Origin of the sequence: Microbacterium resistens, from assembly GCF_031456305.1 — a bacterium.
In the GTDB taxonomy this organism is placed as follows: Bacteria; Actinomycetota; Actinomycetes; order Actinomycetales; family Microbacteriaceae; genus Microbacterium; species Microbacterium resistens_A.
In genome coordinates, this window is sequence record NZ_JAVDUM010000008.1 from 111864 (window position 1) to 169201 (window position 57338).

46 protein-coding genes and 1 pseudogene (2 of these 47 cut by a window edge) are annotated in these 57338 nt (G+C 71.1%); 23 read left to right on the top strand and 24 right to left on the bottom strand.

Features of this window, described 5'->3' with window-relative positions; genetic code table 11:
- On the top strand, window positions 1–2877 hold the 3' portion of the coding sequence (locus tag J2Y69_RS10265; protein ID WP_310020270.1) for a GH92 family glycosyl hydrolase. Its footprint begins 285 nt before the window's first position; 2877 of the gene's 3162 nt are visible here — the last part of the coding sequence; the start codon falls outside the window, past its left edge; its stop codon occupies window positions 2875–2877.
- Between the two features lie 28 nt (window positions 2878–2905).
- On the opposite strand, the gene J2Y69_RS10270 is transcribed toward J2Y69_RS10265, so the two are convergent.
- Window positions 2906–4063 carry a serine hydrolase domain-containing protein gene (locus J2Y69_RS10270; protein ID WP_310020272.1) on the bottom strand — a complete coding sequence of 386 codons (1158 nt, stop codon included), beginning with the start codon at window positions 4061–4063 and terminating at the stop codon, window positions 2906–2908.
- 136 nt (window positions 4064–4199) lie between these two features.
- Here J2Y69_RS10270 and J2Y69_RS10275 point away from each other — a divergent pair, with 136 nt between their 5' ends.
- Window positions 4200–5279, top strand: a complete 1080-nt coding sequence (locus J2Y69_RS10275) for a LacI family DNA-binding transcriptional regulator (protein ID WP_310020275.1) — start codon at window positions 4200–4202, stop codon at window positions 5277–5279.
- Here J2Y69_RS10275 and J2Y69_RS10280 read toward each other — a convergent pair.
- Window positions 5248–6015: a metal ABC transporter ATP-binding protein gene (locus J2Y69_RS10280; RefSeq protein WP_310020276.1), complete on the bottom strand. Its 768-nt coding sequence runs from the start codon at window positions 6013–6015 to the stop codon at window positions 5248–5250. The two genes, J2Y69_RS10275 and J2Y69_RS10280, sit on opposite strands and share 32 nt — an antisense overlap.
- A gap of 53 nt (window positions 6016–6068) precedes the next feature.
- On the opposite strand from J2Y69_RS10280, the gene aztB reads away from it, so the two are divergent.
- The 4 genes from aztB to aztD are packed head-to-tail and all read left to right on the top strand — an operon-like array spanning window position 6069 to window position 10314.
- Window positions 6069–6980: a zinc ABC transporter permease AztB gene (gene aztB, locus J2Y69_RS10285; protein WP_310020278.1), complete on the top strand. Its 912-nt coding sequence runs from the start codon at window positions 6069–6071 to the stop codon at window positions 6978–6980.
- Window positions 6981–6997: 17 nt separating this feature from the next.
- On the top strand, window positions 6998–8188 hold the full coding sequence (locus J2Y69_RS10290) for an ABC transporter (protein ID WP_310020280.1): 1191 nt from the start codon (window positions 6998–7000) through the stop codon (window positions 8186–8188).
- The gene (aztC, locus tag J2Y69_RS10295; RefSeq protein ID WP_310020282.1) at window positions 8185–9093 is read left to right on the top strand and encodes a zinc ABC transporter substrate-binding protein AztC; all 909 of its coding nucleotides are present in this window, start codon (window positions 8185–8187) and stop codon (window positions 9091–9093) included. The genes J2Y69_RS10290 and aztC overlap by 4 nt, the downstream gene beginning before the upstream one ends.
- Before the next feature lie 24 nt (window positions 9094–9117).
- Window positions 9118–10314: a zinc metallochaperone AztD gene (gene aztD / locus J2Y69_RS10300; RefSeq protein ID WP_310020284.1), complete on the top strand. Its 1197-nt coding sequence runs from the start codon at window positions 9118–9120 to the stop codon at window positions 10312–10314.
- 66 nt (window positions 10315–10380) lie between these two features.
- On the opposite strand, the gene J2Y69_RS10305 is transcribed toward aztD, so the two are convergent.
- Window positions 10381–12411 (bottom strand): bifunctional aldolase/short-chain dehydrogenase, encoded by a 2031-nt coding sequence (locus J2Y69_RS10305; protein WP_310020287.1) that lies wholly within the window; start codon window positions 12409–12411, stop codon window positions 10381–10383.
- A 117-nt stretch (window positions 12412–12528) separates the two neighbouring features.
- On the bottom strand, window positions 12529–13290 hold the full coding sequence (locus tag J2Y69_RS10310) for a DeoR/GlpR family DNA-binding transcription regulator (RefSeq protein ID WP_310020289.1): 762 nt from the start codon (window positions 13288–13290) through the stop codon (window positions 12529–12531).
- A 103-nt stretch (window positions 13291–13393) separates the two neighbouring features.
- Between J2Y69_RS10310 and J2Y69_RS10315 the strand changes: the two genes are divergently transcribed.
- The 6 genes from J2Y69_RS10315 (at window position 13394) to J2Y69_RS10340 (ending at window position 20493) form a co-directional block, all read left to right on the top strand.
- On the top strand, window positions 13394–14143 hold the full coding sequence (locus J2Y69_RS10315) for a DeoR/GlpR family DNA-binding transcription regulator (RefSeq protein WP_310020291.1): 750 nt from the start codon (window positions 13394–13396) through the stop codon (window positions 14141–14143).
- Window positions 14144–14332: 189 nt separating this feature from the next.
- Window positions 14333–15859, top strand: a complete 1527-nt coding sequence (locus tag J2Y69_RS10320; protein ID WP_310020293.1) for a sugar ABC transporter ATP-binding protein — start codon at window positions 14333–14335, stop codon at window positions 15857–15859.
- The gene (locus J2Y69_RS10325; RefSeq protein WP_310020295.1) at window positions 15856–16851 is read left to right on the top strand and encodes an ABC transporter permease; all 996 of its coding nucleotides are present in this window, start codon (window positions 15856–15858) and stop codon (window positions 16849–16851) included. Before J2Y69_RS10320 ends, J2Y69_RS10325 begins: the two co-directional genes overlap by 4 nt.
- A gap of 69 nt (window positions 16852–16920) precedes the next feature.
- Window positions 16921–17910: a sugar ABC transporter substrate-binding protein gene (locus J2Y69_RS10330; RefSeq protein WP_310020297.1), complete on the top strand. Its 990-nt coding sequence runs from the start codon at window positions 16921–16923 to the stop codon at window positions 17908–17910.
- Window positions 17911–18004: 94 nt separating this feature from the next.
- Window positions 18005–19060, top strand: a complete 1056-nt coding sequence (locus J2Y69_RS10335; RefSeq protein ID WP_310020300.1) for a 2-hydroxyacid dehydrogenase — start codon at window positions 18005–18007, stop codon at window positions 19058–19060.
- Window positions 19057–20493 carry a xylulokinase gene (locus J2Y69_RS10340; RefSeq protein WP_310020302.1) on the top strand — a complete coding sequence of 479 codons (1437 nt, stop codon included), beginning with the start codon at window positions 19057–19059 and terminating at the stop codon, window positions 20491–20493. The genes J2Y69_RS10335 and J2Y69_RS10340 overlap by 4 nt, the downstream gene beginning before the upstream one ends.
- A gap of 58 nt (window positions 20494–20551) precedes the next feature.
- Here the strand turns inward: J2Y69_RS10340 and J2Y69_RS10345 are convergent, their stop codons facing one another.
- The 7 genes from J2Y69_RS10345 to J2Y69_RS10375 all read right to left on the bottom strand — a co-directional run bounded on the left by J2Y69_RS10345 (window position 20552) and on the right by J2Y69_RS10375 (window position 28661).
- The gene (locus tag J2Y69_RS10345; RefSeq protein WP_310020304.1) at window positions 20552–22231 is read right to left on the bottom strand and encodes an MDR family MFS transporter; all 1680 of its coding nucleotides are present in this window, start codon (window positions 22229–22231) and stop codon (window positions 20552–20554) included.
- Window positions 22231–22842 carry a TetR/AcrR family transcriptional regulator gene (locus tag J2Y69_RS10350; RefSeq protein ID WP_310020305.1) on the bottom strand — a complete coding sequence of 204 codons (612 nt, stop codon included), beginning with the start codon at window positions 22840–22842 and terminating at the stop codon, window positions 22231–22233. Before J2Y69_RS10350 ends, J2Y69_RS10345 begins: the two co-directional genes overlap by 1 nt.
- Window positions 22843–22924: 82 nt before the next feature.
- Entirely contained in the window at window positions 22925–23791 is an 867-nt protein-coding gene (locus J2Y69_RS10355) for a carbohydrate ABC transporter permease (RefSeq protein WP_310020307.1), read from the bottom strand.
- Window positions 23781–24695, bottom strand: a complete 915-nt coding sequence (locus tag J2Y69_RS10360; protein ID WP_310020309.1) for a carbohydrate ABC transporter permease — start codon at window positions 24693–24695, stop codon at window positions 23781–23783. The genes J2Y69_RS10355 and J2Y69_RS10360 overlap by 11 nt, the downstream gene beginning before the upstream one ends.
- Window positions 24696–24706: 11 nt before the next feature.
- Window positions 24707–25987: an ABC transporter substrate-binding protein gene (locus tag J2Y69_RS10365; RefSeq protein WP_310020311.1), complete on the bottom strand. Its 1281-nt coding sequence runs from the start codon at window positions 25985–25987 to the stop codon at window positions 24707–24709.
- Between the two features lie 14 nt (window positions 25988–26001).
- Entirely contained in the window at window positions 26002–27612 is a 1611-nt protein-coding gene (locus tag J2Y69_RS10370) for an FAD-dependent oxidoreductase (RefSeq protein ID WP_310020313.1), read from the bottom strand.
- Entirely contained in the window at window positions 27609–28661 is a 1053-nt protein-coding gene (locus J2Y69_RS10375) for a LacI family DNA-binding transcriptional regulator (protein ID WP_310020315.1), read from the bottom strand. The genes J2Y69_RS10370 and J2Y69_RS10375 overlap by 4 nt, the downstream gene beginning before the upstream one ends.
- A gap of 202 nt (window positions 28662–28863) precedes the next feature.
- Here J2Y69_RS10375 and J2Y69_RS10380 point away from each other — a divergent pair, with 202 nt between their 5' ends.
- Both J2Y69_RS10380 and J2Y69_RS10385 read left to right on the top strand, forming a co-directional pair.
- Window positions 28864–31176, top strand: coding sequence for a hypothetical protein (locus J2Y69_RS10380; RefSeq protein WP_310020317.1), 2313 nt, complete (start codon window positions 28864–28866; stop codon window positions 31174–31176).
- Window positions 31177–31307: 131 nt separating this feature from the next.
- The gene (locus tag J2Y69_RS10385; RefSeq protein WP_310020319.1) at window positions 31308–32126 is read left to right on the top strand and encodes an MBL fold metallo-hydrolase; all 819 of its coding nucleotides are present in this window, start codon (window positions 31308–31310) and stop codon (window positions 32124–32126) included.
- Between the two features lie 96 nt (window positions 32127–32222).
- Here J2Y69_RS10385 and J2Y69_RS10390 read toward each other — a convergent pair whose 3' ends face one another.
- Complete coding sequence (locus J2Y69_RS10390) at window positions 32223–32855, bottom strand: TetR/AcrR family transcriptional regulator (RefSeq protein ID WP_310020321.1); 633 nt, start codon at window positions 32853–32855, stop codon at window positions 32223–32225.
- Between the two features lie 33 nt (window positions 32856–32888).
- Here J2Y69_RS10390 and J2Y69_RS10395 point away from each other — a divergent pair, with 33 nt between their 5' ends.
- On the top strand, window positions 32889–34064 hold the full coding sequence (locus tag J2Y69_RS10395; RefSeq protein WP_310020323.1) for a DMT family transporter: 1176 nt from the start codon (window positions 32889–32891) through the stop codon (window positions 34062–34064).
- Here J2Y69_RS10395 and J2Y69_RS10400 read toward each other — a convergent pair.
- Complete coding sequence (locus J2Y69_RS10400) at window positions 33976–35304, bottom strand: flavin monoamine oxidase family protein (RefSeq protein ID WP_310020325.1); 1329 nt, start codon at window positions 35302–35304, stop codon at window positions 33976–33978. The two genes, J2Y69_RS10395 and J2Y69_RS10400, sit on opposite strands and share 89 nt — an antisense overlap.
- 121 nt (window positions 35305–35425) lie before the next feature.
- On the opposite strand from J2Y69_RS10400, the gene J2Y69_RS10405 reads away from it, so the two are divergent.
- On the top strand, window positions 35426–36496 hold the full coding sequence (locus J2Y69_RS10405; protein WP_310020327.1) for a substrate-binding domain-containing protein: 1071 nt from the start codon (window positions 35426–35428) through the stop codon (window positions 36494–36496).
- 363 nt (window positions 36497–36859) lie between these two features.
- Here the strand turns inward: J2Y69_RS10405 and J2Y69_RS10410 are convergent, their stop codons facing one another.
- From J2Y69_RS10410 to J2Y69_RS10435, 6 genes are all read right to left on the bottom strand, one after another.
- Window positions 36860–39226: a polysaccharide lyase 8 family protein gene (locus J2Y69_RS10410; protein WP_310020329.1), complete on the bottom strand. Its 2367-nt coding sequence runs from the start codon at window positions 39224–39226 to the stop codon at window positions 36860–36862.
- Window positions 39227–39359: 133 nt separating this feature from the next.
- Window positions 39360–40199, bottom strand: a complete 840-nt coding sequence (locus tag J2Y69_RS10415; RefSeq protein ID WP_396653080.1) for an ABC transporter ATP-binding protein — start codon at window positions 40197–40199, stop codon at window positions 39360–39362.
- 20 nt (window positions 40200–40219) lie between these two features.
- Window positions 40220–41251: a FecCD family ABC transporter permease gene (locus J2Y69_RS10420; protein WP_310020331.1), complete on the bottom strand. Its 1032-nt coding sequence runs from the start codon at window positions 41249–41251 to the stop codon at window positions 40220–40222.
- On the bottom strand, window positions 41248–42306 hold the full coding sequence (locus J2Y69_RS10425) for a FecCD family ABC transporter permease (RefSeq protein WP_310020333.1): 1059 nt from the start codon (window positions 42304–42306) through the stop codon (window positions 41248–41250). Before J2Y69_RS10425 ends, J2Y69_RS10420 begins: the two co-directional genes overlap by 4 nt.
- Window positions 42303–44063, bottom strand: coding sequence for a siderophore-interacting protein (locus J2Y69_RS10430; RefSeq protein ID WP_310020335.1), 1761 nt, complete (start codon window positions 44061–44063; stop codon window positions 42303–42305). The genes J2Y69_RS10425 and J2Y69_RS10430 overlap by 4 nt, the downstream gene beginning before the upstream one ends.
- 27 nt (window positions 44064–44090) lie before the next feature.
- Window positions 44091–45098, bottom strand: coding sequence for an ABC transporter substrate-binding protein (locus J2Y69_RS10435; RefSeq protein ID WP_310020337.1), 1008 nt, complete (start codon window positions 45096–45098; stop codon window positions 44091–44093).
- A gap of 174 nt (window positions 45099–45272) precedes the next feature.
- On the opposite strand from J2Y69_RS10435, the gene J2Y69_RS10440 reads away from it, so the two are divergent.
- Window positions 45273–46049, top strand: a complete 777-nt coding sequence (locus J2Y69_RS10440) for a helix-turn-helix transcriptional regulator (protein ID WP_310020339.1) — start codon at window positions 45273–45275, stop codon at window positions 46047–46049.
- A 21-nt stretch (window positions 46050–46070) separates the two neighbouring features.
- On the opposite strand, the gene J2Y69_RS10445 is transcribed toward J2Y69_RS10440, so the two are convergent.
- From J2Y69_RS10445 to J2Y69_RS10460, 4 genes are all read right to left on the bottom strand, one after another.
- On the bottom strand, window positions 46071–47084 hold the full coding sequence (locus tag J2Y69_RS10445) for a MerR family DNA-binding transcriptional regulator (RefSeq protein ID WP_310020341.1): 1014 nt from the start codon (window positions 47082–47084) through the stop codon (window positions 46071–46073).
- 5 nt (window positions 47085–47089) lie between these two features.
- Window positions 47090–47722: a HEAT repeat domain-containing protein gene (locus tag J2Y69_RS10450; protein WP_310020342.1), complete on the bottom strand. Its 633-nt coding sequence runs from the start codon at window positions 47720–47722 to the stop codon at window positions 47090–47092.
- 232 nt (window positions 47723–47954) lie between these two features.
- Window positions 47955–49445, bottom strand: a complete 1491-nt coding sequence (locus tag J2Y69_RS10455) for a carboxylesterase/lipase family protein (RefSeq protein WP_310020345.1) — start codon at window positions 49443–49445, stop codon at window positions 47955–47957.
- A gap of 80 nt (window positions 49446–49525) precedes the next feature.
- The gene (locus J2Y69_RS10460) at window positions 49526–50293 is read right to left on the bottom strand and encodes an IclR family transcriptional regulator (RefSeq protein ID WP_310020347.1); all 768 of its coding nucleotides are present in this window, start codon (window positions 50291–50293) and stop codon (window positions 49526–49528) included.
- A 126-nt stretch (window positions 50294–50419) separates the two neighbouring features.
- Between J2Y69_RS10460 and dhaK the strand changes: the two genes are divergently transcribed.
- The 4 genes and pseudogenes from dhaK (at window position 50420) to ptsP (ending at window position 54621) form a co-directional block, all read left to right on the top strand.
- On the top strand, window positions 50420–51412 hold the full coding sequence (gene dhaK, locus J2Y69_RS10465; RefSeq protein WP_310020349.1) for a dihydroxyacetone kinase subunit DhaK: 993 nt from the start codon (window positions 50420–50422) through the stop codon (window positions 51410–51412).
- 12 nt (window positions 51413–51424) lie between these two features.
- Entirely contained in the window at window positions 51425–52069 is a 645-nt protein-coding gene (dhaL, locus tag J2Y69_RS10470; protein ID WP_310020351.1) for a dihydroxyacetone kinase subunit DhaL, read from the top strand.
- Window positions 52069–52818, top strand: a pseudogene (locus tag J2Y69_RS18070) (HPr family phosphocarrier protein); the annotation flags it as partial. The gene dhaL and the pseudogene J2Y69_RS18070, both read left to right, overlap by 1 nt.
- A 144-nt stretch (window positions 52819–52962) precedes the next feature.
- Window positions 52963–54621, top strand: coding sequence for a phosphoenolpyruvate--protein phosphotransferase (gene ptsP, locus J2Y69_RS18075; RefSeq protein WP_396653082.1), 1659 nt, complete (start codon window positions 52963–52965; stop codon window positions 54619–54621).
- 85 nt (window positions 54622–54706) lie between these two features.
- Here ptsP and J2Y69_RS10480 read toward each other — a convergent pair whose 3' ends face one another.
- Window positions 54707–55888, bottom strand: coding sequence for a Cmx/CmrA family chloramphenicol efflux MFS transporter (locus tag J2Y69_RS10480; RefSeq protein ID WP_310020354.1), 1182 nt, complete (start codon window positions 55886–55888; stop codon window positions 54707–54709).
- A gap of 267 nt (window positions 55889–56155) precedes the next feature.
- Between J2Y69_RS10480 and J2Y69_RS10485 the strand changes: the two genes are divergently transcribed.
- Window positions 56156–56722, top strand: coding sequence for a GNAT family N-acetyltransferase (locus J2Y69_RS10485; protein ID WP_310020356.1), 567 nt, complete (start codon window positions 56156–56158; stop codon window positions 56720–56722).
- Between the two features lie 47 nt (window positions 56723–56769).
- Window positions 56770–57338 carry the 5' portion of a MerR family DNA-binding transcriptional regulator gene (locus J2Y69_RS10490; RefSeq protein ID WP_310020359.1) on the top strand. Its footprint extends 280 nt past the window's final position, so only the first 569 of its 849 coding nucleotides appear in the window; its start codon is at window positions 56770–56772; the stop codon falls past the right edge of the window.

Here is a 57338-nt window from a genome sequence, read left to right on the forward strand (position 1 = left end):
CGGCTGTTGTCCGTCGTCTCCGAGGAGCGGGACCGGACGGCGTCGGCCCCCGCCGCCCGTGTCGATCTGGACTTCCCGGATCAATGGAACGAGCGCAGGGTCCCGCTCGCGGCGTTCCGGGGTGCGCGGGTGGTGGCGGCGCACCTCGTCGCGGATCCGCCGGCCCTGCACGGAGCCACGGCGGGGCTGCTCGAAGGATGGATCGACGCCCCGAGCATCTCGGGACGCCGAACGGTCCAGGACGCAAGCCCGGCCGAGCTGGTGCGCACGACGCGAGGGTCTCATTCCTCGCCCCGGCGATCCCGGGGCAACACGCAGCCGTTGACCGGCGTGCCGCACGGCCACCTGTACATCGCACCCGCCACGGACCTGAGCAACTCGCATTGGACGTACAGCTGGAACGCGCACGGCGCCGGTCCCCATCCATTCCTGGCGGGACTGCTCCTCACCCGGTCGCCGAGCATCTGGATCGGCGACCGGGGCGCCCTCGCGATCCGCGCGGGGCTGGTCCCGGATGAGGGGACCGGCGTCGCCGGGGAGGCCTTCGATCACGACGACGAAGAGGCGCGCCCGCATCGGTATCGCGTCACCACCCTGAGCGGCATGCGGATCGACGCCGCCGTGGGCTCGGCCGAGGCCGTCACGGAGATCCGGTTCCCCCGGCAGGGGCGCCTGGTCCTCTGCGCCCCGGGTGCTCCGCTGTCCCACGTCGAGCACGAGCGGGCGAGCGACGGACGCCTGCTGCTCCGGCTCGCGTCCACTCTGCCGAACCCTCATGAGCCGGACCCGTTGCGCGGCTACTACTCCCTCGCGCTGTCGGGCGCCGAGCTCGTCATCCGCTCCGGCGACGACGGTCGTCTCGTCATCGACGTGCATCCCGACGAGAGCCCGGTGCGCATCGAGATCGGAGGATCGCTGATCTCGGTCGCGCAGGCCGAGACGGCCAGGCGGCGCGTCGAGGGGAGGACGATCGACGAGATCGCGGATCATGCCCGACAGGCGTGGGACCGGCTGTCCTCGATCGTCCTCGCCCCCGGCGCGGACGAGGACCAGCGCGCCCTGATCGCCGCGGACCTCTATCGGCTGTTCCTCTATCCGACCGAGCATCACGAGGAGACGTCGGAGGGGCCGCGGTACGCGAGCCCCACCGAGCGCCTCGGGCCCGATGGGTCGTTCGACACCGGACGGAGGATCAGGGCGGGGCGGGTCCTCACCGACAACGGCTTCTGGGACACCTACCGCACCGCGTGGCCGGCCTACCATCTCCTCGTCCCCGAGCGGGCAGGAGCCCTCCTCGACGGCATGCTGGAGCATGTGCGGAGGGATGGCTGGTCGCCTCGGTGGACGGCGGGCACCCCGCTCGACGCGATGGTCGGCACGAGCCTCGACGTGATCGCCGCCGACGCGGTCGCCTCCGGGGTGACGGGGGTCGACGTCGAGACCGCCTACGCCGCGGCCCTCCGCAACGCGACGGCCGCGTCGTCGGATCCTCGTTTCGGGCGAAAGGGCATGCCGCAGACCCTCGCGCTGGGCTACGTGCCCGCGACGCACGGCGAGTCGGTGTCCTGGACGATCGAGGGGGCGATCAACGACGCCGGGGCCGCCGTCCTCGCCCGCGAGCTCGCGAGGGAGGCGCACGGGGAACGTGCCGCCCGACTGCGCGCGGAGGCGCGGTACCTCGCGCACCGGGCAACGGGGTATCGGATGCTCTGGGACCAGGGGGCACGCTTCTTCCGGCCGCGCGCGGCGGACGGGTCGTGGGCGGACGAGCCCTTCGACCCGCGGGTCTGGGGCGGCGCGCACACCGAGACGAACGCCTGGGGGTCGCGGTTCCCTGCTCCCCATGACGGCCCGGCGCTCGCCGAGCTCTTCGGAGGCGCCGTCGCTCTCGGCGACGCGCTGGACGCCCTCTTCCGGGAGCCGGAGACCGCTGCGCCCCGGTTCGCGGGCAGCTACGGCGAGGTGATCCACGAGATGCCGGAGGCGCGGGACATCCGTCGGGGCATGTGGGCGCTGTCGAACCAGCCGGCCCACCACGTCCCCTGGATGTATGCGTACTCGGATCGGCCGTGGCGCACGAGCGAGATCCTGCACGACGCGGTGCACCGGCTCTTCCGCGGCAGTGGCATCGGCCAGGGCTTCCCCGGCGACGAGGACAACGGCGAGATGTCGGCGTGGCACCTGTTCGCCCAGCTGGGGTTCGCTCCCTTCCGGCCGGGATCGGGGCAGCTGCTCGTCACCGCGCCGACGTTCGACACGGCTGTGGTGCGGCCCCTCGGCGCGAGGGGGCTGGAGATCCGCGTCCGTCGCCGCGATTCCGCGGATCGGCACATCAGGGCGGTCCGCTGGAACGGATCGGAGTGGACGGACCCGACCGTGGACGTCCGTGCGCTGCATGCCGGTGGCGTCTGGGAGGTGGACCTCGGACCCGACCCCGTGCCGTGGAGCACCCCACTGGACCCTCGGCCCTTCTTCGCCCCCGACGGGGTCGAGGAGGCGGGACTGGAAGACGCGGTGGGTCGTGTCCTCGTCGATGGTCGTGACCTTCCGCGGGATGCCACGGTGAGCAGGCCTTTGCCCGTCGGATCGACGGTCGAGCTCGAGGTCGAGCCGGGAAGGCTCGCCGATGTCCCGACGCAGGCGCTCCTCGTCCTCGGTCTGACCGCGGCCGGGATCCACTCGTTCCGCGCCGAGGCGCTCCTCGGAGGAGCCTGGCGCGCGATCGGGGAATGGTGGGGCGAGGCGTGGGACTGGGAGCGGCAGGCGCGACCGTTCGAGCTCTCCCTGCCGGGGCGGGTCCGTGCTCTGCGCCTGCGCTGGGTCGGCGGCGAGGCGGAGCTCTCCCTCGCGCAGATCCTCGTGCCGACGGAGGGCTGACGCCGGGCTGACGGAGGGCTGACGCCGGTCAGTCGTCCGCGAGGGCCGCACGCACGGCGGAGAGGATGCCCGTCCAGCGTACGTCGGTTCCCGGCGCCGGGAAGAGCATCCGCTGGCCGACGAAGGCGAAGCCGAGTCCGGACGGAGCGTGGGCGAAGGCCAGGCGCCCTCCCATCCCCGCGTGTCCGAAGGACCCGTCGCCGAGCATCGGGCAGTGCTGGTGGGAGATCTCGAACCCCAGGCCCCAGCGAACGGTCGGGACCGCACCCGGGAGGCAGAGAGGTTCGCGGACACCGTCGAGGTGGTCCCGGGAGACCTTCTGGACCGTCTCCTCGGAGAGGAGGCGCACCCCGTCGACCTCGCCGAGGCACGCCGCGTACATCCGAGCCAGCGATCGTGCGTCCGTCACGAGGCCGCCGGCGGGGAGCTGACTCCGACGGAACGAGGGCTGGTTCATCGGCTCGGTCCCCTGGACGCCGTCCGAGCGGGCGAAGAGAGGTGTGGTCTGCGCATTCGCGCGGTATGCGGCCTGGCAGGCGGCACCGGCGTCCGGGGCGGGGATCGGCGGATCCTCCACGGGGCCGATGAGCGCGGGGCGGTAGCGCGGGGCGACCTCGACGGGCTCGCCCAGCCACAGGGATCCGCCGAGCGGTGCGGCGATCCGTTCCGCCACGAGGATCCCGATGTCCCGGCCGGTGACGCGGCGCAACAGCTCGGCGAGGATCGTGCCGTAGCTGAGGATGTGGTAGATCCGGGCGCTCCCCGGCGGGTACTGGGAAGGGCTCGCGGCGAGACGATCGGCGAGTTCGATCGGCGACCGCAGGTCGGACAGCGCTCGCAGGGGGAGCGCGGGCATCCCCGCGGTGTGGGTCAGCACCTGACGGACGGTCACGGAGTGCTTCCCGGCGACAGCGAACTCGGGCCAGTACCGAGCGACGGGCGCCTCGGGGTCCAGCCGTCCCACCTCCACCTCCTGTGCGACGAGCAGGGCGACGACCCCCTTCGCCGCGGAGAACGCGAGGGTGACGCCGTCCTTCTCCCATGGGCGTCCGGACAGCGGATCCCGTCCTCCCCAGAGATCGACGACGGTGCGTCCCCGATGCACGACGGCGAGCGATCCGCCCGCCTCGTCGACGTCCAGGGCGGCGGCGAACGCCGTTCGCACGCCCTCCCATCCGGTAGCCACGTCGCCATTCATCACGACGCCTATAATACTGCCTAAGCGCTTTGGCAGAGAGGTGTGGGAAAGGTCTTTCGATAGCGTTTTGGCGCGCTATTGTCGGAGAGGGTCGCGCGGGTGCGGTCGACGGGGAGGGATGCGGATGTCGTCGCAGGCGGTGCGGTTGGTCGACGTGGCCCGAGCGGCCGGCGTCTCGATGCCGACCGCGTCTCAGGTCATGAACGGCACCGGTCGTGTCGCCGAGGAGACCCGTCGGAGGGTGCTTGAGGCGGCGCGACGGCTCGACTACCGCCCGAACGCGCTCGCCCGCAGCGTCGCCTCGGGGCGGAGCCGGACCATCGGCGTCCTCGCCGAGAACGCGGCGGGGGCGTTCTGCATGCCGGTGCTCATCGGGATCAACCGCGAGCTCAGCTCCCACGACTTCGCCAGCATCCTCTTCGACGCCCATCACGATGCGGAGTTGCGGCACGAGCATGTCCGGCGCATGCTCGATCGTCAGGTCGACGGCATCATCGTGATCGGCGAGGGTGCGGACGTCCCGATCGCGCCGCTCGGCGTCGATTTCGTCGGCCCCGTCGTCCGGGCCTACGGGCCCCCGGACGCGGAGGGCGCGGTGTCGATCCATCCGGACGAGTTCGAGGGGGGCGTGCTCGCCGCCCGCCGTCTCGTCGAGATGGGGCGCACGCGGATCGCTCACGTCACCGCGGGAGGCGATCTGACCTCGGCGCGGGAGCGTGAACGGGGTTTCCTGCATGCTCTCGCCGAGGCCGGCCTCGAACCCGCCGCGATCCTGCACGGCTCCTTCAGTCGGAGCTGGGGGCTCGAGGCGGCCGTGGAGATCGTTGAGACCGTGCCGGCCGTCGACGCGGTCTTCGCGGGCAGCGATGCGATCGCGGTCGGTCTCGCAGCCGGGTTGGAGTCACGGGGACGCAGCGTCCCCGGCGACGTGGCGCTCATCGGCTACGACAACCTGGCCGGGTACAGCGACGACACCCAGCCCTATCTCGAGTCCGTCGACCCCCGCCTCACCGAGGTCGGCCATGCCGCGGCGCGCTATCTCGTCGGCGTCCTCGCCGGCGGCGACTCCTCGTCGTCCGCCCCGATCGGCCCCGCGCTCGCGCCAGGCGCGTCGACGCGAGGCGACGCCGATCCCGCGCGTCAGAGCCTCGTGGACGCGCTCCTGCGTTCCATCACCGCTCCGCCGGTGGGCTCGACGCTCTAACCGCGCGTCCTCGGGTGCGGGCCGGGGAGTCGATCGTGGCGTCGATCGGGTGTCGATCGTGGCGTGTGCCGTCGAGTCCACCGGGCATGACCCGCCGGCCGCGATCGAGTCGGATGATCTGGTCCGCGACGGCGATGACGTCCTCGTCGTGGGTCACGCAGGCGACCGCCGTCCCGTGTGCGGCCTCCTCGGCGAGGATGGCTCTGGCGCACTCGCGGCTGCGCGCATCGAGGCCGGCGGCGGGTTCGTCCAGGAGCAGGATCCCGGGTCGGCGGACGATGCCCTGGGCGAGCAGCGCTCGCTGCCGTTGCCCGCCGGACAGGCTGGAGAGCGGGCGCGATTCCAGCCCGGTCAACTCGACGCGGGCGATGGCCTCGGCGGTCCGCTCTCGGGTCCGGGTCCGGGACGGGGTCCGGGAGAGGGGCCGTTTCCTCCCTTCGCCACGGGCCCAGGTTCCCATCGCCACGGTGTCGGCGACGGTGATCGGCAACGACGGGGCGGGGGCCGGGCGCTGGACGACGAGGGCGACGTCTGCCGCCCGGCGGACGAGGCCGCACCGGGGGCGCAGGACGCCGGCGAGAAGCTCGACGAGGGTGGACTTGCCGGAGCCGTTCGGCCCGACGACGGCCGTCACCTCGCCGGAGCGCAGTTCGACGGACACGTCGTGCAGCACGTCGGCATCGTCGTAGGCGTAGCAGAGCGCGTGGGCGAGGACAGCGGGTCCGGGGGAGGGCACCCCTCGACTATAGCAATTGATAATCATTCTCAATTGTGGATAGGGTCGAGACCATGCCCTGGCTCACCGATCCTTTGAGCGCCGATTTCCTGGTGCGCGCTCTCATCGGCGGCGTTCTCGTCGCGGTCGTCTGCGGCGTGGTCGGAACGTGGGTCGTGATCCGCGGGATGGCGTTCCTCGGCGAGGCGCTCGGCCACGGCATGCTGCCCGGCGTGGCCCTGGCGACGGTCCTCGGCGCGCCGGTGATGCTCGGGGCCGCCGTGTCGGCCGTGGCCATGAGCGTCGCGATCGGCGTCCTGCAGCGGCGCGGCCGTCTCTCCTACGACACGAGCATCGGACTGCTCTTCGTCGGCATGCTGTCGCTGGGCGTCATCATCGTCTCCCACTCGCGCAGCTTCGCGACGGACGCGACGACGATGCTCTTTGGTGACATCCTCGCCGTCGAGACGGGGGACATCGCCCTGCTCGGCGTCGTCCTCGTCGTCACGATCGTCCTCGCGGCCGTCTTCCACCGTTCCTTCGTCGCCGCGGCGTTCGATCGGCGTGTCGCCGCCGCCCTGGGGCTGCGCCCCGCGCTCTCCCATGTCGTCCTCGTGGGGCTGGTGACCCTCGCCGTCGTCTCCTCGTACCGCGCGGTGGGCTCGCTTCTTGTCGTCGGTCTGCTGCTCGCGCCGGCCGTCGCCGCACGGCACTGGACGCGGAGCATCCCGGCGCTGATGCTCGCGGCGTCGCTGCTCGGGATGCTCGCCGTCCTGTCCGGCCTCCTCGTCTCCTGGCACGCCGGAACGGCGGCCGGCGCCTCGATCGCGTGCAGCGCCGTCCTCATCGCCCTCCTGTCGGGGGTTCTGCGAGCAGCCCTCGACCGACGTCGGAAGGCGCGCGCTCGGCGTGCGCACCGGACCGACGGCGAGGAGGGGTCCGCCGTGTCCCCGTCATCGGCCGCACTGGCCACCGTCTCCCGATGATCCCGTGAAAGGACCAGATGTCCCCTCGAATCCCCATCGCCCTCTCCACGATCGTGCTGCTGGGCCTCACCGCGTGCTCGGCGACGCCCTCGGCAGGCAGCGGCTCCTCCACGCCGTCGCCGTCGTCCGGACACGGCGCCGTCTCGGGTGCGGCGGAGGTCGCCGAGCCGCCGTTGGCCCTCGTCTCCGTCGACGGTGAGGGGCGCGTGGGCATGGTCGACCTGCTCGACGGCGGGACGTCGCGGCTCGGCGAGACCGGAGCGCCCAGCGCACTCGCCTCCGACGGGCGCTACCTCTTCCTGACGACGGAGCGGGGCGTGGAGATCGTCGACAGCGGCGTGTGGACGTGGGACCACGTCGATCACTTCCACTACTACCGGGCCGCGCCCGCGATGCTTGGCACCGTGGACGGCGCGGGCCCTGTCGTGGTCGCCACCGGGCCGCTCTCGACCGCGGGGACGACCGGGGTCTTCTTCGAGGGATCGGGCGAGGCCGTGCTTCTCGACAATCAGGCCCTGTCGAAGGGGAAGGTCGTCGAGTCGTTCCGCGTCGAGACCGGGTCGGACCGCGGCATCGTGGCCCCGTTCGGCGACGGTGCGGTGGTGGCGAGCGGCGGGCTCATCCGCCGGGTCGAGGCGGACGGCTCCGCGACCGCGGACGAGACCGGCTGCGAGGCGCCGGAGGGCGTCGCGACCACGCGGGTCGGGCTGGTCATCGGCTGCGCGGACGGGGCGGTCCTCCTCACGCTCGACCGGGGGACACCGGTCTTCGAGCGCATCCCCTATCCGCCGGGCGCGGAGCGGGCCGTGGGGTTCGATGGACGCAAGGGACGGCCCACGGTCGCCGCCCTCGCGGGGGACGCGGGGTACCTGCTGCTCGACACCCGGGAGCGGTCCTGGGAGCGCGTCGAGACCGGGACCCCCCTCGTGAAGGTCAGCGCGGTCGGCGACGACGCGGGCCATGTCGTCGCGGTCGACGTCGAGGGGCGGGTGCGCGTCTACGCCGGCGGCGTCGAGGTCGGAGCGACCGATCCGCTCGTGTCCGGCGATCCGGGGGCAGCGTCGCTCTGGGTGGACGCGCAACGGGCCTATGTCAACGCGCCCGCGGCGGGTGCCGTCTACGAGATCGCATACGCCGACGGCGGGCGCGTCGCCCGTGTCATCGAGACACCGACGACGCCGTCGTCCTTCGCCGAGGTCGGGCGATGAGGCGTCTGGTGCCGGGGACGCTCGCGCTGCTCCTCCTCCTGGGCGGGTGCTCTGCGGCGCCGGGGGCGTCCAGCCCGCCGCAGATCGTCGTGACCACGAACATCCTCGGCGACGTGGTCGGGAACATCGTCGGCGGGGAAGCGGACGTCACCGTCCTCATGAAGCCGAACGCCGATCCGCACTCCTTCGAGATCTCGGCGCAGGAGGCCGCGCGGCTCGCCGCGGCCGACCTCGTCGTCTCCAACGGCCTCGGGCTGGAGGAGGGGCTCCAGCAGCATCTGGATCGGGCGGAGTCCGCGAACGTGCCGATGCTCGTGGCCGGAGACGAGACGGATGCGCTGCCCTACGCCGCGGGGGACGCGGCGGGTGCGGCGGATCCGCACTTCTGGACCGATCCGGGCCGGATGATCGACGTCGTCGACGCGATCGAGGCGTCCCTGATCGGGATCGACGGGATCGATGCCGCCGTCGTCCGCGCCCACGCCGAGGGGTACCGGGCAGCGCTCGAGGACCTCGACGTGGAGATGACCCGCGCGTTCTCGGCGATCGACGAGGGCGATCGTGCTCTCGTCACCAACCACCACGTGTTCGGGTATCTCGCGGACCGCTTCGGCTTCCGCATCGTCGGCGCGGTCATCCCCGGCGGCACGACGCTCGCCGCACCCAGCGCCGCCGACCTGCGCGATCTCGCCGCGGCGATCAAGGAGGCCGGAGTGCGCACGATCTTCGCCGAGTCCTCCCAGCCCGATCGTCTCGTGCGCGTCCTCGCCGACGAGGTCGGCCTCGACGTCGACGTGGTGGAGCTCTTCACCGAATCGCTCACGGAGCCGGGCGGGGGAGCGGACACCTACCTCGACATGATGCGCGCCAACACGGAGCGCATCGCGCACGGCCTGACCTCTTGATACCGACCTATGGAAAGGAAGACGATGAAACGACAGACCCGACACCTGGCGGCGGCCGCCGCCCTCGCAGGGACCGCGCTTCTCACGACGGCATGCGCCGGCGGCGCAGGAGGTGCGGCACCGCCTCCGTCCGCGGAGGGAGCAGTCGACTCGACCGGTCGTCTGGCCGTGGCCTACGCGAACGGCGTCGCCGTGCTCGACGGCGGGACGCTGACCCCCGTGGACGAGTTCGCCACCGAGGAGTTCGTCCGTGTCAACGACTTCGGCGACGGGCGCACGATCGCGGTGACCACCTCGAAGGGCTTCCAACTGCTCGACACCGCCGCGCCCGCGCTCACGGACCTCACGGTCGGCGCGAAGACCCCGGGGCACGTGGTGGTCCACCACGGCAAGACCGTGCTCTTCGACGACGGCACCGGCAGGACGACGATCCTCGACACCGGTGTCTTCGGCGCCGGATACGAGACGCTGCCGGAGGGGGACGTCTACACCTCGCCGAAGGCGCACCACGGCGTGTCGATCGTGCTGGAGGACGACACGCTCCTGACCACCGTGGGAGACGACTCCGGACGCACCGGTGCCGTGGCCCTGCACGCGCACGACGGACACTGGGACGTCGCGGCGACGGGCGACCAGTGCCCCGGCATCCACGGTGAGGGGACGGCCAAGGGCGAGGCCGTCGTCTTCGGCTGCGAGGACGGCGCGCTCCTCTACCGGGACGGCGGGTTCACGAAGCTCACAGCCCCCGACGCCTACGGGCGCATGGGCAACGCCTTCGTGTCCGAGACCAGCCCTCTCGTCGTGGGCGACTACAAGAGGGACCCCGATGCCGAGGGGTACCTCTTGAACGCGGTGACGCTCATCGACACGGCCGCCGGCACGCTCGACGTCGTCGACCTCCCGAAGGAGGTGCAGTACACGTTCCGCGGCGTGGCGCGCGGGCCGAAGGATCTCGCGTACATCCTCGCGACGGACGGGTCGATCCACGTGCTCGATCCGTCCGGAGGACAGATCACCGACTCCTTCCCGGTCGTCGGCGCCTGGCAGGGGCCGGCCCGTTGGCAGGACCCGCATCCGGCCATCAAGGTGGACGGGGACACCGCGTACGTCACCGAGCCCGCGACGAACAGCATCCACGCGGTCGACCTCACGACCGGCGACGTCACCGCGACCGTCGAGCTTCCGTACACGCCCAACGAGATCGCCATCGCCCTCGGCTGAGGCGCGGTGCAGGCCGTGCCCGTGCCGGGAACACACCCGACGGGCACGGCCTCTCGCGGGCCGCCGTCATCGGAGGAAGGCGGCGGCGACCCCGGAGTCCACCGGGATGTGGAGGCCCGTGGTGCGGCTGAGCTCGGGGCCGGTGAGGACGTAGACCGCGTCGGCGACGTTCTCGGGCACGACCTCGCGCTTGAGGATCGTGCGGTTCGCGTAGAACTGGCCGAGATCCTCCTCGGCGACCCCGTAGGTCGCGGCACGGTTCGCGCCCCAGCCGGAGGCGAAGATGCCGGAGCCGCGGACGACGCCGTCGGGGTTGATGCCGTTGACGCGGATGCCGTGCTCGCCGAGCTCGACGGCGAGGAGGCGCACCTGGTGGGCCTGGTCGGCCTTGGTCGCGGAGTAGGCGACGTTGTTGGGGCCGGCGAAGACCGAGTTCTTCGAGGAGATGTAGATGATGTCGCCGCCGAGCCTCTGGTCGATGAGGATCCGGGCGGCGGCCTTCGAGACGAGGAAGGAGCCCTTCGCCATGACGTCGTGCTGCAGGTCCCAGTCCTTCTCGGTCGTCTCCAGCAACGGCTTCGACAGGGACAGGCCGGCGTTGTTGACGACGAGGTCGACGCCTCCGAACGCGAGCACGGCCTCGTCGAGCGCGTGCCGCACGGCGTCCGCGTCGGCGACGTTCGCAGCCACCCCGATCGCGACATCCGTGTTCCCGAGCTCTGCGGCCGCGGCCTGTGCCTTGGCGAGGTCGAGGTCGGCGATGACGACGCAGGCGCCCTCCGCGGCGAGGCGAGTCGCGATGGCCTTGCCGATGCCGGAGGCGGCGCCGGTGACGAAAGCGATGCGGCCCTGGTGCGACTTCGGCTTCGGCATCCGCTGCAGCTTCGCCTCCTCCAGCGCCCAGTACTCGATGCGGAACTTCTCCGCGTCGGAGATGGGGGAGTAGGTCGACAGGGACTCGGCGCCGCGCATCACGGTGATCGCGTTGACGTAGAACTCGCCCGCGACCCGGGCCGTCTGCTTGTTCGCGCCGTAGGAGAACATGCCGACACCGGGGATCAGGACGATGAGCGGGTCGGCGCCGCGGATCGCCGGGGAGTCGGGCGTCGCATGCGCGTCGTAGTAGGCCTGGTAGTCGGCGCGGTACTCCTCGTGCAGCTCGTGCAGACGGGCGATCTGCTCCTCGGCGGATGCCGTCGCCGGCAGATCGAGGATCAAGGGCTTCACCTTGGTGCGCAGGAAGTGGTCCGGGCAGCTGGTGCCGAGGCCGGCGAGGGCCGGGGCCTTCTCGGAGGCGAGGAAGTCGAGCACCGCGTCGGTGTCGGTGAAATGGCCGACCATCGGCCTGTCGCGGGACGCGATGCCGCGGATCGAGGGAGCGAGGGCGGCCGCCCTCACGCGCCGCTCGCCCTCGGGGAGCGGCGCGTAGCCCGGGCGGGGCGCGCCGAACGGCTCCGGGATCCCGTGCTCCGCGATGTAGGCGGACGCCGTCTCGATCATCCGTCGCGAGTTCGCCTCGGCCTCTTCGGACGTGTCGCCCCAGGCGGTGATGCCGTGTCCGCCGAGGATGCAGCCGATCGCCCGCGGGTTCCGCTCCTTGATCGCTGCGATGTCCAGTCCCAGCTGGAACCCGGGACGGCGCCACGGCACCCAGGCGACCTCGTCGCCGAAGATCGTCGCGGTCAGCTCCTCGCCGTCGGCCGCCGTCGCGATCGCGATGCCGGAGTCCGGGTGCAGGTGATCGACGTGGGCGGCGTCCACCAGCCCGTGCATCGCGGTGTCGATCGACGGCGCGGCCCCGCCCTTGCCGTGCAGGCAGTAGTCGAAGGCCGTGACCATCTCGTCCTCGCGGTCCACCCCCGGATACACGTCGACGAGCGCGCGCAGACGATCCAATCGCAGGACCGCCAGGCCCTGCTCCGTCAGAGTGCCGAGGTCGCCGCCGGAGCCCTTCACCCAGAGCAGCTCGACGGGCTGCGCGGTGACGGGATCGATCTCCGTGCCCTTGGCGGACGTGTTGCCGCCGGCATAGTTCGTGTTCCTCGGATCGGCGCCGAGGCGGTTCGAGCGTGCGATGAGGGCGGCGGCGGTGGTCATGTGCTCTCCAAGACGGGGGACGATGCGCACGCGATGGACGTCGCATTGTTACTTCTTGTGAAAGATAACATGATTCAACTGCCGGGGGAAGGGCGGCGGTTCGAGGAGAGCGGCGGCTCAGAGCAGGTCGAAGACCCCTCGGTATGCGGCGAGGCGCTCATCCTCCGGATCGAGCTCGGTGACGAGCGTCGAGATGTCGTCGCGTTCGAGGGCGCGCGCGACGGATCGGCGCTGGAGTTTGCTCGAATCGACGCAGACCACGGTCTTCGCGGCGCTCGCGGCCATCGCCTGCTTCAGCTCGGCCTCCTCCAGCGAGACCTCCGAGGTCCCGTCCTCGCCGTCGAGGGCGTCCGCGGACGAGAAGAAGACGTCGAAGTACACGGCGCGCATGCTGCGGCGTGCGATCGGGCCGACGAGGCTCCCCGTCGTCGGCTCGGCGGTGCCTCCGGAGATGACCGCGGTCACACCGTCGAGCGGGTGCAGCAGCTGGAAGGACTCGAGCGAGTTCGTGTAGGCCGTGAGGCCGGCGCGGGGGCCGATCGTCGACGCGAGCATGCTGATCGTCGTCGATGCGTCCAGGGCGATGGTCCCGGACGGCGGCACGAGGCGCAGGGCCTTCTCCGCGATCGTGCGCTTCGCGCCCGCGCGGATCGCCCGTCGAGCGTCGAAGGGCCGTGCGCGGGGCGCGGCGGTGGCCCCGCCCCGCACGCGCCGCACGCGCCCCTCCGCCTCGAGCTCGAGCAGGTCTCTCCTGATCGTCATGGAGGACACGGAGAACAGCTCGGCCGCGGCATCGATCATGACGCCCTGCGGACCGTTCGCGAGCTCGACGAGCTCATCTCTGCGTCGCTGTGCCTCGAGGTTGCCGGAAAGGGCCATGGGAGGAATCTATCCGGTGTGCACCGGCGTCGGAGGCCGTCGCCGTCCTGCGCGATCGTGTTCGGTTCTGTGAGATCCGCTCCGTCCTTCCTAGGATGAGGGGGTGAACTCTCTCGCCGCCGAAGAGCGCTGGAACTGGCTGCTCGCCCGCCTCAAGGAATCCAAGGCGATCTCGTTGAGCGACGCCGCCCACGCGCTCGGCGTGAGCGAGATGACCGTCCGCCGGGACTTCACGGCGATGGAGGAGCGGGGCATCGCCCGCCGGGTGCGCGGCGGCGCGGTGTACAGCGGGCCCGTCAGCTTCCAGGGGCGGGAGAGGTCGCACGCGGAGGAGAAGGCGCAGATCGCCGAGAAGCTGCTGCCGCTGGTCCCCACGAGCGGGGTGATCGCGATGGACTCGTCGACGACCATGAATCGCCTCGCCCAGATGATCCCGGCGAGCGACGACCTCACGGTGGTGACCAACGGGCTCTCCACCTTCCACGTCCTCCAGGACCGTCCCGGCGTCACGGCGATCCTCACCGGTGGCGCCGCCGATCGCCGGTCGGACTCGCTCGTCGGGCCCGTGGCGACCGCGTTCCTGGAGAGCATGCGCTTCTCGGACTTCTTCGCCTCCGCCGCCGCCGTGGACGAGCGGGCCTGCTATGAGGACACGCTCGAGGAGGCGGAGCTCAAGCGGGCGTTCGCGAGGTCATCGGCCCACGTCGTGATCGGCGTGCACTCGGAGAAGCTCGACGGGACCGCCACCGCCGCATCGGTCCCCCTGGATCGGGTCGCCGTCCTCGCGACCGAGCTCTCGCCGGACGCGGCGGACCTCGCCGGATACGCACCACGCGTCCCGGCCCTCCTCTGACGGCCACCGCACCTCGCCGCACCCGCACGGCACCTCGACGCATCGTGCCTGCGCGGCGAGATTTTCAAACATAACTTGACAAGATCTAACATCATGTAACACTCTGGTCGGACGAACAGCCACGAAGGAGTGTGTTCCGATGACCAGGCGTCCCACCGTGACAGAGCTCGCCACCAGCGCGAGTCGCCGATGAACCCCGTCCCCGCCTCCGAGGCGCCCACCACGACCCGCATCGAGGTGACGGTGTCGGAGATCACGAAGCAGTACCCGGGCGTCCAGGCGCTCGACGGCGTCTCGCTCGATCTCCGACCGGGGGAGGTCCACGCGATCATCGGCGAGAACGGTGCGGGCAAGTCCACCCTCATCAAGGTGCTCGCCGGGGCCGTGGCCCCCACGAGCGGCACGATCGTCGTCGACGGCGTCGAGCACGACGGGTTGACCCCGGCGCTGGCGCAGGATCTCGGCATCGCCGTGATCTATCAGGAGTTCACCCTCGTGCCGACCCTCAACGCGGCCGAGAACGTCTTCCTCGGCCACTACGTCCGCCGGGGGCCGGTGCTCGACCGCAAGACCATGAACGCCAAGGCTGCGCAGCTTTTCGCCCGGCTCGGCGTCACGATCGACCCCCGGGCGCTGGTCGAGACGCTCACCACCGGCTATCAGCAGATCGTGGAGATCGCCAAGGCGCTGTCCCGAGACGCCCGGCTGCTCATCATGGACGAGCCGTCCGCGCCGCTCACGGCCAGCGAGGTCGAGGCGATGTACCGCGTCGTGGACGCGCTGCGCGCCGAGGGGATGACCATCGTCTACATCTCGCACCGGATGGAGGAGATCTTCCGCCTCTCCGACCGGGTCTCGGTGCTCCGTGACGGCAAGTACATCGCGACTCATGTGACCGCGGAGACCTCCCGCCGCGAGCTCATCCGGCTGATGGTCGGACGCGAGCTGAGCGAGGGGTACCCCGAGCGCGCATCCGCTCCCGGCGAGGTCTCGCTACGGGTGTCCGGGGTCTCGGGCAACGGCGTGCACGACATCTCCTTCGAGGCGCGCTCCGGGGAGATCCTCGGATTCGCCGGTCTGATCGGCGCGGGACGCACGGAGCTCATGGAGGTCCTCTTCGGCGCGAAGCCGATCGAGGCCGGGGAGGTGACCCTCCACGGGCGATCCGTGGTGTCGCGGTCGCCCATCCAGGCGATCGGCAACCGCATCGCCCTCGTGCCGGAGGACCGCAAGCGGCACGGGCTCGTCCTCGCGTTCTCGATCCAGCAGAACATCACGCTCCCGCTGCTGAAGAAGCGGCTCTCCCGAGGCACCGTCATCTCGCCGAAGGCCGAACGCGCCCTCACCGCGTCGTACATGGAAGACCTGCGGATCAAGGCGCCCAGCGGCATGGAGATCGTCGGAAACCTCAGCGGAGGGAATCAGCAGAAGGTCGTCCTCGCCAAGTGGCTGGCGACGGACCCGGAGGTGCTGATCTTCGACGAGCCCACGCGCGGCATCGACGTCGGCGCGCGGGCGGAGATCTACCTCATCATGAACCGGCTCGCCGAGGCGGGCAAGACGATCCTCATGATCTCCTCCGACATGGAGGAGCTGATCGGCATGTCCGATCGCGTCATCGTCCTCCGCGAGGGGATCCAGGAAGGGACCATCGCGAAGGGCGACATCACCCAGGAGGCCGTCCTGGCCCTGGCCGCGCAAGGAGAGAACGAATGAAGTCTGCACTCATGCCCCGCGTGAAGGAGCTCGGGATCCTCCTCGTGTTCATCGTGCTGGTCATCGCCTTCAGCGTGATGACGCCGAACTTCCTCGATCCCACGAACATCCTCAACATCGCCAGGCAGATCGCCACGCTCGGGATCTGCGCGGTGGGGTTCTCCTTCGTCCTGATCACCGGCGGCATCGACCTCTCCGTCGGCTACCAGATCTCCCTCAACGTCGTCGTCACCGGCATGCTCATGGCCGAGTTCGGGATCCCCTGGTTCCTGGCGGTCCTCCTCGCCCTGGTCCTCGGGACCGTCGTCGGGCTCGTGAACGGGCTCATCATCACCTACACGGGCGTCGCCCCGCTCATCGTCACGCTGTCGATGATGATGATCCTCAACGGGCTCAGCTATCTGATCTCCAAGGGGCTGCCGATCTTCGGCTTCCCGGCGGGGTTCTCCATGCTCGGGCAGGGGGCGCTTCTCGGGATACCGGTGTCGGTGTACTTCCTCGTCGTGGTCTGGGCCGTCGGCCTGTTCATCCTGAACAAGACCTACATCGGCCGCTATTTCTACGCGATCGGCAACAACGTCGAGGCCGCCCGGCTCTCCGGGGTGAACACGCGCAGGACGATCATCCTGGTGTACGCCCTCTGCGGGTTCTTCACCGCGATCGGGGCGGTGCTCCTGCTGTCCCGGCTCAACTCCGCGCAGTCCGCGACGGGCGCCGGGTTCGAGTTCAGCGTGCTGACCGCCTGCGTCCTCGGCGGGATCAGCGTCATGGGAGGGCGGGGGAGCCTGTTCGGCGCGTTCGTCGGCGTCCTGATCGTCGGCGTCCTCGACAACGGCCTGGTCCTCATGAACGTCAGCGAGTACGTCCAGCTCGTGATCAAGGGCTGCATCCTGCTCGCCGCCGTGATCTACGACGCCGTGTCCAAGAGAACCCGGGGGCGCCGCAAGCAGATCGGCGGCGTGCCACTGGCGACCGCGAAGGTCAGCGGCTGACATCGGCGCCCACTCTCCTCACCTCTGCACCACCCGCACGATCAATCACCATCCAAGAAAGGACCCATCGTGAAGAAGCTCGTCAAGCTCGCCGCGGCGGTGGCAACGGCGGCGTTGCTGCTCACCGGCTGCACCACCATCTCGGAGTCAGGCGGATCGAACGCCACCCCGGCGGCCGGCGGGAACACCGTCGGCATCACGTTCTCCGACCTCAGCAACCCGGTCTGGGCCGAGCTCGTGCAGGAGGCGCAGGACTATGGGTCCGAGAAGGGACTCACCGTCAACTACGTCGATGCCCGCAACGACGCGGCCCAGCAGGTCACGCAGATCGAGAACTTCATCCAGCAGGGGGTGAGCACGATCATCATCTGCGCGGTCGACTCGAACGCGCTGGTGGATGTGACCAAGCGTGCGCAGGCGGCGGGCATCAAGGTCGTGGGATACACCCAGGTGCTGAAGAACTACGACGCCCAGTACCTCGTGGACGCCTACAACACCGGCTACGCGAACGGCGAGGCCGCAGCGACCTGGATCAACAAGAACTTCGACAAGGGCGAGACGGTCGAGTGGGGCCTCATGGACCTGCCGCGCTTCCCGGAGATCATCGAGCGGGCCGACGGCATCAAGGAGGCGATCGCCAAGCTGGCGCCGAACGCCAAGCTCGTGGCGACCGCGCCGGCGCTCACGGCCGAGGAGGGCGTCACGAACGCCGAGAACTTCCTGCAGGCCAACCCGAACCTCAAGGTCATCGCGACCATCGGCGGCGGGGGCGCCGTCGGCGGCAATGAGGGGGTGAAGTCCTCCGGGATCACGGGCAAGGACACGTTCGGCCTCTTCGGCATCGACGCGACCGAGAACGAGATCCAGAACATCATCAACGGGGATCCGGAGAAGTCGACCATCAGCCTCGGCGGCGGCAAGGCGCACGGCCGGACGCTGGTCGACATCACCCTCGACCTCCTGGCGGGCAAGGACATCGAGAAGGACCAGTTCATGCCGATCACGGTGATCGACGGTTCCAACGCCCAGAAGTACTACGACGAGGTGTTCGGCGGCTGAGACGATCGCCGCCCGCCCGGAAGCGGCGGGCGGCGATCCCATCCCACGCAACCTGGACCGCGCCTCGCCGCGGAGGGAAGGACCCACAACCATCATGATCCGAGTGCTCGCCGCGGGCGACCGCTTCATCCGTGCCTCGCTGCTGCGGGCCGAGCTCGATCGGTCGCTGCCCGGCGCGATCGAGGTCCCCGAGATCGAGTTCGCGTGGCCGGACGTGCCCTTCGGGAGGGTCGCCGAGGTCGACGAGGCCGCCGGCTCCGAGGACGAGCTGATCGCCGCGCTCGCCGGGGCGACGGCGATCGTGACGCAGCTGGCACCGCTGACCGCCCGGGTCATGGACGCCGTCCCCGAGCTGCGGTTCATCGCCGTGTCCCGCGGCGGCCCGACGAACGTGAACGTGGAGGCGGCTCGTGCGCGAGGCATCCAGGTCGCGAACGTGCCGGGGCGCAACGGCGTCGCCACGGCGGAGATGACGATCGGGCTCGCGCTCGCGCTGATGCGGCGGATCCCGGCGGCGCACGAGAGCATGATGGCCCGCACCTGGCGGGGCGATCTGTACCGGTCGGACGCGGTGGGGCGAGAGGTCGCCGGATCCGTGATCGGCCTGCTCGGGGCGGGCGCCGTCGGCTCGCACGTCGCACGCGCCTTCGCGGCGATGGGCGCCCACGTCGTCGTCTTCGATCCCTACCTTCCCGCGGGGGCCCTGGACGCCGTGGCGGAACGGGTGGACTCGATCGAGGACGTCTTCACGCGCAGCGATCTCGTCTCCGTGCACGCGCGGCTCACGCCGGACACCGCGCACATGGTGAATGCGGATACGCTCGCTCGCATGAGACCCGGTGCGCTCCTCGTGAACGCGGCCCGCGGCGGCCTCGTCGACTACGACGCCGTCGCGGAGTCCCTGCAGCACGGACACCTCGGCGGGGCCGCCTTCGACGTCTACCCCGAGGAGCCGGTCGACTTCGACCATGCGCTGTTCCGGCTCGCCCACGAGGGCAAGGACGTCGTCGTCACGCCGCACATCGCCGGCGCGAGCCAGGAGACGGCCGTGCGCGCCGCCCGAGGCGTCGCCGAAGAGGTGCGTCGCTTCCTCCACGGAGAGGATGCGCGCAACCCGCTGGTGAACGGAACGCGGGCGGCCCTGCTGTGAGGGACGCGCTCCTCGGCATCGACGCGGGGACGAGCTCGGTCAAGGTCGTCGCCACGGATCTCGCCGGTCGCCGGCTCGCGGACCGCTCGGTGCCGTATCCGACGCGGACCGACGGCGCAGGGGCGGAGCAGGACGCGCGGGACTGGTGGGAGGCGCTGGGCGCCGCACTGCGCCCGGTGCTGCCCGGCTTGCAGGTGCTCGCCGTCGCCGTGACCTCGCAGGCGCCGACGTTGGTGCCGGTCGCGGCGGACGGCGCGCCCACCGGAGCGGCGCTGACCTGGCTCGATCGTCGCGCGCTCGCCGAGTCCGCGGAGATCGGAGCGCTCGTCCCCGAGTCGAGGAACGGCGCTGACCCCTTCTTCGGCACCGCGAAACTCGCCTGGCTCGCCCGGCATCGTCCGGAGGAGCTCGCGACGGCGTCCGCCGTGCTGTCCACGAACGGCTTCCTGGTCCGGATGCTCACGGGCGAGTCCGTGCTCGATGACACCACGGCCTCGCTGATGCAGGGGTTCGACGAGGAACTCGGAGACTTCCCGGACCGGCTCCGTGCCGCCGTCCCGGCGCTCGCGAAGCTCCCGCGCATCGTCCCGGCCGAGACCGTCGTCGGCGAGGTGGGTGCGCGGGCCGCGGCCCATACGGGCCTGCCCATCGGGGTGCCGGTCATCGCGGGCGGGGTCGACGCGATCGGCTCCGCGCTGGAGGCGGGGGCCTTCGTCGCCGGGGATCCGTTCGTGGACATGACCGGATTCTCCAGCGTGACGATGCTCGCGGTGCCGCGGGGGACCGCGGTGCCCGGCTTCATCCACTCGCGCCACTGCACCCCGGGGACGGACCTGCTGATCACGGCGCAGGTGACCGCGGGCGCCACGGTCGACTGGGTGAACGGCCTGGACTCCGCGACCGACCTCCGCTCCGCGGACGCCATCCTCGCCAGGCCGCGACCGGGCCGTGTGGTCATGGTCCCGAGCCTTGCGGGGGAGCGGACGCCGTCCTGGAACCCCGCTGCACGAGGGATCCTCGACGGGATCGATCTCGCGACGGACGGCACCGACCTCATGCTCGCGGCGATGGAGGGAAACGCGCTCGCGCTCTCCCGGGACATCGACGCCCTCCGCATCGTCGGCTTCCCCGTCGGGCACGTCATCAGCACCGGCGGCGGCGCGTCATCGGATGCCTGGTTGCAGATCAAGGCCGACGTGCTGGGGATCCCGGTGCTGCGCCCCGCGAGCGGACACGGGGCCGCGCAGGGGGCCGCGATGCTCGCCGGTCTCGCCTGCGGGCTCATCGGCTCGATCGATGACCTCCGCGGGGCGTCCGGCGAGATCGAGGCGGAGTTCACGCCGGACGCCGCGCGTCATGAGGCCTACGGGGCGTCCCGTGCGCGCTTCGACGCGCTCGCGGCCGTGAACGAGGCTCGTCGCTCGAGTCCCTGACGCGAGGAACCCCGGGCACGGTTCGAGCGCCCGGGGTCCGCGTGTCGCGAGAACGTCCTCAGCCTCGGGTGGTCACGCCCCCGGTGTCGGTCGTGGCGGCAGGAGCCGCCGCATCGACGCCGCCGGTGCCGGCATGGCCCGTGCCGCGCTGCTCCGCCTCGAGGCGCTCGGCCTCCTCACCGCTGATCGCCTCGCCGCGGGCCACGAGGCCCGCCTGGTCGGAGAGCGGGATCTGCCGGAGGAAGAGCGAGAGGATCAGCGCGATGACGATGAACGGCACGAGGTACCAGAACACCGGGGCCAGCGCATCGGCGTACGCGGTGACGATGCCGTCGCGCACCTCGTCGGGGAGGGAGCCGAGCGTCGCGGGATCGATCGAGGACGCCGCCTGAGACGCGGTATCGGCTGACGCTCCGGCGGAGGCGAACACGCCGCGCAGGTTCTCGGTCAGGCGCGTCGTGAAGATCGTCCCGAACACGGCGGTGCCGAGCGACGCCCCCACCTCGCGGAAGTAGTTGTTCGTGCTGGTCGCCGTGCCGATCTCGTTCGCGGGGACGGCGTTCTGCACGACCAGGACGACGACCTGCATGATGAGGCCGAGGCCGGAGCCGAAGACGAACAGGAAGACACAGATCAGCCAGATCGGCGTGCTGGCGGAGAGCGTCGTCATCGCGACCATCGCGACGCCGGTGATGATCGTGCCGAGGATCGGGTAGGCCTTGTACCTCCCGGTCTTGGAGATCGCGATGCCCGAGAAGATCGAGGTGCCCATGAGGCCCACCATCATCGGGATCATCAGCAGGCCGGAGGCCGCGGCCGATGTTCCGGACGACATCTGCAGGAAGGTCGGGACGAACCCGATCGCGGCGAACATGCCGATGCCGAGCACCAGCCCGATGGCGGTGGCGTTGATGAAGATCGGGTTGCGGAACAGGCTCAGCGGGATGATCGGGTCCTGGACGCGCGACTCCGTGATCACGAAGGCGGTGGCGGCGAGGACGAGCCCCGCACCCCAGGCCCAGGTGGCCGGCGAGCTCCAGCCGAACTCCGCGTCCCCGCCGAAGTCGGTGAAGAAGATGAGGCAGGTGGTCGCGAGGGAGAGGAAGACGACGCCGAGGACGTCGATCGGCTTCTCCGCCTTCTTGCTGGGGAGCTGGAGGGCGACGAGCGCGATGATGAACGCCGCGATGCCGACCGGGATGTTGATGTAGAACGCCCACTGCCAGGTGAGGTGGTCGACGAAGAAGCCGCCGAGGAGGGGGCCTGCCACGGCGGAGAGGCCGAACACGGCGCCCAGCGGGCCCATGTACTTGCCGCGCTCGTTGGCGGGGACGATGTCGGCGATGATCGCCTGCGACAGGATCATCAGGCCGCCGCCGCCCAGACCCTGCAGGGCGCGGAAGACGACGAACATCCAGAAGTCGGTGGCCAGGGCGCAGCCGACGGAGGCCAGGGTGAACAGGGCGATCGCGATGAGGAAGAGCGTCCGGCGGCCGAGGACGTCGCCGAACTTGCCGTAGATGGGCATGACGATCGTCGTCGCCAGGAGATAGGCGGTGGTGATCCAGACCTGATGGTCGACGCCGCCGAGCTGGCCGACGATGGTCGGCATGGCGGTGGAGACGATCGTCTGATCGAGGCTGGAGAGCAGCATGCCGGCGATCAGCGCGCTGAAGATGATCCAGATGCGGCGCTTGGTGAGCAGGAACGGCGCGTCCTTGACGGCGGTGGCGGACATCAGTCGGCTTTCTCGGTGGGGGCGAACGTGGATCGTGCGATCTCGAGGCGTTGCGTGACGAGCTCGCGGAAGGTCAGGGCGGACTGGTGGTGCAGCAGCTGGTCGACGGACATGCGGACGAGGGCGCCGACGCTGTGGACGACGACCTCGGCGCGCAGCCTGTCGTCATCCCCCTGACGGCGCAGGATCAGGTCGACGTCGCGGCGCTCGTTCTCGGCGAGGATCGCGAATGCGGCCTTGAGCAGCCGGGGCTCCCGCTCGACGACCGCGAACATCTCGGAGGCGTCCGCGAGAGGGTCGAACAGCTCCCAGCCGCGGATGACCCTCGACACGAAGGCGTCGACGAGGTCGACGTCGGGCCCCTGGGCGACGAACTCCTCGTCGAGCGCCCGCTGACGCGGGTCGAGGACCGCGAACCCGAAGACCGCGTTCTCCTTGCTCTCGAAGTAGTTGAAGAACGTGCGCCGGGAGACCCCGACCTCGGTGCACACCTCCTCCACCGTGAACCCGGTGAAGCCGCGCTCGGCGGTCAGGCGGCGCGCGGCATCGGTCAGCGCGCGCCGGGTCTCCCGCTTGCGCTGCTCACGCAACGAATCTGCACTCTCATCCATACCGTGCAGTTTTGCACTTCTAACCTAAGAGTGCACTGTGAGCAGGTTGAGGTGCGGTTCCCCGGGCCGACGGATCAGCCGGTCAGCCCTTCAGGCCGGAGTGCGCGAGCCCCTCGACGAACTGCCTCTGCGCGATCAGGAACACCACGAGCACCGGGATGACGGTCATGGTCGCCGCGGCGAGCTGCGTGTTCCACATCTCCCCGCCGTAGGCGTCGGTGTACCTCGTGAGCGCCTGCGGAAGGGTGAACAGCTCGGGCGAGGTGATGTAGACGGTCGGCTCGAGGTAGAGGTTCCAGGAGGCGAGGAAGGTCAGGATCGCGACGGCCGAGAGAGCCGGCTTCGCGAGCGGCAGGCTGATCCGCCACCAGATGGCGACCCGGCCGAGCCCGTCGAGCCGGGCCGCCTCCTCGAGCTCCGGAGGCAGGGCGATGAAGAACTGCCGCATGATGAACGTCGCGAGCACGCAGGGCGCCGCGAACGCGGTCACGAGGATCAGCGGCCAGTGGGTGTTGATCATCCCGACCTGGGTGAACATCTGGAAGAGCGGGACGATCGTCACCTCGCCGGGGACCAGCAGGCCGATGAGCGTGACGAGGAACAGCAGATTCTGCCCGCGGAAGCGGATCCGAGCGAAGGCGTAGCCGGCGAGGCTCGACACGAGCATCACGATGAGGGTGACGACGACGGCGATGTAGACGCTGTTGGCGTACTGCCGGGCGAAGGGCTGGAACGCGAAGGCCTCGGCGTACGCGGCCCAGGTGGGCGAGGCGGTGAAGAGGGTGGGCGGGGACGCCAGGATCTCGTTCAGCGGCTTGAACGACGAGGCGATCATCCACACCGTCGGCACCACGAACGGGAGGGCCATCACCGCGAGGGCGACGTACAGGACGACCCGGCGGACGATCCGGCCGGCACTGCGCTGCGGGCGGCGAGTCTCAGTCCTCATAGAAGACCCACTTTCTGCGGAGCTGCCATTGGAGGACCGTGAGCAGCATCACGAACGTCAGGAGCATCAGCGCGAGGGTCGAGCCGTAGCCGATGTTGTTGAAGCTGAAGGCCTGCTGGAACACGTAGTAGACGAGCACGGTCGTGGACAGACCGGGTCCGCCGCCGGTCAGCACGGCGATCTGTGCGAACGCCTGCAGCGCGCCGACGATCGTGATGATCGCCGTCAGCATCAGCGTGGGGGAGATGAGCGGCAGGGTGATCCTGCGGAAGATGGTCGCGTTCGTCGCGCCGTCGATGCGGGCCGCCTCGTAGAGCTCGGAGGGCACGCCCTGCAGGGCGGAGAGGAAGAGCACCATGTTCACGCCGACGCTGCGGATCACCTGGGTGACGATGACGACGGCCATCGCCGTCGGCCCCTCCAGGAGCCAGTTGGGCCCGGTGATCCCGAACTGCGCGAGCAGGCCGTTGATGGCGCCGTTGTCCTGCAGCAGGAACCCCCACACGAGTGTCCAGGCGACGACCGAGACGACGACCGGCGAGAAGAACAGGGTCCGGAAGAAGGTCACGCCGCGGAACTTGCGGTTCAGGAGCACGGCGAGACCCAGCCCGAGGGCGATGTTCAGCACGACCACGCCGATCGAGAAGAGCGCGGTCGCGCCGAGCACGCTCGGCAGCTGCGGATCGCTCGCGAGGGCGGCGTAGTTCTCGCCCCCGACGAAGGTGAGCCGCCCGGTGAAGATGTTCCACTCGTTGAGGCTGTAGTAGATCGCGAGCCCGACCGGGACGAGGACGAAGACGAGGACGCCGAGCACCTGCGGGGTGACGAAGAGGTATCCGGTGAGCGCGTCTCGCCGGCCCATCGTCCAGAAGGGGCGGCTCCGTCCCGCCCCTTCCGTCGTCATTGTCCGGCCCGTCACTTCGCGAGGAGGGGATCGATCGCCGTGCACACGCTGCCGAGGACGGCGGAGACGTCGGCCCCCGGCGTCCACATCGCATCGAGCGCGGTCTTCGCCTTCTGGGCGATCTCGGCGGGGCTCGTGTGGTTCGGCAGGGTCACGGCGTTCGGGAGCTGATCGACGACGACCCGCTGGAGCTGGTCGGCGGTGAGCTTCGTGTTGTTGGCGGCCAGCTTCTCGCCCGTCAGGAGCGACTCGCGCGGCTGCGGGAAGAACTCCGCCAGGCGCGCCGCGTTCTCGGGGTTCGTGAGGAAGGCGAGGAAATCGGTCGACTCCTGCACGTGCGCGCTCGACTGGAGGACCCCGACACCGGCCTGGCCGAGGACGGAGTACGCGCCGACCGGACCGGTGGGCAGGGGGAGGACGTCGTACTCGAAGGATCCGTCCAGGAGCGATGCCCGGGAGACCTGGGCGATCGTGAAGGCGGCGTCGCCGGCGAAGAAGTCGGCGGTGACGCCGGGACCGGGCATCGAGGCGTCGACGTAGACGGCGTCGTGGATGAACTCGAACGCCTTGGTCATCTCCGGGCTGTCGAACTCGCAGGTCTTGCCGTCCTTGCTCCAGGCGGAGGCGCCCCAGCCGGTCCAGATCGTCGCGAGCGTGTTCCAGGACGCGAAGTCGAAGTCGCGGACGACGAAGCCGCCCTTGCCGGTCGCGGCGTTCACCGCCGATCCGATCTCGGACACCCGATCCCAGGTGAGCGCCGATCCGTCGATGCTCTGGCCCGCCTGAGCGAGCAGGGTCTTGTTCACGTAGACGGCGAAGGGGGAGTTGGAGAAGGGGTAGGCGTAGAGCTTCCCGTCCTTCGTGAACTCGGCCGTCACGCTGCCCAGCAGATCGTCGTACTTCCATCCGTCGGTCGTTTCGAGCGCATCGGTGAGCGGGACCAAGGCGTCGGAGGCGATGAGGTCCTTCGAGAGATCGCCCATCCAGGCCAGGTCCGGGGAGTTGCCGCCGGCGATCTGCGTCGTGAGGGTGGTGTTGTAGTCGGCGAAAGGGAGGCTGTCGTAGGTGATCGAGCCGATCTCGGGGTGATCGGCCTTGTAGGCGTCCGCGATCGAGCCGAGCAGGGCGAGCTGGCTCTCGTTGGACGTCCACACGGTCATGCGGAGATCGACGCTGCCGGCGGAGGCCGTGGTCGGCCCGCTCGTTCCCGGTGATGCGCTGCATCCGGCGATGACGAGCATCGCGGTCGTCGCGAGCGCTGCCGCGCTGGCCAGCTTCTTTGCTGTGTTCATGTCGCTGTCTTCCCTCAGTAGCCGACGATGTCGGGCCAGTGGATTTCGATCCCCGCCTCGATGAGGCGGGTCTGGAGCCGCTTGAGCAGCTCCGGGTCCGGGAGCACGTCTCCCGGGCGGACGGCGTGGTCGATGCAGAACGCCGCGAGGACGCCCGCCGACTCGCCGATGTTCCATTCGACGGGGTGCAGGCGGTACGCCCCGTTGGTGATGTGCGTCGTGCCGATGTTCTTCGCCGCGGGCAGGAGGTTCTTCGTCCGCACCGGGATGAGCGCACCGAGCGGGATCTCGAACGGCGCGCACTCGACGTCGATGTAGTTGTCGCCGCCCGTGGACGGGTGCAGGTCGATGCGGTACATGCCCACCCCGACCGAGTCCGGGAAGACGGCGGGCCGTCCGTGCCCGCGGACCGCGACCGACACGTCCTGTTCGACCACCGTGGTCCTGGCGACGATCCGCCGCGACTCCCGGATGTAGGGCGCCTGGGCGAAGCCGTCATCGGTGCCGACGAGGTCGCCGCGGAGGCGGAGTCCCGGCCATCCTCTGCCGCCGTCGGGGCGGGGCGCCTCGGTCTGGAGCCAGTAGAAGTAGGCGCGGGACTGCGCCTTCGCCGCGGCGAGGTGCGTGGCGCGGGTCTCCTCGTCGACGTCGATGATGCTGCCGCCCAGGTAGTCGAGCTGCGGCCAGTTGGCCACCACGACGTCGCTCTCGTACGCACCCGGGGTGAAGTTCTGGCGCGCCGCGATGCGGCGGAACCGCCAGAGGTCGGTGTCGCCGGCGTCGAGCCGCGGGTCCTCGGGGGCGTGCAGCGCGTCGAGGTCGGGGTTGACGTCGAGCGTCCGCGTCTCCGGGACGAGGGTCCTCGGGTTCGGTGCGGTGAACGACAGCATCGCATCGCCCCAGAAGTCCGGCTGCACGCGGCGCCAGTGGTCGTAGTCGTCCGGGCGGTCGATCGTGTGATCGCCATCGACGTGGTCGAAGACGAAGCACCAGGCGATCGACTGCACGTTGGCGGGGTCGGCGACCTCGGCTGCGCTCGGCTCCCCGGTGCGCGCGTGCGCCTCGGTGCCGATGATGTACTCCGTCCCGGTGAGCGGCAGCAGCTCGCCCGTCTCCGTGGCGTCCAGCACCAGAGGCGCGGAGACGACGACCTGCTCGTGCGTCCGCGTGTGGGCGAGGGTGACGGCGGTGACGACGTCGTCGTGGACCTCCGCCGAGACGGGGGCATGGGGCTGGAGGACGACCAGACGGCCGCTGGCGATGTGCGGTGCGAGCATCTGCGTGATGACGGCCAGGGCGACGCGGGGCTCGTGGCAGAGCCTGCTCACCCGGCCCAGTCCCGGGTTGAGGTGAGGGTCGCGCCGTGCGTCCTCCGTCAGCGGATAGAAGTCGCGGTAGTAGGCGCGGATGCCGTCGCGCAGCTCGCGATAGCCGGCGGTGATGCCGAACTGCTCCACCCAGATGTGCTCGTCCGGCGGGACCGCCTGGGAGGTGAGCTGGCCGCCGAGCCAGTCGTGCTCCTCGCTGAGGACGACCCGCTTGCCGGAGCGCAGCGCGCCCAGGGCCGCGGCGACGCCGCCGACGCCGCCGCCGATGACCGCGACGTCGGTCGTGAGGCGCCTCATCGGATGCCCGCGGATGACGTCAGGGTGTCGCCGATCTCGACCCGGCCGGCGAGGAGGCGCTGGGTGTCGAGGTCGGCCCAGTCGTCCGACGGGGTTGTGACGAGCCGCTGGAGGAGGCCGAGGGCGTCGGCCGCGACCTGCAGACGCGGAGTGTGGAAGCCGGAGAGCGCGACGCCCTCGATGCGGTGGCCGCTGACGTCGCCGAGCGCGGTGATCGAGACCTGAGCGGGGACGGCGATGCCGGCGGAGGCCAGAGCGCCCGCCGCGTCCTCGGCGATGAACGCGTCCTGGGCGAACACGATGCTCGCGCCTGCCCCGGCGATGACCGAGGGCAGCTCGGCGAGGTCGGTCGTGTCGACGCTGACGTGCGTGAAGCGGAGATCGCCCCGCTCGTGAGCTGCCTGGAGGGCCGCACGACGGTCGTTGGCGGTGGGGCTCTCGCGGTCGTGGTGCAGATAGATCGCGTCGGTGTGGCCGAGGGCGGTCGCCGCGTCCACGAGCTCCGTCGTCAGGGTCGCATAGTCGATCCCGACGTACGGCACGTGGGCATCGGTCTCGTCCCGGCGTCCGACGGCCACGAACGGGAAGCCCTCGTCGACGAGACGCGTGAGGTCGCCCCCGTCCATGTGCTGGCCGAGGAGGATGCAGCCGTCGGCGAGGCGCAGGCGGGTGTTCCGATGGAAGAGGCTCCTGCTGCCGTTCTCGACGGGGGAGCTGGTGAAGAACAGGAGATCGCAGCCGATCTGCTCGGCGGCACGTTCCAGGCCGTTGAGGAGCGGGCCGTAGAAGTCCATGCTCTCGGGGGAGAGGGCCGGCTCGTAGGTGAAGACGCCGATGATCTTGTTGTCCAGGCCGGCGAGCCGGCGTGCGGCGGGGTCGGCGACGTACGTGGACTGCTCGATCGCCTGCCTGACCCGCTCGCGGGTGGCCTCCGGGATACGGACGTTCGACCCGTCGCGGTCGTTCAGCACCATCGAGACGGTGGTCTGGCTGACGCCCGCGATCTTCGCGATCTCGCGCTGCGTCACATTGCGTGTCTTCGGTGACATCCCGGTTCCCATCGACTGCTGATAATGCCTATTTGCAGGCCGTGCTGATGACGATAATGCGTAACATCAACTTTCGCAACCTTCTTGACAGGCGTCGACCGGCCGCGGGAGTGTGGAGATCGCTCACTCTGCTAATGCCTATTAGCAGATCCTTGACGATCCGATGCGGGACGATCCCGGATCGGGGAACGGAACGAGGACGATGACGTCTCAGCCGACCGACCGACCCCTGCTCTCCCGCCGCGGCTTCCTCGGCGCCACACTGGCGGCGGGGGTGATCCTCGTCGCGGACCCGAGTCCCGTGACCGCGACCGCGGCAGCCGGCGACGTCACGCTCAGCGCCGGAGGCATCAGCATCCTCGCCAGCGTCGGCGGGCGCATCGCCATCCGTGACGCCGACGGTGTCACCCGATCGCAGGGCTCGAGGTTCCAGGTCAAGGACACGGCGGCGGGCATCCAGGTGACCACGGGCGGAACGCCCTCCCTCGTCACGCTGCCGGACGGGACGGCCGCCATCCGCATGGACTACGCGCTTCCCCCGGCGCTCGGCTCGACGACCGTCTTCGGGCTCTTCACCGTCTCGACCAACCGGGCACACCTCGAGTGGCACGTCAGCGGCCCGTCGACCCTCGTCCCGGACGGGTTCCTGTTCAGTCGCGCGATCGCCTCGCCGACGGAGGCCGACCGCTTCGTCCCGGTGACGGAGTGGGTGCGCGATGCGGGCGGCGGGATCCCGTACGAGGACACGGCGGGCATCGCCCACGTCTCCACCTGGGGACCGCTCCACGGCATGTACCTGCTCGAACGATCGCGGCAGGCCTGGACGAACTCCACCTGGATCCACTCGCCCGGCGTGCAGCAGGCCGATGGGAGCTATCGGAGCACCGCCGACTTCTTCTTCAGCGCCACGAGGCCGAGCGCGACCGCGGCCATCGGCATGAGCCGAGCCCTCGGCCTCGAGATCTGGACGGACAAGGACTTCAACATCTGGGGCGGTGCGGGCGAGACGATCTCGGTCGCAGCCCTCGTGGCCAACGGCGGGTCGAGCGCGCGCAGCGTGACCCTCTCGTGGTGGGTGCGCGACTACGACGGCGCGATGCTCGCGACCGATTCGACGACGGTGACGGTTCCCGCGAACGGGACGACGGAGCACACCTTCTCGATGCCGTCACCGGCGGAGGGCATCGCGCTGGCCGAGGTCTCCGCGGTGGCCGGCGCCGACGAGGCGTTCGCGAGGACGACGCTCGCGGTGCTGGCGCCGCAGACCTACACGGCGGGCGGGGGCAGCATGTTCGGGATCGCGAACTATCCCTGGCTGCAGGTGCCGTCGGCCGCAGCGCTCCTGGACCTCTGGCAGCGCGTCGGCATCGAGCGGGTCAGGATCGCCTATGACGGCGGTCCCGGCCTGCCGCCCTCGGCGTTCGACGCCCGCGGCATGCACCACAACATCGAGCTCCAGCCGTCGCTGGACGCGAGTGCCGCGGATGCCGCGACGTGGGCGGCGAACGCGACGACCACGGCGGTCGCCGCCGGCGCCGAGTACTTCGAGGTGGGCAACGAGCTGAACCGGCCCTTCAACACCGGCCTTGCCGCCCAGGCCTACATCGACAAGGCGCTGCGTCCCGTCGTGGACTACGCCGCGACGCTGCCCGCAGCGCCGAAGATCCTCAACAACGGTCTGGCGGGGATGGACAGGCCGTGGGTGGAGAACTTCATCGCCGCCGGAGGCTGGGACCTCATCGACGGCTTCGCCTACCACCCGGGGCGGGGCAACGTCACCCCGGATCACATCCCGACGACCGGGGGAGGGGACGCCGGCCCTACCGGCGACTACTGGAACTTCCTGGGCGGGCTGCGGCAGCTGAAGGAGCTCATGGCGGTGCACGGCGAGAAGGAGATCTGGCTCACCGAGGCGTACGCCTGCACACGTCCGAACGGATGGTGGAACGACACCTCCCGGCATGCCGCGGAGAACGTGTTCCTGACCCTGGCGCTCGCGAAGGCCGAGGGCGTCCGCAACGTGTGCTGGTACCAGTTCCACGACAGCGTGCTGGGGCAGCCGCAGGTGGCGGATCCCGAGAACGTCGAGTACCACTACGGGCTGATGAACCGCGACGTGAGCGCGAAGCCGTCCCTGCTCGCCTATGCGACGGCTGCGAAGGTCTTCGACCAGGCGAGCTTCCTCGGCTGGGCCGCGTTCGACGATCCGCAGAACAGGGGGCTCCTGTTCGACACGCCGGATGGCCCTGCCGCCGTGCTCTGGAACCGCGCCGACGGCTACGTGCTGAACGCGGACCACGACCCGTCCGGCTGGTGGTTCGCGGCCCCCGAGGTCTGGATCGATCCGTGGCCGACCAAGACCTCCCTCACGGTTCCCGTGCTCGGGGCGAGCGCACATCAGGTCGACGCGATCGGGCGGACCACGGCGCTGACGGTCACCGGGTCGAGTGTGACCATCACCCTCGACGGCGCTCCGCGGGTGTTCTACGGGCTGAGCCTCGACGCGGTCGGCTGAAGGGCGAAGAGAACGGGCGAAGGGGGCGGGGCGCGGAGAATGCGCTCGCAGTAGCGTTGGCACATCGGCGGTGACGTCGAGTCGTACGGGGCGCCGACCTGAGCGCTCGACGTCGAGAAGGAGTGTCGATCATGCCCATCATGCTCTGCGAGACGTGCGCGGTGGAGCACGCCCAGCCGCTGCCCGAGGTCTGCGCGATCTGTGCGGACGAGCGGCAGTGGGTGCCCGGCGACGGGCAGCGGTGGACGACGCTCGAGCATCTTCGCGAGACCTCCTCGATCGAGGTCTCCCCGCTCGAGGCGGGTGGTCTGGCTCTCATCGTCCGTCCGGCGCTCGGAATCGGGCAGAGGTCGATCTATGCGCCCGCGAAGGATGGCGGCCCAGGGCTCCTCTGGGATCCGGTCGGGCTGGTCACGGACCACGCCGTCGATGTGCTGCGGAAGGCGGGAGGGGTGGCCGCCGTCGTCGCGAGCCATCCGCACATGTACGGCGCCCAGGTCTCGTGGGCCGAGGCGCTCGACGCCGTCGTCCTGGTGCACTCGGCCGACGACGCGTTCCTGGCGCGGGACGATCGTCGGGTCCAACGCTGGTCGGGGTCGAGGGAGGTCGTCCCCGGCATCGCCCTGCACACGCTCGGCGGTCACTTCCCCGGCGCGGCCGTCGCGGTATGGGAGGCGGGGAGCGACGGCGAGGGCTCCCTGCTGGCAGGGGACACCATCCAGCCGAAGCCCGACGGCCGCAGCGTGTCGTTCATGCGCTCGTTCCCGAACCACATCCCCCTCTCGGCCGCGGTCGTGCGGAGGGTCGCGGACGCCGCCCTGTCGCTGCGCTTCCGGAGGATCTACGGGAATCTCGGGTCGCAGGTCATCGATGACGGGCGGTCTGCGATCGAGAGGTCCGCCGAGCGCTACATCGGCTGGGTCTCCGGCGAGTTCGACCACCTCACCTGAGCCCGCCGTCTCAGGAGCGCAGAGGGGGCCGGGGAGGGCAGTGCCGGGAACGCCTGTCCGTCCGTCCACTCGGAGACGTGACCCGAGTCGGTTTCGTCATCGAATGTCAACGGCGGAGGGAGGCTCCGGGATTGACGGGAGGGCCTCGACGAGCAGGTGGCGGGCGATGTCCCGGGCGACCTCGAACGGCTGGGCGAAGGTCTCCATGCCGACCGTGACGATCGCCCCCTCGTAGAGCAGCATCATGGCCCGGGCCATCGCCTCCGGGGCGTCCACGCCCGCCCCGCGGCACAGGTCGTCGAAGACCTCGAGCAGCCAGGCCTTCTGGCGCGAGACCTCCGGGAAGACCGGGTGGCCGTCGTGCCCGTCGCCGATCTCCGCTCGGGCGTTGATCGCGCTGCACCCCTTGGGGCTGTATTCGTCGGACCAGGTGATCGCCGCGTCGAAGATCGCCAGCACCCGCTCGACGCCCGGCTCCGGCGCGAGGGCCAGATGGGCTGCGACGTGCTCGCGCCACAGCAGGTCCCTGTGCTGCAGGTACGACACCACGAGCGACTCCTTCGAGCCGAATCGGTCGTACAGGGTCTTCTTCGTCACGCCGGCGGCCTCGGCGATGGTGTCCACTCCGACGGCGTGGATCCCGCGTTCGTAGAAGAGGAGGGAGGCGGCGTCGAGGACCCGGCGGGCGCCGGGGGTCAGGGGGGTGAGCTCGGGGATGGAGACGGTCACAGATTGACTATACCAGTCTGTATAGTCAATCTCATGAGTAAACAGATCGGTGTACTCCATGGCGTCGTGACGGTCCTCGCCGCGGCGGCGTTCGTCGCCACCTGGAGCTCCGGGTTCATCATCGCCGCGATCGCCACCGTCGACGTCTCACCGCTGACGCTGCTCGTCTGGCGATTCGTGCCCCTGGCGGTCGTGCTCCTGGCCCTTGTCCTGGTCACCGGTGCCGGCCGTGGGGTCGCAGGGGCGGTCCTGCGCCGCCAGGCGGCCGTCGGGCTGTTCGCGCAGTTCGGCTACTGCGCATCCGTCTATGCCGCCATCGCCGCGGGCGTCGCGACGGGGACGACCGCGTTGATCGACGCCGTCCAGCCGCTCGTGGTGGCGATCCTCGTCGGCCCGCTGCTGGGCCTCCGGGTGAGGGGGATCCAGTGGGCGGGACTCGTCGTCGGGGCGGCGGGCGTCCTCCTCGTCGTCCGCTCGCAGCTCGACGGCTCGGGCGCCCCTCCCGCGGCGTATCTGCTGCCGGCCCTCGCGATGGCGTGCCTGATCGTCGGCACATTCATCCAGCGGCGCTCGGCCTCGGCGCCGGGGGTGCTCCTGACGCTGACCGTCCATGTCGGTGTCGCCGCGATCGTCCTCGTCGTCATCGCCGCGTCGACCGGGACCCTCCTTCCCCCGGCATCCGCGTCGTTCTGGCTCGCCGCCGTCCTGGCCGCCGTGTTTCCGACCCTGTCCGCCTACGGCCTCTACTGGTGGCTGCTGCGTCGTGTGGGGATCACGGCGCTCAACGCCCTTCTCTTCCTGGTCGCCCCGGCCACGGCCGGGGCCGGGGCAGTGCTGTTCGGGGAGCCTCTCACCGGGGTGACGCTGGCCGGGTTCGTGCTCTGCGGCGCCGGGGTGGCCGCGGTGCTCCTCGGCGACGCCCGTGCGCAGGGCTCCGCCGGTGGCGATTGGGACCGGAGCCGTCACCCGCCTGCTCATCCCCGCCGTGCTGGCCATCGTGGCGGTCCGTGTCACCGGCCCCCGCCGTCGGCGGAACCCGCCGCGGCGTGCGACGAGCGGGGAAGAGCCGGAGAACCCCGGCGCCGCGTCCTGCCGTCGGGCGTCGATCGGTCATCGCCGCTCAGCGGTCGCTCCACGCCTCCTCAATGCGGATCGGGCGGCCCAGGACGTTCTCCGCCGCACGGTGCCCTGAGCAGAGCGCGGCCGTGACGGTCGCGGGGTCATCGGTCCAGGTCGCCTCGCCGGCGATGTGCAGGACCCCGCCGATCGGTGTCGCCAGGAGATCGTGATCGGCCGTCGTCGAGCCCACCGTCATGTACGCGTAGGCGCCGCGGGCGAACGGGTCGTCCTGCCACGCCGTGACGCGGACGTGCGTCGGCCGTTCGGCGCGGTCGCCGTAGAGGCGCCGCAGCTGGACCATGACGGATTCGGCCACCCGGCTCTCGTCCCATCCGCGAGTGCCCGCGGCGGCCGGTCCTGCGGCGAACGTCAGCAGCGTCGGGGTCCCGTGCAGGGGAGTGAGGTCGTACCAGGAATGCCACCAGCGTCCCTCGGGTCCCTGCTGCCGGATCGCGTAGACCCCGTCGTCCCAGAAACGAGTCGGGAACCGCAGGAAGACCTTCTCGAAGGCGTTCATCGTGAGGCGGCCCAATGCCCCCGCGACAGGCTCGGGGAGCGGTGGATCGATGACGAGGTCGGGGGAACGGAGCACGCCCACCGGGACCGTGACGATCGCGGTGTCCGCCGTCAGCGTTCCGAGGTCCGTGGTGACGGCCACGCCGTCCCGCCCCCAGCGGACGTGCGAGACCACGTGTCCGAGGCGGACGTCGAGTCCGTCCGCGAGCCGGACCGGCAGACGGTCGTAGCCGTCGGGGAAGACCACCTCGTCGCCGTCGATCGAGTCGTCGTCGAGGCCGTGCGCGGCAAGGTCCGCGATCCACGCCCCGTACTGCTCCTCCGATCGATGCCGGAGATACTCGCGGACCCGCTCCCGACGCTCGTCGTCCCAGTCCTGCGCGGCGAGCGCCGTCTCCGTCACGTCGAGGTAGGAGGCGTCGGGGGCGGACGCCGCGACGACGCCGAGGAGCGTGGCGTCCAGCGAATGGACGTCGGAGGCGAAGCTCCGGGCCGCGGCATCCGTGAGTCGATCCCCGTCGGGTCCGTAGTAGGCGATCGGCCGGCTGTCCGGCTGATAGCCGCCGACGGTGAACTCCCTCATCCGCATGCCGAAGGCCTCGGCCGCGGCGGCGACCGGACTGTCCGCGATCCCGTGGATCCACGAGGCGCCGAGGTCGGTGACGTGACCGTCGACCCGCTCCGTCCAGACCCGTCCGCCCACGCGATCGCGAGCCTCGAGCACGACGACGCGTCGGCCGGCCCGCATCAGGAGCCGCGCAGCGGTCAGGCCAGAGACCCCCGCACCGACCACGATCGTGTCGAACCGATCCATCTCCGGCCTCCTCGCCTTCGCCGCTGCGGCGCGTTCCGATGCTAGCGCCAGCGATCCGGGGCCGGAGGGCTTCTGTTCTTCTTGCACGTTTCCGATAGCCTGCTGAAAAGAAGGAGGGCCGATGCGCGCTCATGTGCGGTCGCGTCAGCAGCGTCTGATCGATCTGGTGCGCGAGCACGGAGCGGTCTCGGTGCGTGCTCTGGCGGAGCAGCTCGACGTGCACGTCGTCACCGTCCGGCGGGACCTCGACCTGATGGTCGAGGCGGGCCAGCTCGGACGGCGGCACGGTGCGGCGGTGTGGCTCGGCCCCGACGAGCGGACGGCTGCGGAGGACGGCGTCCTGATCGGCATGCTCGTCCCGGTGCGGGACTACTACTTCGGTGAGATCATCCGCGGGGCGAGGGAGGCGGCGTCCGGCCTCGGGATGCGGCTCATGCTCACGCTCGGCGAGTACGAGCCGGCCGATGACGCCGTCCAGGTGCAGCGGATGCTGGACTCCGAGGTGGACGGGATGCTGCTGGCTCCCGCGTTCGAGACCGGGCGGTTCCAGGAGGAAGCGTGGCAGCGGCTCGCCGCATCCGGACTTCCGGCGGTCGTGCTCGAACGTCGGATGGCCCCCGGGAACCCGCTGGCCCGATACGACGCCGTCTACGCCGACCATGCGCACGGTGTCGCCGAGGCGCTCCGCCACCTGGTCGAGAGCGGGCGGCGGCGCGTGGCGATGCTCGCCCGGAACACCGCACCGGGAGCCCGCTATCACGAGGGCTATCTCGCGGGCCTCGACGAGCTCGGGCTCCAGGCGCCGTTCCCGGTCCTCCCCGCGGCCGGTCAGTTCATGGACCTTGAGGCGTTCGCGTCGAACGTCCGCCGGATCACGGGAGCGGTCCGCGAAGGGAGCCTGGACGGCTTGATCGTGCAGAACGACGAGAGCGCCCTGGAGCTCCTGACCGCCCTGATCGATGAGGGGCTGGACATTCCGGGGGAGCTCGCGATCATCGCCTACGACGATGAGATCGCCGAGTTCGGGGCGATTCCGCTGAGTGCCGTCGCCCCGCCCAAACGGGAGGTCGGACGCCGGGCCGTGCACCTGCTCGCCGCCAGGATGGCCGAGCGCGAGAACGGGACCGAGGCGGAGACGATCCAGCACCAGGCGCTGCTCCCGACGCTCCGCCTGCGCGCCTCGACCCCCTGACCCTGCACACCTCTGTGCTCCGCCCCTGAGGTGCTTGCCCGTCCCCTGCCCGCGCTGCATAACCCCGCCCGCGCTGCGCAGATCTGAGGCGCGCGTGCAGGATTCTGCCGCGCGATCCCATCCGCGACAGGAAACAGCAGCGCGAAGAGCGCAGCAGCGCGAAGAGAGCAGCAGCGCGAACCGAGAGCGGGGCTTCAGTCCGCGCTGCTCATTCCTGCATCCGCTGCGCAGATTTGCGGCGCGTGAACAGGAATCGACAGCGCAACCGCCAAGAACAGCAGCGTGACAGGGAACGGCAGCGCAAAGGCCGGACTGCCGGAGCGCCGAACAGCAGCGCGAAGGCCGAACTGCCGGAGCGGTGGGCTAGAGGGTCAGGGTGATCTGACGGCTTCCGCCGCGGAGGCCGTTCGTGTCGAACTGGAGCTGGACCGGGCTGCTCGTCGACAGAACGGTGACGCCGTCGGCCGGCTGGGCGCCCGAGTAGCTCCGTCCGGTGATGGTCAGGGTGACGGAGGTCGAGGCGCGCGAGGGATCCGAGAGCGCGACACGGAGTCCCGTCGCGGTCTCCTGCACGACGACCGAGCAGGGCGCGCTCGCCGTGAGCGATCCTGCGGTCCCGGCCGCGTAGAAGTTCGCCATCGTGATCGCGGAGCGGCTGTCGGTCACCGCGTGCGCGGTCGTGGTGTTCTGCACGACGGTGAACGGCTTGCTCGCCGACAGCGCCGACGTCGCGGAGGACGTCGCCGAGGGCAGGACGGCGTGCGCGTAGGTCGCGTTGGTCGGCCCGGAGCTGTGGTCGCGGAAGATCTGCAGATACGGCTTGGTCACCGTCGTCGTGCTGCCGCCGGTGTTCACCCCCGACCAGGAGCCGCTGCGGTTGATCCGATAGGCCTTGAAGGCGCCGCTGTCGAGCATCAGGTAGCCGCCGACGCCCGCGAGATGCGCCCACTTCCCGGTGAACGCCGCGCCGTTCCCCAGTGCGGGGATCTGCGGGGTGCCGTCGATGAGCAGGGTGGCGGACGGGTCGGCGAGCTTGCGGTTCTCGACGATCGTGTTCACCCAGGCGCCGGTGGAGGCCGGAGCCGTGATCCCCGAGCCCAGGCAGACGATCGCGTCGTCGAAGCAGAACCACGACTTGTATGCGGTCAGCGAGGTCCCGAGCGACTTGAGCTGCATGCCCACCGCGCCGTACAGCCCGTCCAGCACACTGCCGCCGACCCACGTCGCATCGGGACGGGTGGAGTTGCCGAAGCTCTCGGCGATGGTCTTGAGGCTCACCGTGACGCCGGGCAGCTTGGCGGGATCGGTGGTGTTCCAGAAGTTGTCGGTGAACTGGCTGTTGTCGTTGTCGAGGTAGATCTGCACCATCCCCTCGCCCGTGTGCCAGCCGCGCTTGTTCTCGCCGTTGATCGACTCGTAGTAGGCGATGCGGTCGCTCGACAGGGAGAAGGACGCCGCCCAGCCGCTCCGGCGATGGACCGAACGCGCCATGTCCGGGAAGTGGTGGTGGGCCACAGGCTCGGGCTCGGCGACGATCGCGGTGTCGCTCAGCAGGGGCTTCATGGTCGCGAGGCCCGCGAGATCGAGGTTGTCCCGGTAGGGCGCGGCCGTCTGCCGCGTGAGCATCCCCTTGGCCGCACGCCGGAAGAACGCCGCGCGGGCGGCGTCCGGGTCTCCCTGGGCGAGGATCGTCAGGGCGAAGGCCGTCGCCAGCCCGTCCTGGGCGTCGGTCTCGGTCTCGCGGCTGATCGCCCGCCCGCGCACGGAGTCGAGCATCAGCCCGTTCCAGACCATCGGCACGAAGCCGTTCTCGGCCGTGACGAACATGTTTTCCATGTTCGGGTCGGTCACCGCCCATGCCGTCCCCACGGTGAGGGCGGCCAGCTGCGCCACGCCCTTGAGGAACACCTGCCCGTAGGTGCCGGTGTAGGCGAGGGAGCCGTGCTGGATGTAGGACCCGTCCGGATGGAGTCCGTCGCGGGACTCGTTGACCCCGGTGCCGTCGGTGCGATAGGCCAGGTTCGCGCCGAGGAAGCTCAGCGCCTGCGTGATCCGGGTGGCGTCCCCGTCGAGCGCGCCCAGCTTGACCTGGATGCGGGCCTCGTCGGTGTAGTTGGCGCCGGTGGGCACGCTCAGCGGATCGGCGAACTTCACCACGCTCGCGCGCAGCTCGGCGAGGATCGATGCGGGGAGGGATGACCGGAGGTAGACCGCCGCGCTGGTCAGCGCCTGCGGGGTGCCGATGGTCCAGTCCCACCAGTTGGTGCGCCGGGTCTTGGCCGGCGAGTAGGCGCCCGTGCAGAGCCGGTGGATGCCGTCCATGACGAGAGAGGTGGCGGTGGCGGAGCCGTACAGGCTCGTCCCGGGAGTCACAACGGCCATCGCGATCGTGTTCAGGCGAACGGCGCAGCCGGAGATGTTCGCGGTCGGGGTGGTGTCGGTGAGCGGAAGATCGCTCCAGAGCTCGGTCCCCGTGGCCTGATAGGTCGACATGTACCCGGTCGAGAGCGAGTCGAGCTGTGCGATCCCCGAGGCGTAGTCGGGGTCGGACGGGTCGATCGAGCTGCCCGTGGTCAGGATCGTCCAGCGGGACATGACGGTCTCGAAGTCGTCTCCGGCCGCGGCGGCGGGCCAGGCCTGCTGGCCGACGAGCCAGGTTGCTGCCCCGCCGACGAGCGCGGCCTGGAGGAGTCGACGTCGGGACAGGGACCAGGTGAACGGATCAGACATCCCACATCTCCTTCGACGTCGGGCACGGAGGCATGCCCCGAATTGTGTCCTCACCCTAGCGCCGAATCCCACAAAATGTCACGAAACTGTTCGTTTCGTTCGTTTCGGGGTGGTAGAGGCTGGCGGAGGGGTGTTAGCTCGAAGGAAGCTCCCGGGTGCGGCGGACGGCGCGGGGGAGCACCACCGGCGTCCCCGTGTCCGGATCGGGGATGACCCGCGCATCGAGATCGAACACGTCCCGGAGGAGCTGCTCCGTGACGACGTCGCGCGGCTCTCCCTGGGCGATGATCCGTCCGTCCCGCATGGCGATGAGATGGGTGGCATAGCGGGCGGCCATCGCGAGCTCGTGCAGCACCGCCACGACCGTGCGGCCCTCCTCGTGCAGACGGACGGCGAGCTCGAGCACCTCGACCTGATGCGCGATGTCGAGGAAGGTCGTCGGCTCGTCGAGCAGCAGGACGTCCGTCTCCTGGGCGAGGGTGAGGGCGATCCAGGCGCGCTGTCGCTGGCCGCCGGAGAGCTCGTCGACCTGTCTCTCGGCGAGGTCCGTCACGCCGGCGGCCGCGAGGGCGGCGGCGACCGCGCGCTCGTCCTGGCTTGACCACTGGCGCAGGACGCCCTGGTGGGCGAAGCGTCCGCGCCCGACGAGGTCTCCCACCGTGATCCCCTCGGGGGTGATCGGGGACTGGGGGAGCAGGGCGACCCGCCGGGCGAGCTCACGGCTGGAGAGCCCGCGGATGTCGGAGTCTCCGAGGAGGACGCGTCCGGAGCGGGCGGGCAGGAGTCGGGAGAGGGCACGCAGCAGCGTGGACTTGCCACAGGCGTTGGGGCCGATGATCGCGGTGAACGATCCCGCGGGGATACGGGCGTCGAGGCCGTCCAGGACGGGCGTGCGTCCGTACCCGGCCGTCAGCCCCTCAGCGGTGAGGCTGATCGCGGGGCCGCCCGCGCCCGCACCGCTCCGCGATGTCATCCGCATCCTCATGTTCGTGGTCATGTTCGTCGTCCCTCTCGGATCAGGAGCCAGACCAGGTAGGAGCCGCCGATGACGACGGTCACCGCGCCCACCGGGAGCTTGACCCCGGGGATCAGGTACTGGGCGAGGAGGTCGGCGCCGGCCAGCAGCACGGCGCCGACGAGCGCCGAGACGGTCAGGCCCACCCCGGATGTCCCGCCGGTGAGACGGCGCGCGATCTGCGGGGCGGCCAGCGCGATGAAGCTGATCGGCCCGGTCACGGCGGTGACGAGAGCGGTGAGCGCGACGCCGGCGAGCACGAGCAGCACCTTCGACGGCTCCACCCTGAGCCCGACGGAGGCCGCCGCCTCGTCTCCGAGGGTGAAGGGGGCAAGCCTCCGGGCGACCGCGGGGAGGACGAGGGCGACCAGCAGCGCCGCGAGGCCCGCGGCGGCCAGTGTCGGCCAGCGCATGCCGTTGAGGGTGCCCGCATCCCAGATGGCGGCCCGGAGCGCCGCGTCGAGGTCGGCCTTGACGCTGAACCAGGACGTCGCCGCACGGAGCATCGCGCCGATCGCGATCCCCACGATGATGAGGCGGAACCCGTGCATGCCCCGCTTGAAGGCGAGGACGTAGACGAGCACGGCCGCGAGGAGGCCGCCGGCGACGGCGCCGGCGGCGGTGGCGAGGAACCCGGTGCCGCCGATCATGATCACCGCCACGACTCCGGCGTACGAGCCGGCCCCGAGGCCGATGATGTCGGGGCTCCCGAGCGGATTGCGTGTGAGGGTCTGGAAGATCGCGCCCCCGACCGCGAGGCAGGCGCCGAAGAGCATCGCGGCCAGCGCACGCGAGGCGCGCCACTCGAACACGAGACGCTCGCCCGCCGAGGCCTCGGGGGTGAGCGCGTGGAGGATCGACGCGGGCTCGATGCCGCTCGGGCCGAGGGTGAGGGCAGCGACGAGAGCCGCGAGCAGGACCGCCACCAGCGCCGCCGCGACGAGCAGCGAGCGGCGCCGGATGCGGATGCTCAGGCCGCCCGCTCTGAGGACGAGGACGGACGCGCTCACCAGGTGGTCCTCGTCGAGGTGCGCACGAGCGCGATGAGGACGGGCCCGCCGACGAGCGCCGTGACGACGCCGAGCTGGAGCTCGGCGGGCCAGACGATCAGGCGCCCGATCGTGTCGGAGAGGAGGACGAGCGCCGGGGCGAGCACGAGAGCGTAGGGCACGATCCAGCGCTGGTCAGGACCCGTCAGACGGCGGACCGCGTGCGGGATCATGAGTCCGATGAAGGCGATCGGGCCGGCGGCGGCGGTCGCTGCGCCGCAGAGCAGCACGATCGAGACGAACCCGGTCAGCCGCGTCAGCCCGATCCGCACGCCCACGGAGCGCGCGACCTCGTCGCCGAGTGCGAGCGCGTTCAGGGCGCGGGTGCAGAGGAGGGCGAGCACGACGCCGGCGACGACGAACGGGGCGATCGTCGCGAGGGTCCCCGCGGGGCGGTCGGTGATCGAGCCCACGCCCCAGAAGCGCATGCGATCGAAGGTCCGGGGATCGATCAGGGTGAGCATCGTCGACATCCCGAGGAACACCGCGCTCAGCGCCATGCCCACGAGCGTGAGCCGCACCGGCGTCGCGCCGCCCCTGGCCCGCGCCGCGATCGCGTAGACGAGGAGACAGGCGATGACCGCGCCGCCGAAGGCCCACCAGAGGTAGTCGGAGATGTGGACGAGGCCGAAGAGCACGACCCCGGCCGAGACCGCGAACGCCGCGCCGCCGTTCACGCCGAGAAGGCCGGGGTCGGCGAGCGGATTGCGGGTCAGCGCCTGCATCAGGGCGCCGGCGACGCCGAGGGCGGCGCCCACGGCGATCCCGAGGAGCGTCCGCGGGACCCTGACCTCGGTCACCGTGATCTGGGAGAGGGAGCCGTCCGGAGCGGTGAGGGCGCGCAGCACGACGTCCGGGGGAAGGAGGGCGGAGCCGACGGCGATGCTCGCGAGGCAGGCCGCCCCCAGCACCGCGAGCGCCACGACGAGCCCGCCGCCGCGGAGGACGGCCTGGCGGGGAGTCGTGCGGCGGCGTGCCGCATCCGGCTCCCGTCGTGACAGGGCGCGGACGGTCACCGTTCGACGGTCTCGGTCTCGGTCTCGGTCTCGGTCTCGGTCTCGGTCTTGTCCTCCCGCGCGTGGACGACGACGCAGGACACGCCCCAGCCGAGCTCGTGCACGGCGCCCGGCGTCCAGCCGGCCTCGTTCGCGAGCGCTGTGACGCGGGCGGCGGAGCGAGGGCCGGACCCGGTGGTCCCCAGTCGGATCAGAGCCTCCTCCGCCGCGTGCGGGTTCAGCGCGTCCGCCCGCGTCGACTCGATCAGGGCGAGCATGGATGCGGAGCCGACGAGGGCGCGGAGCGCGGAGCGCGCCTCGGCATCGGTCAGGTGCGCGAGGGCGTGCACCTGCACGGCGACCTCGGCGTGGTCCGGGGCGAAGGTCCATCCCCGGGCGGCGGCCTCGGGGCGCAGGGCATCGAGGACGACGGATGAGCCGGGGCCCTGGACGGCGAGCGAGGCGTTGTCCGGCCAGGGTCGGAGCGCCAGCAGCGCGGGCATGAGGTAGGCGAGGCCCGCCGCGTGCTCGACCAGCTCCTCGCGGAGCTCGGCGCGCTCCTCCGCCTCGGCGGCGAGGGTGCGTCCGTGTGCGACGGCCCAGGCCGCGGTGCCGCTGCGGAGCGCGGGTGCGAGCGCGTCGAGAGCGAGGATCTGCTCCGCCTCGAACCCGTCGAACCCCTCGCGCAGGTGCTCGTCGGCGAGGAGCTCCAAGCCGCTCTCCGCGATCCGGACCGTGCCGTCGTGCGCGTCGAGGAGTCCCCGCCCGGCGAGGACGCCGATCAGGGGCGCGGCGGTGCCAGGAGCGATTCCGATGCGCCGCTCCAGATCATCGATCCGTGTTCCCCGGCTCTCGATCGCCTCGAACAGGCCGAGGCGGAGCGCGGCACGGACGGCGAACCAGGCGACGGGCGTCTCGATCGGACGTTCCGCCGGAGCAGCCGGTGCGCCCGAGGCATCCGCCGCAGGAGCGGCGGGGCGCGTGTGCCAGTAGCCGGTCACGTCGGTGTGCGACCGCGGGACGCCGTGCTCCTGAGCGAGCCATCGCCGCACGGGCAGGAGCGCGCGCGACTCGGCAGCCGCCCACACGTACGGCGTCCCGGCGAAGGCGGCGGGATCGAGCCCGCGGACCGCGCCGTCGAGGGCGACGGCATCGCCCGGTGCGGCGATCACCCAGCGGACGTCGTCCTCCTCGCGGACGGCGAGCGTCTGCCGCGCGGACGGATCCGCGATCGTGATGACGGCGTGGACGGGTCCCGCGATCGGACGCTCCTCGAAGAAGCGTCCGATCGCGGGAAGCGCGGTCTCGTCGCCGATGAGGACGGTGCGGTCGGCATCCTCCGGCAGCTGTGCGGAGGACTTCGGGCCCACGATCCAGAGCTCGTCGCCGGCGCATGCGGTCCGCGCCCAGGCCTCGGCGGGGCCGGCCTCGTGCGTCGCCGCATGCAGCACGAAGTCGAGGTCGAGCTCATCCTCGGCCACCCGTCGCGGGGTGTAGTCCCGGCCCGCCCTCGTCGGGGCCGCAGGCCACTCGATGCCGTGCGCGAGCTGGATCGGCAGGACCTGCTCGATCGGCCCCTCGGAGGAGAACAGCAGTTTGACGTGGTCGTCGAACATCGGGCTCGCGAACGGAGGATGGGCGAGCCCGTTCTCCTGGAATCCTCCGAGCTGTTCCCCGCCGAGAGTCACCCGGCGCATGCGCGGGGTGACCTCGGCGGTCCGGATGACGGTGAGACGGCGCAGGACCAGGGGATGGGCCGTGAAGCGGCGAGAGCTCATGCGTGCGTGCGTGCCTTACTTCGCGAGCTACTTCGCGAACTGCTTCTGGACGAGGTCGAGGACCTTCATCGACTCGTCGTAGTCGGCGCGCTGCGACCAGTACGGGAACTGGTAGGCCTGATCCTTCTGGAACGAGGGGAGGGCTGCGTAGACGGGGTTCACCTTCAGCGTGGCGAGGTCGACCGTCTCGGCGTTGAACCCGAAGACGAACAGCGACTCCTGGGTGAGGACCTGGCCGGCCTGCTCCGTGGAGAGCTCGAACGAGTCGCCGCCGGCGGTGTAGGGCTGGTACTGCCCGCTCGCGAACAGGGGAGCGGGGCGGAAGCCGAGGTCGGCGAACATCGCGGGCAGGCCGCGGTCCTCGATGAGCACGAAGGGGCGCTGGTCGGCGGTGAAGCTGAGGAATACCGACTCCCCGGCGGGGACGGCGATCGAGTCGCGCACCTCGGAGACCCTCTCGTCGTAGGCGGTGAGGGCATCCTCATAGACTGCGGGACGGTCGAAGACGTCCTTCGCGAGGAACTCGTACTGCTGCTGCCAGCTCGTGAGCTTTCCGGACACCACAACGGTCGGCGCGATCGCCGAGAGCTGGTCGTACGCCTGCGTTGCCTGCATGAGCGGGAATCCGAGTCCGCCGGCGATGATGAGGTCCGGCTCGAGCGCCAGGATCCCCTCCAGGTCGAAGCCCTCGGAGCTCCACGGGAGGAACGTGGTCCCCACCTTCTCCGCGTCCTTCGACCAGAAGTCGGAGAAGACCGGCTCGACGTTGGTCGCCTCCGGGATCATCGCGGCGACCGGGACGTCCAGGTCGTACAGGTAGCCGGCCAGCGCGTAGTTCAGCAGCACGACCTTCTTCGGCTTCGTCGGGATGGTCACCGCGCCCAGGTCGGTCGTGACGGTGCGGGTCTCGGCGGCGGCCGACGTCGAGCTCGGCTCGGGGGCGGCGGTCGAGGGGGCGGCGCAGCCGGCGAGGGCGAGCCCCGCGCCCAGCGCGATGACGGCCAGGAACGACGACGGAAGGAGACGGGAGCGCATGCACACCTCGGAGGACGGGGCGATGCGCGGGGCACCGCCGAGGGAGAAAGGTAGGTAAGGCAAGGCTAAGCTGGATCCGGCGTCGAAGTGATCCCAAGGCGACCTCTCGGGGTGACCAGCACGACATGACGACGGCGCGACGGCGAATTGACGAGGGCTCGACAGGAGGGCGGCGTGAACGAATCGGCTTTGAGGCTGCAGCACCTCGCGCCCGAGAACGCGGTGCGATTCCTCGGCCACTCGACCCATGCGCATGAGGTCCCCCATCTGATCCATGTCGCGGTGGGCACGGCTCACGTCACGATCGACGGCGTCCGGATGACCCTGCGCGCGCACGAGTCGGTCTGGCTCGCGGCGGGCGTCCCGCATGCCGCGCGGTACGAGCAGGGGAGCCTGGTCCTCGGGCCCTTCCTCTCGGACGGCACCGTTCCCCCCGCCCGGGTGCTGAGGCTGGGCGTCGTGCCCGAGGTCACGGCGATCATGACGACGATCCTCGGCGTCGCACCGCATTCCGCCGAGCAGATCGAGCCGCTCCGTGCGGCTCTGGACCGGGCGCTGATGAGCCTCGGCACGTCCTACTTCGTCCTCACGCCGCCCGTCCACCCCGTGATCTCACGCCTCGCGCGGGCCGCGGTGCGCTCGAACCGGACGCTCGCCGAGCTCGCGGACGGGCACGGTGTGAGCGAGAGGCACGTGCAGCGGGTCTTCCGGGAGGAGACGGGCCTGTCCTTCCGACGCTGGCGTGCGCAGGCACGGCTCAACATCGCCATCGCGCGTCTCCGCGGCGGTGAGCAGATGGCGCACGTCGCGCGGGCGACCGGGTACCGGACGCGCTCCGGTCTGGCGAAGGCGCTGGCGCGCGAGGTCGATGCCGACGACCTCGCGGAGATCGTCGGCATCGCCCAGGACACGAGCGGGACGACGGCGCTCGAGGGCCGACGGAGCGCCTGAGCTAACCCGGCGGGTCGTTGGTCATACGGCAGAGGGCTCGTCCGCACCTCGGCCGCGCAGGATGGCCCTGGCCGTGAGCGCGACGCCCCGGTCCGCATCGTCGAGAAGCCCGACGAGCGCGTCCCGTGCCTGTGCTCCGGGGATCTCGGCCAGGGCGGCGGCGAGCCGCGATCGTGCGGGCGCCTCCGCGGTCGCGAGCGCCTCGATGAGCGCTCGGGTCGCCGGAGCGTCGTGACCGTGGTCGACGGCGAGCGCTCCCAGCACCTCGGCGGCCTCCACATCGTCGCGACCCTCGGCGACGAGGGCGACGAGGGCGGTGATCGCGTCGGCGTTCCCCGCGCGGCCCCGGGCGAGCACGGCACGGGCGGCGATCACCGGATCCGGGTGTCGGTGCGCCTCGGCGACGGCCTCGTCGGCGCGCGGGTCATCGATCTTGACGAGCGTCTCGAGGGCCCGATGGCGCCGGTCGGGGGCGGGGGAGTGCAGCGCCGCGGCCAGGGCGGGGATCGCGGCGGCACCCGCGCGGGCGATCGCCCACTGGAGCGCCCCTGCGGTGTTCGGATCCGTCTCGCCGAGCACGGCCTCGACGAGCACGGCGACATCCTGTGCCCCGGTCCCCGCCGTCGACAGCGCAGTGCGCTGCCGGACCGATGCGCTGCTCGCGTCGAGGCCGCGCAGGAGCCCGATGGTCCTCAGCACGTCCGACCAGGCCGCGGGACCGCTGGACTGCACCCGGGTCAGCCGCGCGAGCAGCTCCTCCTCGTGCGCGATGCGCTCCCGCGTGCGTGCGACGAGCCGCTCGACCATCGCCGACGGGGCGAAGGAGAGGTCATCCAGCGCCTCCGCGATGTCCTTGAGGCCGAGGCCGAGCGTGCGGAGCCCCTCCACGTGGAAGAGGCGCCGCACGTCGTCCTCCGAGTAGCGGCGGTAGCCGGAGGGCGTCCGGTCGCTCGGCGAGACCAGGCCGATCCGGTCATAGTGCCGCAGCATCCGCGCACTGATGCCGGATCGCTCCGACACCTCCCCGATCAGCATCCGCTCTACCTCTCGGCGGCCGGCGCATCGCGCAGGGCGACCGTTCGCCGGGCCTCGGCGATCGCGGCGTCGAAGTCCTCGTCCGGGTCGTGCAGGAGGCGTGCGGTGGCGATCGCGTGGGCACGGACATCGGGGTCCGCGGACTCCTGCGCCCGTGCGACGACGCTCGCGGCCTCGTCCCCGATGGCGGCCAGGGCGCGGCTGAGGCTCCGCTGCACCTCGCGGTCTCCGCGGGCGAACTGGGTCGAGAGCGTCTCGGCGAGAGCCGCCTCGTGCCCCTCCGGGACGAGCGCTGCGGCCGCCCGCCAGGCGGCGCGGGCGACCTCGTCGTCGGTGTCCTGGAGGAGGTCTGTGGTGATCGCCGGCCAGGCGCGTCCGTCCCCGATCTTGGAGAGCGTGTGCAGGGACTGGCTCCGCGCCTGCGGGGTCTCCGAGGCGAGCTCGGCCATCAACGGCCGGACGGTGCGAGAGGCGTCATGCCGGACGAGGGCCCAGGTCAGCATGTCCCGCACGAAGAAATCGGGCTCGACCGCGCTCCGCGCGATCAGCACCTCGACGTCCTCGGGCGCAGGCCCCGTCCCCGCGGTCAGCGCCGCCTGCAGCCGAGCCGATGCCGACGGCGCGCTCAGCGCCGCCATCAGCGCCGCCCTCCGCGTCTCCGCCGCCCTGCCCGCGTCTGTGTCCGTGTTTCTGTCCGTGTCCGTGTTTCTGTCCGTGCCGGTCATGTCGACCACCTCCGTCCTCCATCTGAAACCTTGTCACGGTGTCAAGGTCAAATCGAGGGTCAAGGTCGAGTCGAGGGTCAAGGTCAAGTTGAGGGACGAGGTCAGGTCGAGGGACGAGAGGGGTTCATGTCGAGCGGAAGGCCGGTTACTGTCGTCGTGCGCCCCAGGCCACCCGCTCCGGGCCCGACGGATCGCTCTCGACTGCGCTCTCGGTGTCGAAGACCATGGTCTGGCGTTCGGACGTCTCGTATGCGGGCCAGCCGGGGTCGCCGGTGACGGCGAAGTCCACCCACGCGCGATGCATGCGCGAGGCGAGCCCCTCGGGGGCGCCCCGGTACATGAGCTCGCCGGCGGGACCGATCGCCCGCGCGGTGGCCAGGTCGTCGCGGACGAACGGCACCTCCATGGCGTGGTTCGCGCCGAGGCCGGGAGGGAAGGCCGGGCTCTCCCAACGGAACTCGTACAGGAAGGACGGCGCGGTGCGCCGCTCGACGAGGTGGACGGTGGGCGCGCGGAAGGCCCAGTCCGTCCAGGCCGCCTCCACGAGGTCGATCGTGCGATGCGGATCCCTGGTGCCCCGGTAGGCCCGTCGGATCCCGCCGTCGACGCCGAGCGAGGACAGGATGCTCCGCCCGACCAGCCAGTTCATGCTGTCCACGCTGCCCAGTGCCTGTAGGAAGCCGGTGGTCTCATTGCGCACGGTCCCGGTCAGCAGCGGCACGGAGGATGAGGGGGCGACTGCCATGGGCGCCTCGGGCAGCGAGGGCGTCCCGTACACGGCGCGATACGGCGACACCATGAAGGAGCGGGAGCCCCAACGGCGGGGATCCGCGAACTCCATCGTCATCGGCAGGACCTCGGCGACCGTGCGCGCGACCGGAACCTCGGCGAAGGCGTCCCTGGTCGCGGCGACGCCGAGGCGCTCCGCGATCCGTGCGGTCACCGACAGTGCGTCCTCCGCGGCGACGGGGCCGAGGGGGGATCCGCTCTGCGCGATCGCGCGAGCGAACAGTCCCCGCGCCGATGGCATCGCGAGCAGGTCCATCACGCTGAGCGCACCGGCGGACTGTCCGAACACGGTCACGCGCGAGGGGTCGCCGCCGAAGCGGGCGATGTTCCGCTGCACCCATTCGAGGGCGGCGACCTGGTCGCGGAGCCCGAGGTTGTCCGTCCCCTCGCCCAGATACGTGAAGCCGTCGATGCCGAGACGGTAGTTGATCCCGACGTGCACGATGCCGTCGCGGGCGAAGGTGAACCCGTCGTGCGCCGGTGCCGAGCCCGTCCCGGTCATGAAGCCGCCACCGTGGATCCAGACCATCACCGGCAGCCCCGCGGTGGCGGCATCCGGCGTCCAGACGTCGAGGGTCAGGCAGTCCTCGCCCTGACGCTGCGGATTGAAGTAGCCGTCCCACGGATCATCCGGGAGGCTCGGCTGCGGGACGCCCGGACCTGAGGCCGATGCGTCTCGCACCCCCTCCCAGGGCTCCGGCGGGCGGGGATGGCGGAACCTGTCCTGGCCGAACGGCGGCGCGGCGAAGGGGATGCCGCGGAAGCGGACGCATCCGCGGTCCTCCACTCCGGCCACGATCCCGGTGTCGATCCTGACCTGGACCGATGAGCCGTCCTGCTCGGTCATGGAGACCTCCTCGCCTCCCTCCCAGTGTGCGCCATCCGGGGGCATCGGGGACGGGAGGGCGCGATTCGAGGCCGGGGGCGTCAGTCCTCGGGGGGAGCCAGCCGCGGCGGCCAGGATGTCGCGCCCAGGTCGTGGGAGATGCCGAGGGCGGCTTCCCTCAGCGCGTCGAGCACGGCATCCGAGACCGGGGCCTGGGTGGTGGGGAGCACCACGGCGACGGCGGCGACGATGTCTCCCTCGGCATCGGCGACGGGCGCGGCGACGGAGGACTCGCCGATCACCGCCTCGTCCTGTTCGACGGCGCTGCCCCGGTCCGCGATGGCCGGGAGCTCCAGCGTGATCCGCGCGACGTCGACGACGGTGTCGCCGGTGAGGCTCCGCAGCGGCGCGGCGAAGACGGCCTGCTGGAAGCCGAGGTCGTACGCGAGGAGCACCTTGCCCATCGCCGAGGCATGGGCCGGGATCGCGAGGCCGGTCTCCGGCATCTGCTGCCCGTCCCCCTTGCGCAGGGTGTGATGGATCACCAGCACCTCGTCGAAGTGCGCGACGCCGAGGCGCACCGACAGGCCGGTGCGCCGCGAGAGATCCTGGGTCCAGCGCATGGCGCGCGCCCGCACGTCCAGGGTGTCCAGGTACACGTTGCTGAGCTTCAGAAGGGTCGGGCCCAGCACATAGCGCTGTCCGCCGCGCTCCTTGGCGACGAAGCCGTGCTCGCGCAGGGACTTGACGATGCCGTGGACCGTGGACGGAGGGAGATCCAGTGCGGCGGCCAGATCGCTGATGCCGAGGCGCCGTGCGCCCTGCAGGAGGGCGAGCACCTTCGCGGCGCGATCGATGGCCTGGATCATGCGCCTCTCCTCCCGTGGGCTCCGCCTCCGCCGTCCCTGGCGGGATCATGCTTGACAAGCAGACTAGGTCAGAGAATATTCGACATTGACGAATTTTTCCCCCATTCGATCGAAGGAGATCTCAGGATGAAGAAGCTCATCAACGCACCGGAAGACGTGCTCGTCGAGTCGTTGCGGGGGCTGAGCCTGGCTCATCCCGAGCTCGCGGTCGACCTCGGGAACCACGTCATCACCCGTGCGACGCCGAAGGACCAGGGCAAGGTCGCGGTGCTCTCCGGCGGCGGCTCCGGTCATGAGCCGCTGCACGGCGGTTTCGTCGGATTCGGGATGCTGGACGCCGCGGTCGCCGGTGAGGTGTTCACCTCGCCGACGCCGGATCGGGTCCAGGTCGCCACGAAGGCCGTCGACCGCGGCGCCGGAGTGCTGCACATCGTGAAGAACTACACGGGGGACGTGCTGAACTTCGAGATGGCCGCCGAGCTCGCGGAGATGGACGGGATCGAGGTCGGCACCGTGGTGGTGGACGACGACGTCGCCGTGCAGGACTCGCTCTACACGGCCGGGCGTCGCGGGGTCGGCCTCACCGTGCTGCTGGAGAAGATCGTCGGCGCGGCGGCCGAGGAGGGACGCGACCTCGCCGCCGTCGTCGAGCTCGCCCAGCGGGTCAACGGCCAGGGGCGCTCGATGGGCATGGCGCTCACGAGCTGCACGGTGCCGGCGGCGGGCAAGCCGACCTTCGACCTCCCCGATGACGAGATGGAGATCGGCATCGGGATCCACGGCGAGCCCGGCCGTCATCGCGTGCCGCTCGCACCCGCCAGGGAGATCGCCCAGCAGCTGGTCGATCCGATCCTCGCGGACCTCGACGCCACAGGTCCCGCGATCGTCATGCTCAACGGCATGGGCGCCTCGCCCCTCATCGAGCTCTATCTGATGTACGGGGAGGTGGCGACGCTCCTGGAGAAGGCGGGTGTGCAGATCGCGCGCAACCTGGTCGGCAACTACATCACCTCCCTCGACATGGCCGGCTGCTCGGTGACGGTCCTGAAGGCCGATGACGAGCTCCTCCGGCTCTGGGACGCGCCGGTGAGCACGCCTGGCCTCCGCTGGGGCGCCTGAGAGGGGATGGCGATGACCGACACGATCGACACGGGAACCCTCCGCACCTGGATCCGGCTCTTCCGCGATGCGGTGGCCGAGAAGCGCGACTGGCTCACCGAGCTCGACTCCGCGATCGGCGACGCCGACCACGGGGCGAACATGGCGCGCGGCATGGACGCGGTGGCCGCGAAGCTCGACGAGGCGGAGCCCGCGACCGCCGACGAGCTGCTGAAGACGGTCGGCATGACGCTGGTCAGCTCGGTCGGCGGCGCGAGCGGCCCCCTCTACGGCACGTTCTTCCTGCGCATGGGGATGACGACGGGACCGGTGGCCGAGCTCGATGCCGCAGGCCTTGGCACCTCGCTGCGTGCCGGCGTTGACGGGATCGTCGCCCGGGGGAAGGCGGAGCCGGGCGACAAGACGATGTACGACGCGATGGCTCCGGCCGTCGATGCGTTCGACGTCGCGGTCGCGGGCGGTGCGAGTCTGTCGGACGCCGCCAGGGCGGCATCCGACGCCGCAGAGGCGGGGCGTGACGCCACGGAGCCGCTCGTCGCCAGGAAGGGACGTGCGAGCTACCTCGGCGAGCGCAGCGCGGGTCACCTCGATCCGGGCGCGGCCTCGACGGCTCTCCTGTTCGACACGCTGGCGACGGCGATCTCCGGAAGGGCCTGATGATCGGGGTCGTCGCCGTCTCCCACAGCGCCAGGCTCGGGGAGGCGGCCCTGGAGCTCGCCCTGCAGATGGTTCGCGGCGGTGCAGGGTTCGTGCGGGTGGCCGCGGGCGCGGGGACGGACGCCGACGGCGCGCCGGTCCTGGGGACCGATGCGATGGCCGTGGCGGGCGCGATCGACGAGCTCGCGGCGGACTGCGACGGCGTGCTCGTGCTGATGGATCTCGGCTCGGCCGTGCTCAGCGCCGAGCTGGCGCTGGAGCTGCGGTCGAGCACGGTGCCGGTGCGGCTCGCCGCGGCGCCTTTCGTGGAGGGACTGCTCGCCGCGGTCGTCTCCGCCGCAGCGGGGGGAACCCTCGACGTGGTCGCGGAGGAGGCATCCGGAGCGCTGAGCGCGAAAGCCGAGCAGCTCGGCGAGCCTGCTGCGCCCGCTGTGACCGTTGTGCCCGCTGTGCCTGCTACGCCGGTTGGGTCCGCCCTCGCCCCGCCGGCCGCGTCGGCGGCGGGGGACGGGACTGCGCGCACGCGACACGTCACGGTGCGGAATCCGCTCGGCATCCATGCACGACCGGCGGCCCTCATCGCCGAGGCGGCGACCGGGGCCGACGTGCGGCTCCGTGTCCTCCCCGACGGGCCGGAGGCGGCAGCGGCGAGCCTCATGCGCCTGCTGACGCTCGGCGCGAGGCAGGGCACCGAGATCGAGCTGCGCGCCGCCGGAGCCGAGGGGGACGCGGCGCTGGACAGGCTCGCCGCTCTGTTCGACGACGGCTTCGGGGAGGGAACGGATGCCGCCGATCCGTCGGCATCGCAGGAGAGCGTCGGTGGCGTACCCGTCGAGGAGGCGACCGACCCCGCGCGGACGGTTCCCGCCGTCCCTGTGGCTCCCATCGTCCCGGTGGCGTCGGGCGTCGTCCTGCGGGGGCGCGGGGTCAGCGCCGGGCGAGGAGCGGCCGGCGTCGTGCATCTCGCGCCGTCCGTGCCCGAGCCGCCGGCGGAGGTCTCGATCGCGCCCGCCGCACGGGACGCCGAGGCGAAGAGCATCGCTCGCGCCGCTGCGGCGGTGGCGACGCGGCTGGGCGAGCGCTCCGCCGCGGCGACGGGCGAGGCCGCCGCGATCCTGAGCGCGGCACGGCTGCTCGCCGCGGACCCCGAGCTCATCGCGGATGCGGTGAGGCGCGTCGAGGACGACGGGGCGAGCGCGGCGCGTGCCGTCTGGGACGCGGCCGGTGCGCAGGAGAGCGGACTGAGCGCCCTCGGCGGACGGATGGCGGAGCGCGCGGCGGATGTCCGCGACGTGCGCGACCGGATCGTCGCCGAGCTCCTCGGCCTCGACATGCCCGGCATCCCCGAGCGGGAGTCGCCCTTCGTCCTCGTCGCCGTCGACCTGTCCCCGGCGGACACCGCGGCGCTCGAGGGCAGCCGCTGCGTAGCGCTCGTGACGGAGCAGGGCGGGCCGACCTCGCACACCGCGATCATCGCGCGCTCCCTGGGGCTCCCCGCCGTGGTGGGCGTCGTCGGGGCGACGGGGATCCCCGACGGCATGACGGTCCTCGTCGACGGTGACCGCGGGGTCGTCGAGACGGATCCGGCGGAGGCGAGCATCCGCGCCGCCACTGTGACGGCCGACGCCGCCTTTGACGGGAGGGGGATCCTCGCCGACGGCGTCGCCGTCCCGCTGCTCGCGAACGTCGGGGGCGCCGCCGACGCCGTAACCGCCGCGGATGCAGGGGCGGAGGGCATTGGGCTGTTCCGGACCGAGTTCTGCTTCCTCGACCGGACGGACGCTCCGACCGTGGAGGAGCAGGTCGCCGCATATCGCGGGGTCCTTGCGCCGTTCGCGGGGCGGAAGGTCGTGGTGCGCACGCTCGACGCCGGCTCCGACAAGCCGCTGCCCTTCGCCAATCCGGACCACGAGCAGAACCCCGCACTCGGGGTGCGGGGCCTGCGCATCGCACGGCGTGACCCCGCTCTCCTCGATGACCAGCTGCGGGCGCTGGCGCTCGCCGCCCGCGCGGAATCCGCGCAGGTCGAGGTGATGGCGCCGATGGTCGCCACGGTCGAGGAGGCGCGCGATTTCGCCGACCGTTGCCGTGCCGCCGGCCTGGCGCGGGCCGGGATCATGATCGAGACGCCGTCCGCGGCGCTGCTCGCCGCGGAGCTCTTCGAGGTCGTCGACTTCGTGAGCCTCGGCACTAACGACCTCGCCCAGTACACGATGGCGGCGGACCGGATGCTCAGCGAGCTCGGCGACCTCAACGACCCCTGGCAGCCGGCGGTCCTCCGACTGATCGGGATGGTGGGGGCCGCGGGCACGGCCGCGGGGCGCCCCGTCGGCGTGTGCGGCGAGGCCGGGGGAGACCCCGCGCTCGCCCCGGTGCTGATCGGGCTCGGCGCCACCAGCCTGTCGATGACGTCGCGTTCCCTCGGCCGGGTCGCGACAGCCCTCGCCGGGCTGACGGCCCAGGACTGCCGACGGGCGGCCGGCGCCGCGCTCGCCGCGTCCACGGCGGACGAGGCCAGAGCGGCCGCGACCGCCGCCATCGACCGTGCATAGCCGTGCAGAGTCATGCAGAGGACGTGCAGAGCAGTGCGTAGGAGAGGAGCGCGGCGCCGGAGCGCCATGACGGGGTGACGTCCGCTCACACCCCGCCGCCATCCGATCGTCCTCCGGGCAGCAGCCACCAGCAGGCGAGCGCCAGGGCGGCGAGCCCCGCGCTGATCATCACGGGGCCGGTGACGCCGAGGACTCCGATGACCGCGCCGCCCGCGACGGGGCCGATGACGGCTCCGAGGTTGAGGGCGGCCGTGGCGAAGGAACCCGCCATCGTCGGGGCGACGGGGGTCGCCGCGGCGACGACCCGCGCGACCAGCGTGCTCCCCAGGGCGAAGGAGAGAGCTCCGAGGAACGGCGTGAGCGCCCAGAGGAGCCAGGGGACGGAGGCTGACGCGGCGAGCATCGCCCAGCCCAGCATCAGCAGGGGAGCGGTCAGCGAGATCAGACCCCGGCCGCGCCGGTCCCCGATGCGGCCGGCGATCGTCACACCGAGGAACGCGCCGACGCCGAAGAGCGCCAGCAGCAGCGGCACGGCGCCCGGCGCGACCCCCGCTCCCTCGATCGCGACGGGTGCCAGATAGGTGAACGTGCAGAACGTCGCCGCGTTCACCAGCACCGCGAGGACGACGCTCGTCGGCACCGGCCGGGTGCGGAGGGCGGAGAGCTCGTGCCGGAGGGCGACCGGCCCGGCCGCATCCTCGGCGGAGACATCCGCGTCCATCCGTCCCGATGGCACGGCGAGGACGATGGCGAGGAGCGCCGGGACGCAGAGCAGCGAGATGGCCCAGAGCGTCGATCGCCAGCCGAGGAGGTCGCCGATCAGCGCTCCGGCGGGGACGCCGGCGATCAACGCGAGGGTGATGCCGCCGAGCACGATCGACAGCGCCCGGGAGAGGCGCGCCGCCGGGACGAGGGCGGCGATGGTCGAGAGCGCGACCGCGAGGAACCCGGCGTTCGCGAACGCGGCCAGCAGGCGGCTGGCGAGGAGGACGCCGAAGTCTCCGGCGACGGCTCCCACCACGTGCGCGAGGATGAACAGCGCGAGGAACCCGGTCAGCGTCCAGCGCGGAGGGAGGCGGCGACCGGCGGCGGCCATCGCGGGCGCTCCGATGACCATGCCGAGGGCGAACCCCGAGGTGAGGAGGCCGGCTTCGGCGAGGGATGTCCCGAGGTCATGGGCGATTCCGGGCAGGAGCCCGGCGAGGACGAACTCCGAGGTTCCTTGGGCGAAGACGGCGAGGGCGAGGAGATACAGGAGGACGGGCATGACGGCTGCTTCCGAGAAGGGTGCGACGAACGGGAACGTTCGGCACGACCGGTGCTCGGATGCGCGAGGATCAGCGACGGCGCGGCGGAAAAGCGGCGCGATGGGTCACTGACGGCGGGTCTGGTGCATCTCGGGCTACCGGCGTGCCGGCAGCCCTGCCCTGTCCGATTCGGGTGACCTCATGCGAACGACGATAACACCGCCTCGCGTCGGCGGCGGAGCGTGAAAGGATCGGCAGGACCCGACTCCGACCACGAAGGAGGCCCGATGCCGACCAGCGCCGAGCCGTCGAGCACCGAGCTGCCGAGCGCCGAGCTGTTGATCCGCCGAGCCGGTGACGAGGACGTGCCCGCCATCCTGGCCCTGTTCGACGAGGTCATCGCCTGGTTCGTGAGCATCGGGAACGAGGGGCAGTGGGGGGCGGAGCCGTGGTCGACGCAGCAGCGGCGGATCGACCAGGTGACGGAGCTCTGCGCGCTGCCGGAGGCCTGGGTCGCGGAGCACCCCGGGCTCGGCGTCTGCGGGGTCCTCGTGCTCGGCGAGGCGATGGACTACGTGCCGCCGGCGAGCGGACCCGAGGCCTACGTGCGCCTGCTGATCGCCTCCCGGGAGCCGCGAGCACGGGGGATCGGCCGTCACCTGATGGGGGTCGCGGACGACCGGGCCCGCGCGCTCGGGGTCGATCGTCTGCGGGTGGACTGCTACGGCGGCGGGTCCGGGGCGCTCATCCGGTTCTACGAGTCCTGCGGCTATGAGCGGATCTCCGTCTTCGACGTGGCGGGATGGCCGGGGCAGTTGCTCGGCCGTACGCTGCCGCTTCCCGCACCGGCGTGAGCGGCGGCGATTGACCCTCCGGTAGGGGGAGCCGCGATGCTGGACACATGCTGCAGATCGGTGAGTTCGCGGGCCTGACGGGGCTGAGCGTGAAGGCGCTCCGCCACTATGACGAGAAGGCCGTGCTGGTGCCGGCCGAGGTCGATGACCTGTCGGGGTATCGGCGATACGGAGAGGGCCAGGTCCGTGCCGGCGTGCTCGTGCGCGTGCTTCGTGACGCAGGGGTCCCGCTCCCGGCGGTTGCAGCGGCGGTCACCGCAGGCGGAGCGGGCGGGGCGGGCGCCGGGATGGACGCTGAGGTGGGCGCTGCACTGACGGAGCATCGTCGGCGGATCCTCGCTGCTCGCGTCGATGAGGATCGGGCGTTCGCCGCCGCGACGGAGACGGTTCGCGCGTTGTCGGTGCCGGTCCCGGTGGAGATGCGCGAGATGGCGGAGCAGCCGTTCATCGGACAGGTGATCCCGGTGGCCGCCGACGATGTCGACTCGCTGTCCGATGAGGACGCCGATGCCGTGTTCGGCGAGCTGTTCGAGCGATTGCGGGCGTCGGGCCTCGGCCCGAGCGGGCGGTTCTGGACGACGCTTCGGGCGGGAGATCGAGGAACGATCGAGATCGT

Excerpts from the sequence above, each read along its gene's own strand:
- J2Y69_RS10365 (WP_310020311.1), bottom strand. The coding sequence starts at position 25,987 with ATGAACACAGCAAAGAAGCTGGCCAGCGCGGCAGCGCTCGCGACGACC.
- J2Y69_RS10455 (WP_310020345.1), bottom strand. The coding sequence starts at position 49,445 with ATGACCGAGCAGGACGGCTCATCGGTCCAGGTCAGGATCGACACCGGG.
- J2Y69_RS10400 (WP_310020325.1), bottom strand. The coding sequence starts at position 35,304 with ATGGATCGGTTCGACACGATCGTGGTCGGTGCGGGGGTCTCTGGCCTG.
- J2Y69_RS10405 (WP_310020327.1), top strand. The coding sequence starts at position 35,426 with ATGCGCGCTCATGTGCGGTCGCGTCAGCAGCGTCTGATCGATCTGGTG.
- J2Y69_RS10290 (WP_310020280.1), top strand. The coding sequence starts at position 6,998 with ATGTCCCCTCGAATCCCCATCGCCCTCTCCACGATCGTGCTGCTGGGC.
- dhaK (WP_310020349.1), top strand. The coding sequence starts at position 50,420 with ATGAAGAAGCTCATCAACGCACCGGAAGACGTGCTCGTCGAGTCGTTG.
- J2Y69_RS10445 (WP_310020341.1), bottom strand. The coding sequence starts at position 47,084 with ATGCTGATCGGGGAGGTGTCGGAGCGATCCGGCATCAGTGCGCGGATG.
- J2Y69_RS10370 (WP_310020313.1), bottom strand. The coding sequence starts at position 27,612 with ATGAGGCGCCTCACGACCGACGTCGCGGTCATCGGCGGCGGCGTCGGC.
- J2Y69_RS10450 (WP_310020342.1), bottom strand. The coding sequence starts at position 47,722 with ATGGCGGCGCTGAGCGCGCCGTCGGCATCGGCTCGGCTGCAGGCGGCG.
- aztC (WP_310020282.1), top strand. The coding sequence starts at position 8,185 with ATGAGGCGTCTGGTGCCGGGGACGCTCGCGCTGCTCCTCCTCCTGGGC.
- J2Y69_RS10350 (WP_310020305.1), bottom strand. The coding sequence starts at position 22,842 with ATGGATGAGAGTGCAGATTCGTTGCGTGAGCAGCGCAAGCGGGAGACC.
- J2Y69_RS10275 (WP_310020275.1), top strand. The coding sequence starts at position 4,200 with ATGTCGTCGCAGGCGGTGCGGTTGGTCGACGTGGCCCGAGCGGCCGGC.
- J2Y69_RS10430 (WP_310020335.1), bottom strand. The coding sequence starts at position 44,063 with ATGAGCTCTCGCCGCTTCACGGCCCATCCCCTGGTCCTGCGCCGTCTC.
- J2Y69_RS10410 (WP_310020329.1), bottom strand. The coding sequence starts at position 39,226 with ATGTCTGATCCGTTCACCTGGTCCCTGTCCCGACGTCGACTCCTCCAG.
- J2Y69_RS10395 (WP_310020323.1), top strand. The coding sequence starts at position 32,889 with ATGAGTAAACAGATCGGTGTACTCCATGGCGTCGTGACGGTCCTCGCC.
- J2Y69_RS10360 (WP_310020309.1), bottom strand. The coding sequence starts at position 24,695 with ATGACGACGGAAGGGGCGGGACGGAGCCGCCCCTTCTGGACGATGGGC.
- J2Y69_RS10355 (WP_310020307.1), bottom strand. The coding sequence starts at position 23,791 with ATGAGGACTGAGACTCGCCGCCCGCAGCGCAGTGCCGGCCGGATCGTC.
- J2Y69_RS10385 (WP_310020319.1), top strand. The coding sequence starts at position 31,308 with ATGCCCATCATGCTCTGCGAGACGTGCGCGGTGGAGCACGCCCAGCCG.
- J2Y69_RS10320 (WP_310020293.1), top strand. The coding sequence starts at position 14,333 with ATGAACCCCGTCCCCGCCTCCGAGGCGCCCACCACGACCCGCATCGAG.
- J2Y69_RS10380 (WP_310020317.1), top strand. The coding sequence starts at position 28,864 with ATGACGTCTCAGCCGACCGACCGACCCCTGCTCTCCCGCCGCGGCTTC.
- J2Y69_RS10310 (WP_310020289.1), bottom strand. The coding sequence starts at position 13,290 with ATGGCCCTTTCCGGCAACCTCGAGGCACAGCGACGCAGAGATGAGCTC.
- dhaL (WP_310020351.1), top strand. The coding sequence starts at position 51,425 with ATGACCGACACGATCGACACGGGAACCCTCCGCACCTGGATCCGGCTC.
- J2Y69_RS10375 (WP_310020315.1), bottom strand. The coding sequence starts at position 28,661 with ATGTCACCGAAGACACGCAATGTGACGCAGCGCGAGATCGCGAAGATC.
- J2Y69_RS10460 (WP_310020347.1), bottom strand. The coding sequence starts at position 50,293 with ATGATCCAGGCCATCGATCGCGCCGCGAAGGTGCTCGCCCTCCTGCAG.
- J2Y69_RS10415 (WP_396653080.1), bottom strand. The coding sequence starts at position 40,199 with ATGACATCGCGGAGCGGTGCGGGCGCGGGCGGCCCCGCGATCAGCCTC.
- J2Y69_RS10485 (WP_310020356.1), top strand. The coding sequence starts at position 56,156 with ATGCCGACCAGCGCCGAGCCGTCGAGCACCGAGCTGCCGAGCGCCGAG.
- aztD (WP_310020284.1), top strand. The coding sequence starts at position 9,118 with ATGAAACGACAGACCCGACACCTGGCGGCGGCCGCCGCCCTCGCAGGG.
- J2Y69_RS10305 (WP_310020287.1), bottom strand. The coding sequence starts at position 12,411 with ATGACCACCGCCGCCGCCCTCATCGCACGCTCGAACCGCCTCGGCGCC.
- J2Y69_RS10325 (WP_310020295.1), top strand. The coding sequence starts at position 15,856 with ATGAAGTCTGCACTCATGCCCCGCGTGAAGGAGCTCGGGATCCTCCTC.
- J2Y69_RS10435 (WP_310020337.1), bottom strand. The coding sequence starts at position 45,098 with ATGCGCTCCCGTCTCCTTCCGTCGTCGTTCCTGGCCGTCATCGCGCTG.
- aztB (WP_310020278.1), top strand. The coding sequence starts at position 6,069 with ATGCCCTGGCTCACCGATCCTTTGAGCGCCGATTTCCTGGTGCGCGCT.
- J2Y69_RS10480 (WP_310020354.1), bottom strand. The coding sequence starts at position 55,888 with ATGCCCGTCCTCCTGTATCTCCTCGCCCTCGCCGTCTTCGCCCAAGGA.
- J2Y69_RS10345 (WP_310020304.1), bottom strand. The coding sequence starts at position 22,231 with ATGTCCGCCACCGCCGTCAAGGACGCGCCGTTCCTGCTCACCAAGCGC.
- J2Y69_RS10335 (WP_310020300.1), top strand. The coding sequence starts at position 18,005 with ATGATCCGAGTGCTCGCCGCGGGCGACCGCTTCATCCGTGCCTCGCTG.